The organism is Spirosoma soli (assembly GCF_042684525.1).
Classification (GTDB): Bacteria; Bacteroidota; Bacteroidia; order Cytophagales; family Spirosomataceae; genus Spirosoma; species Spirosoma soli.
This window is the reverse complement of sequence record NZ_JBHULN010000027.1, coordinates 1-57,671: the sequence shown is the minus strand read 5'-3', so window position 1 is coordinate 57,671 and position 57,671 is coordinate 1. Positions and strand designations below refer to the sequence as shown.

Sequence of the window (57,671 nt, the reverse complement as noted above, 5' to 3'; positions counted from 1 at the left end):
GCAGTACGTTCCGGGATATGCAGACCCAGTTTTTTGCCCTGCTGCTGATGGCCGTTGCGCTGATTGGGCTGGCTTCCTGGCGGTATCGGAAAACCGTGTAATTACTCGCCTTTATTACTCATAAGTGTCTTAACCCAATAAATCAGCAGTTATGGAAAATGCAGTAAAAACCGACGTACTCATCGTCGGTGCTGGGCCAACGGGGCTGTCATTAGCCTTACAATTAATGCGTTATGGGATTGATTTCGTAATTATTGACAAAAAGGAGGGTGTCACCGATTTGTCGAAGGCGCTCATCGTACACGCCCGCACCCTGGAGATTTATGACCAGATCGGCCTGGCCCGGAAAGCCGTTGAGGCAGGCGAAAAAGTTCAGAAAGGAGCGTTGATGCACAGTGGTAAAATTAGCGCTCACCTCGACTTCTCAGACTTTGGTAGCCAACTTAGTTCATTCCCGTTTCTGTTGATTTATGAACAAAGCAAAAATGAGCATTTACTGTACGGAGAACTCCGGCGTAATGGAAACGACGTGCAGTGGCAGACCGGATTACAAAGCCTGAAGCAGGATGCGGCCGGTGTGTATACGGTGTTGAAAGACACCGATGGTCAAACGCATTCGGTTGAAGCGCGTTACGTAGTTGGTTGTGACGGCTCAGGCAGTGAGACGCGACATCTGCTTGGCCTTGGTTTTGAAGGCTCGACTCATCCTCGTTTGTTTTATGTAGCCGACGTGGAGATGGAGTTTCAGGCCGAAAAAGGAACGTTCTACGCCCCGATGGAGGAAAATTCATTCGTGCTGATCGTTCCGATGCAGGGTGGTAAGCATTGGCGACTGATCGGTAACCTACCTGAACACGAAAACAGCGATCATGACGTAAGCGTTGAAGAGGCAGAAGCCAAGGTCAAACAGTTGGTTCAGCAGCCGCTGGACATCACGAAGGTACGCTGGTTCTCCACCTATCGGGTGCACACGCGTCGCGCGGAGCGGTTCTCTTTGGGGCGTTGCTTCCTGGCGGGTGATGCCGCTCATGTGCATACACCAGCGGGCGGTCAGGGAATGAACACGGGCATTCAGGATGCTTATAACCTGGCCTGGAAAATAGCCTTGGTACTTCGTGGAGAAGCCAGCCATTCACTTCTCGACAGCTACAACGAAGAGCGGGTTGCCAATGCCAAACGGCTGCTGCAATCGACCGATCAGTTTTTCGATATTGCAGCCAGCGACAAATGGTACCTACGTCTGTTTCGTAATTCTATTTTTCCTACTGTAGCCAGCATCGCCACACGCTTCGACGTAGCCAAGGAAATCCTGTTTCCAACCGTTTCGCAGATCGGCATTAATTACCGTGAAAGCGCTCTGAGTTTGCACAACAGCGACGCTGATTTTGACGTGAAAGCCGGCGACCGAATGCCGTATTTCAAAATTGATGGAGCAAGCATTTATGATAGGCTCAACGACCCCAAATTTCACCTGCTTGTGTTCTCCGATGGCGAACAGAGCTACGGCGATAGACAAGCCAGTTTGGTCGCGAAATATGGTGACCTTCTTGATGTCAACGTCGTGCCGCTTTACCCGCGTGTTATTGAGCTATTTGGAACAAACCGCCCCTTTACGGTGCTGCTACGCCCCGACAACTACATTGGCTATATCTACCCAGGTTATTCTTCAGAGGATGTGGAATCGTACCTGGATAAGGTTATCGGACATTCATCCACGCAACTCTCATATGAGTAAACGCTTTGTTCAACCGTTGCGTTAAGGCGATCAGAAAAAGATATGCATGAAAGGTTGTATGGTGTGCTATTTATACGCCAAACTTGCGAAGGATGCCCTGCTCCGGCGCTATCTCCGCGATGATCCCCAAGTGCAGATCGTGAACGTTCGGGGTATTGGCTATAAGCTGATTGTGTAACTCAATAGACCCGCACTGGTAGCCCGCTGATTTTCTGAATGATTAAATACAATTAAACCGGCTTTAATTGTATTTAATCATGGTAAATCATACAAATCAGTGTTCTATAACAAATGGTAGTGTCTTAGTTGGGTCAGAGCAAGTTCAATCGGTTCATCAACTCCACCTTGTTGGCCCGGCTCACGGGAATCACTTTGTTGGCAACAACTAAATTACTTTCTTCAATATCAACGATTTTATCGAGGTTGACGATGAACGAGCGGTGAACCCGCAGAAATGTCGCCCCTAACTTTTCTTCCAGCGATTTCATGGTCGTGTACACAACGTAGGTCTGGTTTTGCGTCACTATTTTAACGTAATCGCCCGTGTTTTCAATGAATGAAATGGTCTCGTAAGGAAGCCGGATGTAACGCCCATCGGTTTTGACATAAATGTCTTTGGGAGTGTTTTTATCGGATTGTCGCGCTTTCATGCGGGTGTGAACATCCAGTACTTTCTCAACGGCCAGCTTAAACCGGGGCAACGTAACAGGTTTCTTCAGGTAATCGGTGACCTGGTACTGAAACGCGGTAAAGGCATACTCCGTCTGGGAGGTCGTCATAATCACCTGAGGTCCCGTTGGCAATTGCTCCAATAAATCGAAGCCAGTCATACCCGGCATTTCTACATCCAGCCAGATTAAGTCTACGTCATGTTCGGCCAGGAAAGCAAGCGCGTCGGGGACGTTTTCGCAGACCGTCATTACCTCCAGCGATTCATGTTGTTCGCACAGTCGCTGCAACGACTTACGAGACATAATCTCGTCATCTACAATGATACACTTTACTATCATAGGCTAGTTTGCTTTCGTAAGTACCGTTGCCATTCGGCGTATACAATAGGAATTCGCTCCGTGAAATTGGCTCGAAAATCGTGCCACATGCGCTGAACCTGAAACGGGTCGGGCGAGGCTGCTGAGGATTCAATGTCATTCATCACGGCTTCTAAATCCGACAGCCCGACCAGCCCCAGTGTAGGCTTTAATTTGTGGGCCAGCTGGTAAACATCCATCCACCGTTGCTCCTGAATTAAGGGATTGAATGAATCGAATTGAGGTACCACATCATGCAGAAACGTTTCGAACATGTCGGCGGCATAGGCCGTATCATCACCGTATAGGTCGAGCAGTCGTTCGCGGTCTAATGGTTGAGCAAGGTGTTTAGCCACCATATTCTGAAGCTGTTATAAGATCCTGTAACGACTTGCCTGGCTGCCTATCGTTAATCGCCAGGTGCTATTTTGTTACTTTCTTGGCAAAAATAAAATTATCAGGCAGTTTTTGATTACTGAAAGCTAATTGTTGATGAACTCCGGGCAAAATCTACCAAAAAACCGTCACTTTTTGCAGTTCATCGAATACTCACTCCGGAACAGTGAGAAAGAAGACAACTTTGTCTCAATAAAACGCCGAATAAGTACCCACCGTAATTAAAGAGAGTACCCATTGTAACTTGAATTAAGTGCCCATCGTAACCGTACAGTTTTTATAGTTTGAATGAGTTGATTACCCACCGTAGCAAGTACCTGTGAGTGTTGTTTTGAGAGTAATAGTATAAGAAGAGTAGAGGATGAGTGGAGTATGCTAAATCTATGTATTTGGTATACGGACAGATAGGCTAACGTCATATGACGTTAGCCTATTTTTATTCGGATCAGGCTAGATCTGGAGCGGTATCCGGACTATGCCAAACGAAACAATGCTAAACACAAACGTTATGTATTAATCAGTTAAGTAACACTTATTACCAAAAAACGAGTAAAAGGTGCAGTTCATCGAAAAGTCTCGTTGGGAGGGTGGTTCGTCGGCTAGTTTTGATCATCCTTTACGACATAGACGATGAAAAAATTTCTGCTCCTTCCACTCCTGATGCTCAGCCAACTGGCTTGGGCTCAGTCAGAATTAAAACCGGGCTTTGACCTGCTCGAAGCTGGTAATTTTGCACAGGGTGCTTCTTTTTTCAAAACATATCTGGATACGAAAGACTCGACGAATCGGACGGCGCTCCTGTGCTATGGTCGGGGTATTGGTCTTTCAGGCAACGTTCCTGAGGCCCAGCGGGTGTTTCAGAAGCTACAACAACGTTACGCCGACGATTTTGAAATTGGTCTGAACTGGGCCGAGTCGCTGATGTGGGCCAAGCAATACGCCGAGGCAAAAACGTACTACGAAAAGCTGCTGACCCAACAGCCAACCAACTTTGCTGCCATGCTGGGGTATGCCAATGCGCTGTCGTCGTTGCACAGCTACCGGCAGGCCCTAACGTACGTTGAGCGGGCTAATCTGATCCAGGCCGGTAACGCCAACGCCCGCATCAGTCGTAAATACATCAAGCTTGGCTTAGCCGATCAACTCTCTAAAAACCAACAGTACGGGGAAGCCGCTCAGTTGCTGGAAAGTATCTTGCAGGATTTTCCGAATGATAAAGACGCCCTTTTCGCCAAGGCGCAGATCCTGGTCGTGCAGGAGCGGTACGCCGATGCACAGCGTGTGTACCAAATACTGGTCGGGAAGCCAGAAAACCAGACCAACGCGTACTTGGGCTTATCGTATCTGTCCTTTCTGCAAAAGAAAAAGCAACAGGCCTTAACGTATGCAAATCAGGCCATTGCCGCATCGCAGGGGTATCCGGATCGGCAGCTGAAAGCGCAGCTGGGCCGGGTGAGCGCACTGGGCTGGAACGAAAAATTCAAACCGGCTTTTGCCTTACTCGACTCCCTGGACAAGGCTTATCCGAACAGCGTCGACATTACGGTAAGCCGCGCTACCTTGTCGGTCTGGAATAAGCAATACGCCAGAGGAGCTGAACTGTATCAGCAGGCGCTTCAGGTAAAACCAGCTTCGTTCGATGGGAACCTGGGCTATGCCGATGCCCGCCATGCCGAAGGAAACGATGCTGAAGCGTACCGATACGTTCGCAAGACCCTCGAATATTACCCCAACCAGCTCGACGCTACTAACTTCATGCAGCGGCTCGATCTGGCTCACAAACCCACCGTAACGACACACGCTTTTGTAAGCAGCGATAATGGTAACAACGTATCAACGAATTACTATGTGAACGGTGCCTTTGATTTGAGCACGAACTTCCGGGTGAACGTCGGTTATCGGGAGCGCTACGTGGGTACGGTGAGCGAAGGCAAGAACGCGAACGTGAAGACGATGACGGCTGGCTTCCGAACCCGACTGGCTTCGTGCTGGACCATGTCGGGAAACGCGGGACTGATCACGTTACAAAAAGACAGCACCGTTAGTCACCTGAATGTCAACATTGTCAATGAGTTCAAAATTGGTCGTTATCAGATGGCCGACATCCGTTACAACCGTGATGCACAGAATTTTACGGCCGGGCTGGTCGGCTACAACATCACGTACCACAACCTGATCGGTACCTACAACCTGGCCACTCCTTTCAAACTAGGGTTTTACTCGCAGTACATCCATACGTTGTACTCGGACAACAATCAGCAGAAATCACTGTTTGCCTCGCTGTACTACGACCTGAAATATGCGCCTGTCATCAAAGCCGGTGTCAACGTGCAGATGATGAGCTTTCAGAAGCAACTGCCCGAGATTTACTTCAGCCCCTCGCAGTTTATATCGGTCGAGAGCTTCTTCCACATCGAGAACCTGACTATGCCGAAGCAGAAGCTGCTCTATCAGGTATCGCTGGCGGGTGGACTGCAGCACATTGAGCAGGAAAGCTGGCAGCCAACCTACCGGGTGTCATTGCAGACGGGCTACCGGCCCTCCAAAAATATAGAGGTCATGGCGTATGTCCTCAAAAGCAACATCGCTACGTCAACCGTTACAGGCTATTCGTACTCCGAAGCCGGCATCAAAGGAAGATGGGTGATTGTTAAGTAAGATTCTGTTTCCTACCGTTCACTTGATCGGGGCCGCTGCGACTTTCGTTGCAGTGGCCCTTTGTTTGTTGAGAGAGCCTAAACGATTCGTCAGTTCCGGGCTCTAAGATTAATAAGATGAATTGCGCTGGGAGCTGACCAGATGGTTATGATTATCAACGTTATTACTATTTAGGAATAGAACAATAAATCTAAATAATGATGAAGCTTTTTCTATGTTATTTACTCCTGGGCTGTGCCGTTTCGTACTCGTCTTCAGGACAGACGTTAAGCCAATCGCTCTTAGATGATTCAACCTTTGCCAGCGTAATAGCCAGAACGATACGGTACCCAAGTAGTGCTCGCGACCAGCAATTGGTCGCTAAAGTTTACGCCAGTTTCGTCATAAGTGATCAGGGTAAAATCGGTCAAGTTAGAATACTGAATTTGATCGATGTAGATGCCACTTTCCGGCAAGAGGTAAGCCATGTGCTGGAAGAAATGCCTTATCGAGAATCGCGCTTTAAGGGTAGTTACATTCTTCCCGTTACGTTTCAGTTGGAAGGTAAGAGCCAACCGAAGAATCCTAGAGACGATGATAAAGAATTGATTGAAAATTCAGTAAACAGGTCCTGTTGAAAGAAATCTATGTAGTAGGTTATATCTGATTAACCTAAGCTGAATATAGCCCTATGTGATTGGAGCGGATCAATGCCCTATAAACAAAGTGAACGATAAGGGCGAAATTCAACTGAAGTGCTTCTTTTTCATTAGTAAGCACACATGAAAAACTAATAGGTTACTGTTCTGAAAATAGCCCCAGAGAGGCTTACCTACTTTATGCCTCGGACTCTCTTGCAACTTCTGTCGTTCATAATAATGCCCTAATCAACAGCGTGTCAAAGGCAAGACACGCTGTTGATTAGGGCATGAACGTACTCCTTACTGAATTTACAATCCTCAGTTGAGGGCAACCTGACGACTTGGCTTACTGGGTTCAGGAGTCGCCAGCGTTAGGGCATGGTGGGTGGTATCCACCCCGTTAGTGACTTCAAGCTGATAGGTCCCGTCGGGCAGGGCACTCACATCTAATCGGACACGAGCCGCTGTCTGGTTTTTACCTACTTGCTGAGTGAACAGCACTTTACCAGCTGCATTTGTCAGCCGAATCTCGACCATACCGCCGGTTTGCTTGTCCAGGGCAATCTGAACTTTACCGTCAGCGGTGGTGTAGATACCGCTTTGGTAAGCAACCGCTGACTTTGGCTTGCTGATTGGGGTAGTGGTTTCAGCTTGGGCTGCGTTAAAATTGATTAACACAAAAACGAAAGCAACGAGCAGGGGTTTGATGAGGGTTTTCATGATCTATCGTGTTTTAGAAAGTTTGTCCGTTTTGGATAGATCAAAGGTCGGGTGGTTCGTCAGTAAAGGCTGTCTCAATTGAGTCAGATCCTGTCACTTTTGGGAAAAGGGGAGTTGGCTGGAGTCATTAACCGACAAATCACTTAAAACTTCTCAGTTGGCTGTATCAAAGCTGGTACTACGCTTGTGCGTATTTTGTGAACCATAGTAGCAATTTAGAAGCTTTATTCATGTTGTAAGTAGGCGAAAACTTGCTGAAAGTTTTCAAAAAACCGCCGGATACGGCTATTCATCGAAAAAAGATACATGTGCGCGTCCAGAAGGCTGACATTTGAATCAAAATCAAGGCCATCATGAATACCGAAATGCTACGTAACCTGGAAGTTGAAAGCGAAGTTTTTGTCTTTAATAATAGCGTAACCCACATTTTCCGGCTGAGCGGCAATCTGTGTTCGACAGACGCTATGTGGTTAAAAGAGAAGTTACGCAGCTTCGAGTATTCAGAAACGATTCTGCTGGACCTGAGCCATGTGGTTAGAACGGACCTGATTGCCGTGAACGCACTAGCAGCAGGGCATAAGAAGCACACCCTCGGCGTAGTGATGCCCAGAAGCGCCGAAGCCGCCGAAATCTTCCACCTGACTAAGTTCAATCAAATTCTGAATCTGCTACCTACCTTGCCTGTTGCCCATGAAAACGGAGTTTACGCTTAAAAACAAGCAGTTGCTGGGCGATGGGGCGATCCTGATGATCAGTACCCTATTCGTGAACATCGGTAACTACGCCTTCAATCTGGTAGCGGGCCGACTCGTCAATCCCAGTGTGTTCGGCGAGGTGAGTCTGCTGGTGACCATGTTATTGGCACTGTCGTTCGTGGCCATGGCGTTTCAGCTAACGGCCTCCCGATTTGTGTCGGCCCGTGCGTTTCTGATGCAGACGGCCTGGCGAAGCGGGTTGGGGCTAGCCTTGTTTCTGGTTTGCTTTGGGCGAGTTATCCAACAGTTCTTTCAGCTGTCCTCATCGCTACCATTGGCCATTATTTCCCTGTCGGTACCCGTATATTTTGCCATGAGCGTCGGCCGGGGTGCGTTGCAGGGGCAGTTAAACTACCGTCGGCTGGCCGGTACGTATCAGGTCGAGATGTGGGTGCGTCTGGCACTTGGGCTAGGATTGGTTGCCCTGGGGTGGGGCGGGATGGGCGTATCGGTTGGCTTGCTGATTTCTTTAATTGCCTGTTACGGACTAGCGCAGGCAAATAGAACTCGAGATTCAGTAAACGAGACAACAAAGGCTGAGTGTAAGTTAGTTGGCGCGTTTTTCTTTACGACCTTGCTTTACGAACTGAGCCAGATATTAATTAACAATAGCGATGTTCTACTCGTAAAGCATTACTTCAACGCCAATGACGCTGGCTTGTACACGGCGCTCTCGATGATTGGTCGGGTCGTATATTTTGGTACGTGGTCCGTCGTGATGGTGCTATTCCCGAAAGTAGTTGAGCAGAAGCAGAAAGGCTTACCAACAGCTCACTTGTTTTGGGGAAGCCTCGGTATGGTTGGGGTTGTTTCTGCGCTGGTGGTACTGGCGTGTTCGTTTTTTCCTTCGCTCATTATCGGCATGCTGTTCGGTGACCAATACGTAGGGATCAGTGCCTATCTCTGGCGGTATGCGCTGGCTACGTCGTTTTTTGCCTTAGCCAACGTCTTTGTGTACTATCATCTCTCGCTTGATCGCTGGGCGCCCGTGTTGCTGTCGGTACTGGCGGGCCTGCTGCAAATAGGACTAATACTCGTCTGGCACCAGTCCTTTATGCAGATCGTCAATTGCCAGATTGTTGCGATGCTGTTGCTGTTTGCATCGCTGGTTGTTTACCATGTCTCGCTTTTCGCTCGTTCAGTAGTCGCACAAAGTGCAGGTAGTACCAGTCTACAATATCTGCCATTGGAAGCGTAACCGATGCAAAGTAATTGTTGGTGGCCAGCGCCCGGCGATACGCATCGTTCTGAAGTACCCGCTGAATCGCATCGGCCAGGCTTTCGACATTATCGGGCTCGAAAAAGGCACCGTCGTAGCCTTCTTCCTTTACGAGCTGCCCAAGGTCACCGATGTTGGGCAGGATAGCCGCCCGGCCGTAGCTGCCCGCCTGGTGCAACACCCCAGAGCTACCCGTGGTGCTGGTGTAGGGAAACACGACAACGGCGCTTTCTCCGAAAATACGGGAAACATCTTCTTCGGCAACATAGCCGGTAAAACGTAGCTGAAGAACGTGCCCGTACTGCTGCTTCATGTCGTCCAGATACCCAGCCTTATTAGGACTGTCGGTGCCAGCAATGACGATTTCAATGTCGAGATCCGTTCGGCTGCGTACCAGCTCAACGGCTTCAATCATGGCTTCAACGCGCTTGTAGGTGCCAAATTTACCGAAGGTCATCACTTGCATGGGCCCCGGTGGCAGCGTAAAGTCCGGCATCGGTGGCAGCTCAAAACTGCCGTGTGGCACCAGCGCTACGTTCTTCGCTTTGTACTTAGCCTCCAGTACTTGCACGTATTTGGCAATGGTCACAGTCACCAGGTCTGCGCTTAGAATGAAGCGGGTCAGCATGGAGCCGATAAACTGGTAAGCCGCCGAAAGAACCGGGTTCTTCGTGATACCAGCGGCTCCCAGGTCAACTTCCTCCAGAATATTGTGCAGCAGCACGACGGACGGATACCCCGCTTTTTTAACCAGTAACGGCGTTTGCAGGCCCAACGCGGCCGGTATCTTCTTGTCGCCAAAGAACAGAAACTGGATGTTGAACAGCACCACATCTGGCTTGGTCCGCCGAACGGCTTGCAGAATGTTTACCGGATTCGACCAGTTGTTGAATTGCCAGACCGCTTCTACCCGAACGGGGCAACCTTCATCGTCGAAAGTGTAGTGCTGACCAGTTGGCAGCTTATCGGCAATGAGGATGACCTCTTTAACGTCTGGATTCCGGCGAAAATGTTGCACCATATAGAAGCCATATTCGTTCAGCGTGCCTTTACCCGGCGGGTAGGTAGAAACAAGGGCGACACGTAGTGGTTGTGACATAGTTCAGGCTATTTATGAGGAATTTACGGTTTTAAAACGTCGGTAACGGGTTTAGGCTGACCATCGGCCCGAAGGATGCCGAAATGCTTTTGTGGTTCGCGCTGCCAGGGTTTACTGCCCACAACATCGGCGGGTACGTCGGTGAAGTCGTACAGTGTCCAGACGAGATAGGGAATGTTTTTGTGTTGCTTCAGGATGTCCCGCACTTGCCCAACGTACTGCTTCTGATCGTCTTCGCTTTTGCCAAACGGTGCCCAAACACCCCGGTACGTCGGCTGGCCGAACTCTTCTAACAGCAAGGTTTTCTGAGGTACTTTCTGCTGTAAATCAGTAATACCGGTCGCCAGTTCTTCAAGTGATCGGTAGGAGTGGAAAGAAACAAAATCGACCTGTTTAGCCATTAGATGGGCATTTTCGGGGTAAGCCCACCCAATCGTTATCAGGTGATTGGGGTCGAACTGCCGGGCGCGGGTTACAATCCAGTCCAGCCATTCCCTTACGTCGTCGGGATCGTGGTGTTTAAAGTCCAGATCCGGTTCGTTCTTGACATCCCAGGCCAGCAGGGCCGGGTGTTTGTTAAAGCGGGTCAGAATTTGCTCGAGCTGGCGATCCGTAGCGGTCAGGTTCAGCAGCCGATAGTCACCTACGAAGTCAAACAGGGTAACCAGGACTGTCAGACCGTGCTGGTTGGCCAGATCGAGCACGCTTTCGAGCTGATTGAGCCGTTCGGGGGGCACCTGACCTTTACCGAAGTCATGAAAGTTAACGAATACCCGTACGGTGTTCAGTTTCAACTCCCGAATGCGTTGAAAGTCGGCGTTGATGACGTTGGCATCGAACTGTTTCCAGAAGAGTGACCAGGGCGACCGCTGCGGGTAATAATTAACCCCCGCCGGAAAGAAGGGTTTTCCATTGACTACGAACCCGTTTTTCGCCATCTGTACAAACGAAGCCTGATCGGTGGGAGTTGGTTTGGGAATACGCATGGAAGCGGCTGGTTGCCGGACAATGTGCTTGATGCGCCAGAAGCCGTCATCGAGCAGCATCACCACCTGGTAATCGGCTACGGATTGATCGGTATATATTTTTTCCTGCGTATCAGTACGGAAGAGCCGTTGTTTGATGAGCAGATGGTGGTCAGTGAAGGACACAATCTGGCCATCGGCGGAGTAAAAATGAAGCTGTAAATTATGCTCTACGTCGGTCTGGTGCAGCCGATGCCCCTGCTGGGTTATCTCGGTAACGGCCGACGTTGCTTTGGGTAAAGCGTCGGTGGTGAAATATTCCTTCATGCCGACGGGTTTTCCCGCCAGATAGCTGAGTTGCCACTGATACCACGCCCGCACGTAGTCGCCCACGAGCTGCTCACGGGTGAAGTCTTCCATAGGACGGCCCGTTTCTGGATCGTCCGGGAGCCAAACGACCCGTGGCGTATGGGTTTCGAGCATGACTGTCGTCAGGTTCAGGGCTTCTTCGCGCCTGGCTCCGCTGTTGACGTACACCCAAAACTGTCCGATCGCGGCTACCAGCAAGGCCACCGCCACCAGTCCCGACGAACCGATCAATAAGCGGGAATAAGGTTTATGAATAACCACGTTTGCTTGTTTATCTGAATCGCTACTACTCATCGTATGGCAATAATTAAGGTAATCGTTCGCCCGGACACCGTTAACTCCACGCTATGTGGCCCGGGCGGTATACCCATCAGATCGGCTTCCGCGTAGCCACCAACTACTTCAATCGAAACCGGGTCCCGGTCGTCAATTTGTACCGTTACCATCGTGCCGTTCGGTACTAATTGATCCAGGCTTTCGGTCAATGGGCCAATGCGTAGCCGATGTCGTTTCTGGTCAATCTGCACCGGAACGCTCTTCAGGTTTTCGGGAAACCGAAGCGTCAGGACATTACTGCGCCCGGCACCATAGACCGAAGCACTGACCTGCATAGACCCCGCGTACCCTGGGTTTTCAAGCGCTACTTCGGCTCCACCACGCAGGGTATATCCTTTAATTAGTCGGATGCTACCATCGGGATCTACGCATCGAAACTGCACCAGCGTACCGTCTGATACTACGTTATTGTGTTGATCGACCAGCACATTGGTCAGTATGCGGAACCCCTGGCGTTGATCAGCCAGTGGGGTATAATTCGAGGCCTCGATCTTGAAGTTGACCGGAAAGCCCGGTACCTCCAGCAATTCTTTTTCTTTGCCCGATACGTTACCCGCCCGAACGCCCACGATGGTTTTTCCGGTATTGGTCTGCGCGGTTATGCGTTGATAAGCAACCAGATGGTGAGTAGCCGATGTGAGGTCATTCCGATGACCATTGGGTCGTAAAAAGCGAAATTGCACGGGTGTTTCAACGGGTGCCGGATTACCGAGGCTATCGCTTGGGATAGCCGTAATCATGGACCAATGCCACCCATCGGCAATGATCGATTTGGCGCCCAGATACAGATCCAGCGGTTGGGCCGGTTGCTGAGGTCGTACATGAATCGTTTGCGCGGCTACTAACTTGCTTCGGTGCCATACCCGCAGGGCCTGCACACCTGAGCGGGTGGTCCAGTGTTTTGGCAGAGCTACGTTCAGCACTGTGCCCGTTACCGTTTGTTCGAATACCTGCGTTCCCCAGCCACCTTGCCAGACCAGTGTCAGGTGTTCGCCTAACTGAACATGCTGGGTGCTGAGCTGAATCCGTAGGGGCTGCCCGGCAGCTACCGAATCGGGAGCTTGCAGCGTCACCCTGCCCGCAACGCCCGGCGTTGTAGAGGTAGAGCAACCCGTCAGGAGCATCATGTACAACCCGCTAAGGGTAAAAATTTGCTTCATTCGCCGATGTATGAGTTGACCAAAAACTGTACGAATCCCTGTTTTGTCGGAATCAGGTCCGGCCGATCCGTATTCGTATAGGCCGGTCGGAACGTTTCCTGCGGCAGACCATTGACAAAAAATTGCGACGACTGCCCCTGCTGAATGGGCGTAATACGTTGAAGATTGGGCAATGCTATCGAAAACGACTCTTTGCGCTGGGGCCGAACGCCTTCCTGCAAGAAACTGTGATCGACCCAGGTAATGTGTTGTGACTTGTCGTAAGCGGCCATCAAAATTTGTGGAACACTAATTTCCTGCGTCCCCTGGTTGCTGATTTGTCCCGTAGCGAACTGCTGGGCCGATACCGAAACCTGCTGAATTTCGGCATCCCGATAAAAGTCTTTGTCTGCAACCACGGCGCGGGCAAAGACCTTAAAAGACACGGGCTTACGATTAAACTTAAAGGCAGTAAACTCGTTGGGATTAAACTTGCCCGGATTCTTATCGTCTTCTTTGACCCAGGCTGTTTCTTCAAAATCGACCCGGAATGGTATCGTTTCTTTGGGTAATACCTTGTGCGAGGTGGTGTACTTGGCATTGTAGCTAACCAACACGCGCCCGTACTGGTCAAAGAGCTGGGCTTCGATGGTGACGTGCGCGGGGACGTAATCGGTGTTTTGCAACTCACCCACTACCACGTAACGGTGATCGGGCGAACGGACCAGGTTCGCCGAAAGGATATATAGTTCCGGCCGGTCCATGATGTCCTCGTGGAGCGTAGTGGCCGTAGTAACGGTTCGTTTGCCCTGATTGCGCATGGCGGGTACGCCCTTGATCAAAAACTGGTCGGGTGCAGTGGCCGACGTTGGCGTGGGCGGCACAATCCACCACTTGCCGTCATGCTGTACCAGTTCATGGGGCGTTTCAACGATATAGTTATCCAGGGGCGTTACGTATTTCTGCATCACCACCGCTTTCACCCGGTTGTTCATTCGTTCGGTGATTCGTATAGTCAACGAGTCCAGTTTGCTATACGAAGCTACCAGCCCATCCCGAACGGACAATTGGAGGATGTATTCATCAAAGCTCATAGAAGGCTCAAAATAGTCGTAAGCCTCGCGGAAGTATTTAAAATCGAGTGCGTTATAATACGCTTTAAGGGCAGACTCCGGCGTTTTTTGCGGGAAAGGGTCCGTGTTTTTGAACCAGACGCCGATCAGCAGAAAGATGACGCCCACGAGCCACAAGAACCAGACAAACCGTTTGCCCGGTAGGATACGGACCAATAGGGCACTTACTAAAAGAGGTTCAGGCCTGATGGTTGTCTGGCGGCTCTTCAACCGATCTGCCAGGTACGTTTGCGCCGGAAACTTGGTCATTCGGCTAAAAAACGTAGTATATACCCAAACCCCAATCATCGTAACCAGCGCTGATAGCGGCAAAATTCCCCACATCAATTTCTGGTAGTCAGGCATGTCTTTACTGGGCAAAAACGATGGTAGGGGCGGTACGTCCTGCTTCTGCCAGACCAGAATGCCGTTTTCCAAACGTTGCACTCGTTCCCAGCCCGCAAAGTAGAGCATCGGGTCGTAGAACTTGTCGTTCGAGAAAATGAACTTGAGGTGGTACTTCTCAGGCACCGTCAGAAACTGTTGCAACGAACCGATGCCCTGAATACCCTTGAACTTGGCATTTTCGAGCCGTTCGATGGGAGTTACGGTCAGTTCAATGACCCGGCGGGCCGAGTGGTAATTGCCGTCGATGGAACGCGCCGTTGTCTGGGCCGAGAGCCAGGCCATCTGATCACCAAATCCGAGCGTCAGAAATCGCCACCGGCTGTGCATGTCGCGGTCCAGGAAATTTAATATCGGCTGTACATCAACCGATTTTGGTTGTAATGGGCGAATACGGCCCAGGTTCACAATCAAAATGGTAGTTAAGCCAACCGCGCCGATCAAACTGCCGAGTAGTAACCGGTATCGTAACCGCTGCCCACGCGCAAGTAGCTTCTGCCGCCAGTCGCCTTCCAGCAACCGCTGAAACAGCTCGCCAACGAATGGTATCGCCACCACCGACGCCCAGAACGTAAACCGGTCGAGGGTGAGAATATCGAAGGCGTTCGCGCCCAGTAATTTCTTAGGAATCGGTGTTGTGCCCCCCGTGCCGAGCAACAGTAGCATCGTAAACGACAGGGCCATGAACAGATTCCGTCGGATATACATCCGGCGAAACACGTAGGGAAGTAGGAGTAACGTAGTGCCCAGCGGAATCAGAAAAAACATCAGACCCGATGACGGCACATTGATAAACGAGTCGCGCGATCCGTGCGGAATCGGTACCTGGGTAATGGGGTCGGTTTTCGACCAGTACCAGTACGGAAAAATAATGGTTATCATCAGCACGCCAACGCCCCCGCCAAAAAGAATCAGGTATTTGAGCCGCTTAAAGACAAGGTTGATCAGGCGCATCACTACGTTTCGTAAGTCGCCCGCTGGTCCAACTTCGTCCAGTAGCGCTACCCCAATCATGGGGGCAATAAAAAACGCCATGCCAAACAGTGTTGTGACGTGGTGGGAAGCCACCGTAACGCCCAGCAGCGACCAGGCCCGAAACAACCGTGGCCACTCCAACGTGCGGACGTACGCATAAATTTCGGGTAAGACATTCGTGAGGCAGGCGATTCCGCAGAGGGTAGGGAGTTGTCCGTACACATGAATTGTTTGCACAATACTCGACGCAAACACCGCGAATAAAGCCGCATAGCCAGCCGCTTGCTCGGACACCCAAAGCCGCGAAAAGCGGTAGATACCCGTCACAAAGCCGCAAACCGCCAGCAGCGCTACCACCGCGAATCCAAACTTCAGTCCGCCAATAAAGGACAGTAAAGCAATGAGTTGATGGGCGAGGGGTGGGTAGCTGGTAATGGTGAAACCCGTGTACCAGCGATATTCCCAGGGCTCGAACCACGACCGGGCGTAATGGTCGGCAAAAAAGATATGCACATACGCGTCGTACGTTCCCTCCAGCGTAAAGAACAGCGCTGACCCGTGGAAACATAATACGAGTAATAAAGCAATTTTTAATAAAGTCGTTGACTTGGGCATTCGATAGGTAGTCGCATCTGCCTGATTTTACACAAAAATAGTGCTAAGTCATCTACGACTGACAAGTTACTGAAAAGTCTTATTTCATTAACTCCATGTAAAATTCGCCAAAAAACCGGCAGTTGTTGCTGTTCATCGAATACTCGCCCTACAGGGGGGAAAATGAAGACAACTTTGTCTCAACAAAAACGCAGAATAATCTCCCTCCGTAACTAACTACAAACATGAAATTTGGTATTGTTATCCCCTGCTACAACGAAGCTAACCGTCTGAACGCCGAAGCTTTTACCCAGTTTACAACAATGAACCCTGATTATCAGCTGTGCTTTGTGAACGACGGTAGCCGCGACAACACCCTCGAAGTCTTGGAAGCTCTTCAACAAACGAATCCTGTGCAGATCAGTGTTTTCGATTGCGCTCAGAATGGCGGCAAGGCAGAAGCTGTTCGGCAGGGGGTACAATATCTTTACGGAACGACCAATCTTGACTACATCGGGTTTTTAGATGCCGACCTGTCGGTTAGTCTGGAGGATTTCACCGAGCTGGCCGAAACACTGGCCCGTGACAACAGCCTGAAAATTGTGTGCGGCTCCCGCGTGAAGCGCCTGGGTGCCGAAATCAGCCGGAACTTAAAGCGCCACATCATCGGTCGGTCAATGGCTACGTTGATTAGTACCTTACTGCGGATGCCATTTTATGATACACAGTGCGGAGCGAAGATTTTCCATCGTTCGCTGGTACCCGTTGCCTTTGGCGAGAAATTCCAGAGTGCCTGGTTATTCGACGTGGAAATGTTCTTCCGCATGAAGCAGTACTATGGTCTTAATCCGGCTATGAACATGATCTACGAATTCCCGCTACGTCGCTGGATTCACATGGAAGATTCCAAAATCGGCGCGAGCGATCTGTACAAAATTCCAGTACACCTGCTTCGTATCGATTTCCACTACCAGGTTCGCCCGCGACTGGCCGAAGTTCGTTTAAACCTGGTGCCCCGATTCAGTCATTAATTGAAGAGAATGTGCATGCGTGAGTGGAAGTACCCATCGTAGCTTGATTGAAAGTGCTCACCGTGAAAGGAGAGTATCCATCGTAGCAGTACAGTTTGCATTGAGTTGATTGATTACCCACCGTAACGAGTACTTATGAGTGTTGTTTTAAGAGTAATTGACCTTTGAGGTCACAACTCTAGTCGTAGACGGATGAAATTGCCACTTATGGGGCCAACGCTCGCCCGGCCGAATGAGACAGTCGTTGTGAGTCGTTTCTGAAGATGCGGTGGCAGTAACGAGCCTTGTTTCAGGAGGTGTCGCTTCTGGACTGGTTTGAGCTGAATGGTTGACCCGGTAGTTGGGGAGCTGAAGGCTTAGACTGACAGGCCGCTGATGCACCCGCTGACAGCAAGACGCGGATGTTCTGAAACGTTTTCATAAGGTGTCGATAGACTCAAATGCTAACGACTCGTTATTTTACAGCGGCAATCTGCCCTAAAACAAACGTCAGTGCCGGTTTTACAGAGGAATGGTCGGCGCACCAGTACGGGCCAAAATGTCCGGCTCCCTTCTGTTCGAACAAGGTACTTTTCACCCCGGCTGCCTGTAGTTTTTGGTGCATGGCGACACCGTCTTCCCGAATCTCGTCGATTTCACCTACGACTATCGTGGTGGGCGGCATCTTGTTCAACTGCGTCGAGACCAAAGGCGATGCATAGGGCTCATTAGCTTTGGTCATGTCTGGCATGCCCCAGTTGATGAACATGGCGTATGTTTTAAACGTAACCGAACCAGGCCGGATGTCGAGGGCCGGATTGACCAGGACCTGAGCAGCGATGGGTATGGGTTTGGCTGACTCTGCGTTTCTTAAGCAGGTAGACGCTACGAAATTACCGCCCGCACTATCGCCTAAAAGAATCAGTGGCCCTGACTGGCTCAACGTCGCCCGGTTCGCCTGAATCCAGGATAACACGGTCATGGCATCGTCGGTGGAGGCTGGGTACGGATGTTCGGGCGGACGGCGGTAGTTTACGGCTACAACCACCGCATTGGCGTCATGGCACAACCGCCGACAGATGTTGTCGTGCGTATCTAAATCACCGGCTACCCAGGCCCCGCCGTGGATATGATAAATGATTGGCAGGGCAGCACTCTTAGCTGAACTACTTGCGGCAGGTCGGTAGATTCGAATGGCTATTGGTTCTGAGCCAGATGGCACAAACCGGTTTTCGACCCCGCCAACCGCCATTGGCTGGGCTTTTAGCTCAATCACGGACTGAGCGACGCTCTGTCGAACCTGTTCAGGGGTGGGAGCTTGCCCCCAGGCGAGTGAGCCAAAAACAAGGCACAGAGTAAGGAATAGTGAGGATTGTTTCATGCTTCGTTTTGTTTAACCGTGGCTTAAATGATGGTTGGCTACCTACGTTTGTTCACTACCAGACGCCGAAATGACGGATTCAAAACATTCAACGCAGTACCTGACTTTCGTAACTATTGGTCTGGTCCTTGCCTACCAGCGACAGTAAGCCGAGAAGAGTGAGAACAGGAATATTGATTTGCATGGCTGGTAAACAGCTTATTCTGACAGAATTAGTCGGGTTTTCCGGTTAGCTGCTCCAGCAGAAAGGCGTAGGTATCAGCAAGCCGTGCCTGCTCCTGCTCACGGGCCAGGCCGGAACCGTGACCTGATTTATAATCTACGCGTAGCAGTATAGGCTTACCGCTCGTGCTGGTAGCTTGTAACCGGGCCGCCATCTTGGCCGACTGCCAGGGGTCAACGCGCCGGTCGTTCATGCCAGTTGTCAGCAGCACGGCCGGGTATTTGCTGCCATCTTTCACGTGATGAACGGCGCTCATCTGGTAAAGCCCCTTGAAGCCCAACGAGTCGGTAGCCGTACCGAACTCCTGTATGTTTGGGACGCCGTTGGCCGTGGTCTCAAACCGGAGTGCATCGAGCATACCGACGTTGATGATTGCAGCGGCAAAAAGGTCGGGCCGCTCGGTAATGGCTCTACCAATCAGAATGCCGCCCGCCGAAGTACCCTCCCCGGCCAGGTATCGGGGGGCGGTGTAGCCTTCGCGAATCAGGTATTCGGCGCAGGCAATGAAGTCATTCCAGGTGTTGGGCTTGTTGAGCTTTTGCCCGGCGGTATGCCACTCCTGACCGTTTTCTCCGCCACCCCGCACGTGAGCTACGGCGTATACACCCCCACGCTCAAACCAGGTGACAGATAATGGATTGAAGTATGGGTAAGAAATCCTGCCGTACGAGCCATAGCCCGTCAACAAGGTCGGATTTTTGCCGTTAAGCGTCAGGCCGCGTTTGTACACAATAGAAAGCGGTACCATCATGCCGTCTTTCGCCTTGACCAGCACCTCCCGCGATTCAAGGTCTGCTTTAGCCTCGGCCGGGTGTTTGGGCGCAAAACCCGTGTCGGTAAACTGCCCGGTGGATGGTTCGTACAGGTAAACCAAGCCGTTACCCGTCCAGGCGGCTGAGGCAATGAATGCACCAGGCAGCAGGTGATTGGTGCCGGCCACGAAACAGGGCGGTGCATTGGGGGCTTTGATGCGCTGGGGCCGTGGTGGGCCGTCCCAGGTTACGCGTAGGGCTTCGTCTAACCCTCCACGCATCTGCGAGATGTACAGCCCATCGAGAGCCGGGCCCATAGCGTCGAGGACGGCGTCGCTGGTCGGTACAATAGTTTCCGCATGGGCCAGGTCGGGGCTGCTTAAGTGGGTGCGGATGATTTTAAAACGCGGGGCATCTTTCGACGTCATCAGGTACAGCCAGTCTTCGTGGATAGTCACCTGCCGAATCAGGTCAGCGCGGTCGAATATCTTCTGCCAGGGTACGTTCGGTTTGCCGATGGCGTCGATGGGAGCGCGATAAACGGTTTCTTCGTTGGCATCGCCGTGTTTGATACGCGCCAGCACATAAGGCGAGGGGGTGTGGGTTAGGGTCAGTATAATCGGCGTATCGGCTGCGTCGATGGCGACAGCGGGCGACGAACCGAAGCCGAGAATGAACTGGTCAGTGGCCGGGTCGGTGTTCAGCACGTGACGAAATACCTGTTTCTTTTTCTGAAATTCGGTGGCGGGTGCATCGGCGGGTAACTGCCGCATTCGGGTGTAAAAGAACGAGCGCCCGTCGGGGTGCCACTCGGGTTGGGCGTATTCCCAGTCCATACGGTCAATGGTTTCGGGCAAATCCTGCCGCGTGGCCACGTTCAGAATATGCAGGGTAGGCTTTTCGGAACCGTTGGGGGCAATGGCATAGGCAATGTATTGGTCGTCGGGCGAGGGCACAAAATAGCTGATGCTGTAGCGCTCCGTTTTTGTGTCGAACCGGCTGGGGTCAACCAGCAAGGTTTCAGCGCCCTTCAATCCCTGGCGTAGAAACAGACTCGGCGTTTGTTGACCCGGCAGTACTTTTAGGTACAAATATTTATCGCCAACTAACCGCTCTACCCGGCGCACGGACGACGGAGCGTCGGCGTCTAAGCTAACAATGTGCTCCAGCAACTCTTTCCGGCGTGGTAAACGGTCTAGTATGGCCCTGGCCAAGTCGCCCTGTCCTTTCAGGTACTGCTCCAGTTCGGGGTTCGGCTGTTTCTCCATCCAACGGTACGGGTCGGTAATTTTTGTGCCGAAGTACTCGTCGACAACCGGGCGATTTGGGGCAACGGGTGGCTGTTGTGCGGTGGCCGTAAGCGCCGTAAGCAGCCAGACAACGGCAAGAGTTTGTTTTATTGCCCTGCGGATAAGCGTCTGGTGCCTGGATGTTGGCCAACATCCAGGCATAGTTTTTTCGCCTGGTGTCTTTGCTTTACAAAAGAGAGGGTAAACATGGCGATTAGTCATGAGGCATTGGGATAAGAAGCGTGACGTATGATATCGCAATGGGAATGATAGCTACTCAGGAACCGGCAAGCGCCAAACGAGTCCTGTATTGGATAATGCAGATTAAGCTAAACGGACTGCATGAATATCAGCAAAACGACCGCTACCTACTTGGTGAAATTAACCGATACCTGCATGGTTCGCCAGGCTTCGGCCCGATCCCGATCGTGGTGGTAGGTTGGCTTGGTCATTTTAGCGTAGGTAACGGGGTTTTCGAGCATGAGGAGTTGAATAGGTGCAATTAAGGCCGGCGACTGTCCGCCGGACGTAGCGTAATTCAACTGCAGTTTGAACATCACACGATTGGGGCGAATCATCGGATTAGGTAAATTAGGACTAACCGTAATGGTACTATCCACTACGGTGGTTTCGCCGGGTGAGATCGGATCAGTAATCGAGGCCCTGGTCAGCCGGTAAGTCGACGTCGCGAACGACGGTGTGTTGACGCGACGGAAATCGACCGATACGTTGTAGAATAACGACCCACCATACGCATTGACCGTGTGGCTAATCGCCTTACTCTTTGGCAACGAGATAACTTGACTGTTCGCCGTGCTGGTAGCCAGTACTTCGTTGTTCTGCCCCATGAAGTAGATTGTGTATAGCTGAAATTCGCAGGGATACGGACGATCTTGCCCGTTGAGCATTTTGCAGTTGGTTGCCGCGATTCGGGCACCCTGTGCAGGCTCAGGAATTAAGGCCGGATTTGAACAGGAATCCAGCAGTACGACCAATAAGCAAAGAAAAGATACAGGTTTCATCAGGCAAAAGCGGTTTAGGAAGCACTCCGGGAGTGCTTGATTTGATAAAACAGAAATGAACAGTTGAATAGGATGTTATAAATAGTCGGCGAAAGTTGACAATCCGGAAACAACGTTTCTTTGCCAGACGCTAGTCCGGTATTTGTTACCGGAACATCCCAGTTTTTAGGGCCTTGGCCACCGCTTCTGATTTAGAGTTGACGTGCAGTTTCTCGTAGATGTTGACAATGTGCGTACGGACGGTTCCCATACTAATCTGGCAGTGATGGGCGATGAGCTTATAACTGTCGCCTTCTACCAGACGCAGCAATACGTCTTTTTCTTTCTCAGTTAGCAGGAATTCACTCGGTTTGGATTGCTTATCGTGGCCCGGCCGGAAGGCTTCGAGCACTTTCATAGCAATTGAAGGGGTCATGGCAGCGCCCCCCGCCTTTACTTCCCGGATCGCGTCGATAATCTTATCCGCGGGGGTTTTCTTCAGCAAATACCCCACAGCTCCCGCTGAGATGGCCGCAAAAATTCGTTCTACATCTTCAAACACGGTAAGCATCAGAATCTTTGGCTGGCTGGTCCGCTGCCGAATAAGTTGTACGGCTTCAATGCCCGTGCGGCCGGGCATATCGATATCCATCAGAATGACATCGGGTTGGTCGCGTCGAACGGCGTCAACGGCATCGAGGGCATTTGGGTATTGGCCCGTCACGATCAGATCGTCGGTAGCGTCGAAGACCAGCGCCAGGGTTTCGCGTAGGGAATCGTTATCATCAAAAATGGAGACTCGAATCATGCCGACAAAGGGTATAGGTGTGAATAGGAGCGGGTTACTATGAGTTTACAAGTTTGCAACCGGTAGCTTGAATTGACCATTGGTAACCGTAAATTCCTTTTTATCACCGCTGTTATACGTTTTGAGCGAGAACGTGCCTTCAATTACGTCATTAGCAAAGCGGGTGACGGTTACTGTACCGGTTCGGCCCCCCTGAATGGTGTACATCGTAGTCGTTTTTACGTCAAGGTAGCTGCCAGTACTCTTTCCTGACAGTCGATCTTCCAGTGCAACCGTAGCTGGGCCACTGAAGTTTACCAGTGTGAAGCCAACCTGATGATTGGCGTCAGAGCCTGTAACCGTTAAATCTTTCGTCGCTTTCGTAAAGGTGGATAAAGCAGAGGTTGTGTTAAACGCCTGCCCGTTAATTTGCGCGCTCATCGTAGCATTCACGGATGGAGTAACGGTATCGTTATTGTCTGATTTGCTACAAGCCATGCTGCTGGCAATCAGTAGTACTGAGGTGATTAGTTTAGAAAAGTTCATAACAGGTCCGATTTTGTTTTATGCAGCTTATGCTGGTTTAACAAAGGTAGCTTGCTGCTAAACCCTTGTAAATCGGATAAGTATATGAGTCTGCAACGGCTTATTGAGCGGTTGCAGTTAACTCAAGCATCGTGCCCTGCCCCGGCGCGGATCGAACGGTCAGGTTGCCGCCCATGGCTTTGGCCCGCTGCTGCATGCTCTCCTGCCCGGTGCGCTGAGTGGGTTGAGTAATGTCGAAGCCCTGACCATTGTCTTCAATAGTGACTTTGAGCTGATCTTTCTGGTAATCAAAGCGCAATGTAGCCTGCGTAGCCTGGGAATATTTAACCAGGTTATTGATGGCTTCTTTGCCAATCAGGTACAGGTTTCGGCGTACTTCCATCGAGATGGGCACACTGTCGAGCGTAGGGTCGATGCTGACGGTGAACTGAATGTTTTTCGACTCCATCAGCGGTTGGGCGTATTCCTGCAAGCGAAAGGCGATGCGTTGTAGCGAATCGTTACCCGGATTGATGGTCCAGATAATCTCATCGACCGATTCGAGAATCTGTCGGGCATCGGTGTTAATCTTCGCGATGGCCCGCTCAACGGACTCGGGCCGGTTCTGGGCAATCAATCCATTAACCATGCCGCTCAGCAGCGAGATGCTGCTGAGCGTGCTACCTACTTCATCGTGCAGGTCGTGAGCAATCTGTTTGCGCAATGCCTGGGCCTCCTCCAGCCGACGTAGCCGAGCCCGGTTGAGCAGCCAGGCCGCAACGGCTGCCCCCAGCAACAGCAACATAAGGCCACCAGCCAATAAAACGTTACGTTGAAACCGTTGCTCCCGAACCGTCTGAGCTTGTAGCTGAATCTGACTTTGCTGCTGCTTTATCTGGTGCGTAAACTGAGCGGCTGTGGCTTTCCGGGTAACGTCTTCGTTGTTGAGGCTGTCGCGATACGTAAAATACAGACCCTGGTAGCGATACGCATCAGCATATTTACCTTGCTTAGCATACAGTTCGGCTAAGGTCTGACTGGCATCCCGGATGTAGTCTTTTTTGTGAGTTTGCTGGGCGATACTCAGGCTCTGAACCCCATAAAATTGAGCACTGTCGAGTTTGCCCGTGTGCAGGTAAGCCCGGCTTAACGTGTTCGACGTAGCCGACTCCGCCCAGGCGTTGTGATCCTGTCGGGCTTGAGCCAGCCCGCGCTGAGCATGAAAGATAGCCAACGGATAGCGCCCCAGCGATTCATAAGCCGCCGACAATTGTTTGTCGAAATGAGCAAGGGTGATGGCTGGATAATCAGTCTTACGAACTTGAATGGCCCGTTCAAATACTTGAATCGACTGCGCAGATCGCCCGACTTTTAGATACAGATTACCAATGGACGACAGGGCAGAAAATTGAAATTCACGGCTTTCGGCGCTAGCTTCCTGCTGGCTTATGGTGAGCGCCTGGGTCAAATAGCGTAAGGCCTGATCGTTGTCATTTAAAGCAGTATAGTTGTTGGCGATGGCCCGCAAAGACGCCAACGCACATGCCTGGCAGTGGCCCTGTTGAGCCGTTCGTAACGCCTGAAAATTCCACTGCAAGGCGGCTGCGTAGTTGTTATTCGCCCAATCATAATAAAGCGCAATCATGCGCTGGCAATCGCTAATCAATTTCGGATCATGAAGTGATTGAGCTACTGATAAAGCCCGTTGGCCGTACGCCAGGGACTGTTTCTTTTCGGTGTTGCTGACACGTTTGGCGGACCCTGCGCCGGTCAGGAACTGGATCAGTAGTCGCTTATCCCCCGCCCGTTCAACCAGTTGGATCGCCTGATCGACCTGTCGCTGGCCTTGTTTCGCTTCTTCTTGTTTTGCCGGATTATTACGATGCGTCGCATAGAGCGTAATGCCGAGCGTAAAAAGCGCCTTGGCTTCACCGATAGGATAGTTGAGCTTGCGGGCCAGCAGCAATGCCTGGTTTGCCAGGGAGTCATACTGCGGAAGCTGTAAACCCCACTCATTTGTGAGATCATTCAACCGGTTCACCCGAAACGTATCCGCTTGGGGATGCTTTTTGAGTACCGTCCACAAGCTGTCAATTCGCTTGGATTGAGCAAACGCTGAGGAAAGCGTTAATGATAAGCAGAAAATCAGTAAACGTTTTTTCATGAACAAGTACCGTGGACGTGAGTTTGGGGCTGAAACGTATTGCTTACAGAAAAGTAACGCCAGGAAAGTCGTCTATTGCGCTGAAAAGGATAACACATCAGTGAACATTTATCCATTAAGTGTTCAGACTTGATGGGTCAGGGCCTGTAAGACCTGACAACGGGTAAAGAGACCGTGCCAAGCTGAACTTCATAGTGATTGTTAGGTAGTTAAAAGCATAAGTAACCATTATTTCGGTACAAATGAAAGACCTTTTAGAAAACGGTCATAGTATTATTACTAGCCAGTTACATAAGGCAGATAATTCGTTAGCCTGAACCCCTGGCTCACGAAACGGCTGAGAAGCCAGCAACTGACGGTTTGTGGCTGAGAATTGGTAAATTTGTGGGTCAATACAGGGTTATCATTAAGCTATGTCGCTTACTACCTTAGGTCTCGAACTGCCTACCGACCCGCGTTGGGTCAACATTGACGAAATGAACATCGGTGATATTCTGATCGATCATGCTTACTGCGAACAGAAAGCTGCTTCGTCGTGCATTTCGCTGATTGTGCAGTATTCCGATAAAGAAGAACTGGTGGAGGTGCTAACACCGGTAGTGGCCGAAGAGTGGGGGCATTTTCAGCGAGTACTGAAGGAGTTACGCAAACGAAATATTCCATTGGGACGCCAGCGGAAAGACGAATACGTAAACCAGCTGCGGAGCCGATTGCGTCGGTCAATTGGCGATCAAAAAGAGCAATTAATGGATAACCTGCTGATTAATGCCCTGATCGAAGCCCGTAGCTGCGAGCGTTTCAAACTCCTCTCCGAGAACATCGCCGACGAAGGGCTTCGCAAATTCTACCGAGAGCTGATGATTTCCGAAGCAGGGCACTACCGCAACTTCATTGAACTGGCCGAAACATACCTGCCTGCCGAACGGGTTCGGGAACGTTGGAAGGAGTTTTTAGCCGTTGAAGCGGATATTCTGACCAACATGGACGTGCGGGGCGACCGTATGCACTGATGAATGGTTGTTTTCATCGCTGCGTTGGTTCTAAACGCGGCTGGTTCGACCATGAGTATTGTTCGGGATTCGCGCTGTGAAACGTTACCGCCTATGTGTTTACCATGTACATCCAGATTTTGGCGTGCGTAGTAATGAGTGTCCATAGTAAGTAAGGAACGTACCAGTTGAACGCCCGGCGGGAGGCTTTGTAGAACCAATAGCCGGTTATGAAGGCCGGTATGCCCACTACAAAATCCATGGTGACGGCTGTGCCGACCCAGCCAGTGCCATGCACAATTGGTATCCAGAGTAAACACAGGCCAAACTGAAACCAGAACCAGCCTAAGGCCCGCTTCGTAAGCGCATTAGAACCCGTCCGGCGGACGTACCAGGCGGCCACGCCCATGGTTGTGTAATTCACGGTCCATACCGCGACAAAAAACAGCCAGTTGAACTGCGTTACCGAGGGTTTAATGAGGTTCTTATCCCAGTCGTGACCAAAATATTCATTCCCCAGATAAGCGGTTAATTGGCCAACAATCAAACAGAAGAGTACATAGGGCAACCACGAAAAGCGGGCCTGAATTGCGTGCGTTACGTTCATATCTACACTGAGTTAGCTAGTTTATACCGTACGGTGATTTCTGTTGATGTAGAACTCAAAATAGGCCGTTACCGCCAGCTGGGTTGATCGATACAGGCAAAAGATAGTGGCTCCGATCAGCCCAAGCCGGAACAGGGCGACTGCTGTGTTTTGCCAGATAAGCCTAGCTAATTCTGCTTCTGAATAAGGAGCCGACCCGACCCATAGGGTTAAGTTAAACGTAGCGATGATGTACCCGGTAACCAGGCCAGCGCTAATAGCAAAGACAGCGGCATAAGTAATCCACGGACGTGCCGGAACGAACTCCGTTTGTCGAAGTCGAAACCACAGATAAACCGTCAGCCCGATGGCTAGTGGACTCCAGGGTAGGTAATAGTAATAAGGAGCCGAAACGCTGAACAGTTGCCGGGAAGCAGCTAGCATAGCTACCCGATCATCGGCCAGTATCAAATTAGGGGATAAAACAACGGCTTCGTATAAGTTGCCAAAGAACCAGTGCACAAAGCCGACCAGGCAAATGATTAATAATTTGATAGTTGCTTTCATCTGTACCGTGTCGCCCGAATGCAAAAGCGACGGTGCAAAGGTATCGGCCCTGGTCAGGGGGGTGGTAAGACGAATCGGGGGAATAACCGCACAATTTATGCTTACGAAAACAAGCTGCTACTGGCGGTACTTTCGGCAACGGCAGTACCAAAATACACTTGATACTGAGCTGATAGCGACTTTATCCTAAATCTGAAGCCCTCACTTAACCAAAGAAGGCGGTGGCCGTTTGGTAAACGCAACCCTCGCCGACTAACCGTTGCTCACCATATCACCATTAAGAATAAACAATACGTTCGCTTGCACTTAAGCCAGGGTGGATGGAAAGGAGAGACCGTTCTCATCGTACTTGATACTGAAGGGCATGTTGTTGAGCATTGTGCGTTGACATACAATTACTTGAGCAGCCAATTTTACCGATAACCGATTTTATACTATTAGCCTATAGATTGATTGTATAATAGTAATAAGCTAAAAAAGCCGATTCTCTGTTTATCGTGTTCTTCAAGGACACACTACTTTTGCGAATGCGTTCACCAGATTTTCCTTCAGAGTTCCCTTTTCTCGCCGGTGGCGGTGAATTGGGGGAATTAATCAGACAATATGATTGGCAGACGACTTCTTTAGGTCGGCCCCAGCAGTGGCCCCAAAGTCTGCGCTCGATGGTGAGCTTGGTACTGATGTCTAAATTCCCGATGATGCTGTTTTGGGGAAGGGACTTTATTCAGCTTTATAATGACGCCTACCGGCCAAGCCTTGGCCAGGAAGGTAAGCACCCCCAGGCGTTAGGACAATCTGGCCCCGAGAGCTGGCCTGAAATCTGGTCTACCTTCGCTCAGCCCCTGTTTGATCAAATAACGCAAACCAGAGAATCTGTTTTGAGCGAAGATCAACTAATCCCTATTTACCGGAATGGCCAGTTCGAAAACGCTTACTGGACGTACACCTACCTGCCCGTCATTGACGAAACCGGTCAGGTGGGAGGGATTTTAGCGATTGTCCACGAAACCACCCAAAAAGTAAACAATGTACTGGCTCTCCAGCAAAGCACGGCTGACCTGGAACGCTCCAACGCGAATCTGGAGCTGTTTGCCACGGCCGCCAGTCACGACTTGCAGGAGCCCTTGCGTAAGATTAAGGAGTTTGGCGCCTTGCTCAGGACCAACTACGACGCAAGCCTGGATCATCAGGGCATAGAACTGATTAACCGCATGGAAGCCGCTGCGGGGCGAATGTCGGTGCTCATCCGTGACCTGTTGACCTATTCCCGACTAGCAACCGATGGCGAATCGGTTGGCGAAAAGCCGTTGAACCAGATCGTTGATGACGTTTTGACGGAGTTAGACCAGTATATAGCAGAGAAAAAAGCCGTCATTGACATTGGTCAGCTAGGCACTGTACGGGGCGATGCAACGCAGCTTGAGCAACTATTTCGTAATCTTTTGAGTAATGCGCTGAAGTTTGTCAAGGCCGACGTAGTGCCTCACATCGGCATAAAGAGTAAACTCATCACCCGCTCCGAATTACCCCCGGCCTACCAGCCATCCGCTCAGCACGAGCACTTTCGGGTTATTGAGGTTACAGATAACGGCATCGGTTTCGAGCAGGGACAAGCTGAGCGCATTTTTGATACGTTTTATCGGCTCCATAACCGCCAAACCTATCCCGGTACCGGTATTGGTTTGGCCATCGTGAAACGGGTTGTCGAAAATCACCACGGTTATAGTACCGCGTGGAGCCAACCAGGCCAGGGGGCTACGTTTTGCATTTATCTACCTGTTTGAGCAAGCAATCATTTATAGTCATTTGTTGTCATAAAGTGGTCATGAATAGTCAATTGCTGACAACAAATGACTATGTGAACAGGGAGCAACAAAGGACAATCAGAACTGATCTAGCCCTTGTCAATGCAGGACGTTGTTGCCGCGTGAAAGAGAGCCGGGACCGTTGCCAAATTGAGTGGAACTCTGTTTTCTAAAACAGGTTCTCAATCGTACAGGGTGATTGTTGCAGTTACGCAACACTTTCTTTCACCTAAGTAAATCGCCCGCCTTTATTTGACTGTTTGTTCTATGGCTGTTGATGTCCAAAATCCAGATTTTAGTCTGCCTTCATCCGAACCAAACCCTGAACTGAACACGACTATAAAGAGTTGAATCAGGTTCAGGTGTATCAGATGATCCTGGAAAGTGCTAAAGACTACGCTATTTTCATCACTGACATTCATCGGCGGGTAAGCAGCTGGAGTGCCGGTGCAGAAGCTATGTTTGGTTATACCGAAAGCGAAATTATTGGTCAGTCAGGTGATATTATCTTCACGCCCGAAGATCAGGCGGCAGGTGCTCCCCAGGGCGAAGCTCAAAAAGCAATTCAGGAAGGACGAGCCGATAATGAACGCTGGCACCGTCGGAAAGACAACACCCGGCTGTATGGCTCGGGCGTAACAACTCCCTTACGCGAACCCGGCGGAACCATCATCGGTCTGGTCAAAGTGATGCGTGATCTAACCCAGCAGAAACAGGCCGAGGAAGCCCTGCAGGAGTCTGATCGCCGAAAAGATGAGTTTCTGGCCATGCTCAGCCATGAATTACGCAATCCTTTGGCTACCCTGCACAACACCCTGCTGCTGCTCGAACTAACGGGAGGGCAGGATGAGAGTTTACCGTTGCCATCGGCCATCCAATTAATGAGCCGTGAGGTGAGGCACATGACCCAGATGGTCGATGACTTATTGGACGTCAGCCGCATTAGCCGGGGTAAAATTACGTTGCATATGCAGCGGATCGACTTAGGAGTTCTGGTTGACCAGGCGGTTCAAACGGTCCAATATTTGTACGAATCCTCAAACCGCCGAGTAACTGTTGACCTGCCGCCTTCCCCCTTATACGTCAGAGGTGACCCCACCCGCCTGCATCAGGTGCTGGTAAACCTGCTCACCAACGGCGCTAAATATACTCGGGAGGGTGGTCGTGTGTGGGTTAGTCTCCAGCCAGTAGATCAGGAAGTTCAGCTGCGGGTGCGGGACAATGGCATCGGCATTGCGCCAGATCAGGTAGGGGCCATATTTGACCTGTTTTTCCAAGTGAACAATTCTCTGGATCGCCCTCAGGGGGGCCTGGGTTTGGGCTTGACCGTAGTGAATCGATTGGTTGAGCAACATGGTGGCTGGATAGAGGCCCATAGTGAAGGACTGGGCCGGGGCAGTGAGTTTGTGGTTCATTTGCCAGCACAGGCCGAACTGTCGTCCGCTCAGGGTTCTACGGGGGCTGCCCCCCAGTCGGGCGCGGCAGCGTTGCGGGTGCTGGTGGTGGATGATAACCGGGACTTAGCCGATGTGACCGCGATGCTGGTTAAGCAGTTAGGCTACCAGGTGTACACCCGGTATGGGGGTGAGGAAGCCCTGGCGCTGGCCGAAACACTACGTCCCGATGCCATACTGTTGGACATCGGTATGCCGAGCCTGGATGGGTATGAAACCTGCCGGCGGATTCGTGAACAGCTTTGGGGGAAGTCGATCTTCGTTATCGCTCTGACGGGCTATGGTCAACCGAAAGACAAGCAGCAGAGTAAAGAGGCTGGTTTTGATGCACACCTGGTTAAACCGGTAGATCTCAACGCCCTCAAGCAGTTGCTAACCGCTTTGCATGAATAAACGGGGGCAGCCCCAACAGGTAACTAAAGCGTTCGTCAGGAGGTACGCCCTACAGCCATTCACCACTTAATGAACCTGTTGCCGGAATTCGGTTGGACTGAAGCCGGTGTGTTTTTTGAAGAAGCGGGCAAAATACGAGAGGTCGTCGACGCGCAACCGGAACGCTACCTCCGAAACAGTCAGCTCTGGTTGGCCGAGCAATACCTTTGCTTCCAGTATCAACATATCGGCTATCAAAACACTCGCGGGCCTACCGGTCGTTTCTTTCACGCATTTGTTAAGATGGTTAGGCGTTACGGCCAGCAGATCGGCATATTCACTCACCGAGCGTTTACTCAGGATGTGGTGGGTCAGCAGCTGCTTGAAGCGGGCCGTAAGCTGAGCCGATGTTGACAGCAGTCGAATCTGTGATTGCTCGCCATACTGTTGCTGTACATCCAGCAGAAAAGCGTACAGTAATGAGCTACTATACGCTTGGCGATCGGGGCGTTTGCTTTGAAAGGCACGCTCAATTCTGGCAAGTTGCGCCAGCCAATCGTGGGTGGTGTTGGCATCAACAGATACTATTGGGTGAGCATCGGTCCGAAGAAAACTCAATTCATCCAATGCATGGGGGTTCTTAAGCGTGGTCAGTACATAGTCCGCATCGAACAGGGCGTAATACCCCGTGGCATCGGCACTACACGTATCCGTTGAAACGATATCGCCTGCCGTATACGCTGAAAACATGCAGGGGCCAATCACATAGGTCTCCAAACCATAGGTACGCCGAATAGAGCCACCCGTTAGCAACATAAAATCGTAGTGAAAACTTCGGCTGGCCGGAATCGGGAACCTGATGTGCCGGGCAAAATCTTCAATTCGCATCAGGGTAAAGAAGTTACGGGTCGGAGCGGTGCTACCGGTCGACGGATTCAGTTGCTGAGCCTGCTCGTGTGCTTCGGACATTACGAACTGCTGAACAAACGACTGAGGATCTAATATGGGTATGGCCGGGTGATTCATGGGGTACGCTCTGGTTTAAAGATGTCTGTTAAAAAAAGCAGGCGCCGATTCGTCCTAATAAGCTTCTCATCATAGCTAGTTGGCAATGGTAGCGCCTTCTGGATCTAATAGACGTGTTCGTGATTAAATAGATTTCGCCCGCCCATCGCCACAGCGGTTTAATCGCTTGTTCTCAACGATACAAACTCAAACGTAGGGCGAGAAATAACCCGCAACCGAAGTAAATTGACGAATTAATCATTCTCCCTGGCCAATAATCGTCAGCAACTGGGTTATCTTTACTTTTTGTTAAAGTTACTGTCGGCTTAACCACACTGAATGACATTTCTTCGCCAAACGGCTCAACGTATTTTTGACGCGCACGGTCCTAGTCTCCGGGACGTTTGGGTGATTCTGCCAACGCGTCGGGCTGTTTCGGTATTTCTCGACGAACTCGCTACTTGCTCTGATCGGCCGTTTCTGGCCCCCCATACGCTGGCCGTCGATGATTTCATTACCCAGGCGGCTGGCGTGGAGCTGATCGATTCGGTTAGCCTGTTGTTTGAACTTTACGATGTTTTCAGAGCCATCGACCCGCAGGTTGAGTTTGAGCAGTTTATCGGTTGGGCGTCGGTGTTGCTGGCCGATTTTGACCGGATTGATCAATACCTGATAAACTCCAACGAGCTATTTAGTTACCTGACAGCGGCCAAAGCCCTCGAGCGCTGGCAGGTCGATCAGCCCTCATCAGCTAAACCTATTGTCGAAACGCCCGGTACGGCGCGGTATTTCAAGCTATTCGAAAACCTGCATATCGCCTATCAGAACCTGCACCAACGCCTGACCGATCAGGGAATGGCGTATCGGGGGATGGCGTATCGGCTGCTGGCACAGAACGTTGAGGCACTGATCCGCGATGATTTGGCGTACGAACGCGTTTATTTTGTTGGCTTCAACGCGCTCAGCCGGGCCGAGGAGCACATCATCCGGGTATTGGTGGAGGCCCAGAAAGCAGAGTTGATCTGGGATGCCGACAACTACTACATTCAGGACTGGGGCCAGGAGGCCGGTGAGTTTCTGCGCCGGTATCGTGACAATGGCTGGTTTTTCTCCAGGCAAAATCGCGAAGAGCTATCCAATAACCTGCTCGGGTCGGAAAAAAACATCCGCGTCGTGGGCGTACCCAACGCCAGTATGCAGGCAAAAGTGGCCGGCAAAATTTATCAGGAGTGGAGCCGAGAAGCTGGGGCTGGTTTTGAGCGGATTACATCGGGTTCAACGCCCAAAACGGCAATTGTATTGGCCGACGAAACGCTGTTGGTGCCAGTACTCTACGCGCTCGATGAGGGCGTAACCAACCTGAACGTAACGATGGGGTTGTCGTTACGTAGTTCGTTGCTGTTTACGCTGGTCGATACGCTGTTCGAGATGCAGCGAACGGTACACGAGTTCCGGTCGAAAGACGGTCGCGACCTGCGGATTCCCAAGTTTCACCACCGCCACGTTGTCAAGGTCCTGAACCATCCGTTTGTGAAGCAATATGAACGGATTCGGCAACTGCAATGGCCCGGCGGCCGGTCGGAGTTGGGTGAGGTCTTACCCGCCGAACCGCTGTTTCAGTGGCTGGTGAAAGTAATCGTTAAGGAGCAGCGCGTGTACCTCACTGAGAAAGAAATTCAGGAGCTGGGACAAACGTCGGGTTCTGATGATCCGCTCATTCGGGTCTTGTTTTCGCGCTGGTCGAACGAAGACCCGATGCAGGCCATTCAGGCGTTCTATGACCTGGTCGAACTGCTGCGCGACGTGTACCGAAGCAGCCAGGACGCTATCGAAATAGAGTATCTGTATTTATTCTTTACGCTGCTGAAACAGCTTGAAACGACGCTCGAACGGCAGGCCGGTTCAGCGGGTAGTACGCCCGTAACCGTAAAGAGTTTTCGGCAATTTTTGTACGAACTGATTCGGCAAACGAGTATTCCATTCACCAGCGAGGGCAAAAGTCAGCTGCAGGTGATGGGGATGCTCGAAACCCGGGCGCTGGATTTTGATCGGGTCATTATTTTATCGGTCAACGAAGGGATTCTGCCGCAGTCGCGCAAGCTGAACTCCCTGATTCCGTTCGATATTGCCGCCGAACTGAAGCTGCCCACCTACCGCGAGCAGGAGGCCGTTATGGCCTATCACTTCTACCGACTCTTGCAACGAGCCAGTGAAATCGTGCTGTTGCACACCACCTCGACCGATGCCTATGGGAATAGCAAAGGTGAACCGAGCCGATTTATCCGCCAGATTGAGCACGAATTAGTACCCAAATCGCAGGGCCTCATTCGCATTAGTCATCCAACGGTGCGTTTCGGCCGGGCGGGTATGGACAAAGTGGCCGACGTAACGGATTTGCGGGTTCCTAAAACGGAAGCCATCCGAGCCGATCTAATCAACTTGTTACGTACAAAAGGCTTGTACCCGTCTTACCTGAACCAGTTTGTTAGCTGCTCCATGCGGTTCTACTTCAGCCGGGTGGTCAACATCTCGGAGGAGGAAGATATTGAAGAGAAAATGGGGGCGGCCGATTTCGGAAACTGGATGCATAAAGTACTCGAACGGCTGGACAAGGAGTATCGATTGAAGAACCTGCCCGTTGATGAGCAACTGATTAAAAACCTGCTCGAAGAAGAGTTTGCCGTAACCATGAAAGGGCGGGTTATTGAGTCGGGCATGAATCTGCTGCTCTATGAATTGGCGCAAAAACTGATGCTCGACTTCCAGCGGCAACAAAGTCAGCTTACGGGGCTCACGGTGATTGGCACGGAGCAAACGCTGGAAACGTATCTGAGCGTACCACTCGACGGGCAAGCACCGCTTCGCGTACGTATTGCCGGTAAGATTGATCGGCTGGAACGGTTGGGCGACCAGATTCGCATCGTGGACTACAAAACCGGTAAGGTTGATTTGCCCGAAAAAACGCCTAAAGACCTGGCCGAAAAGCTGCTCAACGACGGTAAGGAAGACAAAATGCGGCAGTTGTGGCTCTATCGTTACCTGGCTCTCAAAAACATTAGTGAATTGGGCGGCTTACCCCGCGACCGGGCCAAACAAGATGTGTATCCGGCTGCGGGCCTGCCGGTAGAAGCCGGCTTTTATTCATTCCGTGACCTGAGTGGGGGTTTCAAATCCAACCCGGTTGCCTTCGGAACTGATGACAGCCCGGCGCAGTATATCGAAGATTCGGAGAATTTGCTACGTACCATCATTCAACGAATGCTGGATATGAATGAGCCTTTCCGAAAGACCGACCAGCTCGAAACCTGCCAATTCTGCGATTATAAGGGAATTTGTGGGCGGTAGCTGCTCACACAGAGGTGAATTGGTGCTGTTTTTATAGCACACTGTAAAGTTACTTAAAACTTACGCTGTGAGTATAGGTCTTTGTAGCCTGGATAGCCACGTCCAGGCTACGAAAAATGAAACAGCCCAAAATCAAAACTAGGTTGCATGCTCGCCTGGGCGGCTTCTCCCTAAAAAAAGGCTGGTCGTAGCGCGACCAGCCTTTCCGTTTTTGAATACAACCTGAATTGAAAAAAGCAATGTTTGCGCTGTCTGTCAGAGCAGCAAGTGGACCAAAATTGGTAAATAAAAAGAATTAATACAACTATTTGGATAAATATACTGGATTGATTAATTAAATCAGGCTAAGAGCGTAATCAGTAAGCAAAAAATTGCCGATGGCTAGCAACAGGATTGCAGCTAAATGGCTGAAATTGTTTTGGTTAAGAAAATAGGTGTGCTACGTTGTAGCCTAAGCCTGATTTCAATAAATTTCTGGAAGCTGAGGTAGATGAGCCGTTAGAAAGAGTAATAAAGCTATGACCTACACCTTTGGTAGCGTCAGCGGCACAAAATGTTTTTGATTCAGGGGAAGATTGTCGGCGGTCCACTCAACATCGTGAATGAAAGCAAAACCCCGCACCGGGCAATTGGCCACCCGGCAATAATGGCAGCAGGCCTGTTCGCAGGGATCGGTATGAACAAATATTTCAACCTCGTTGCGGAAGCCATCTTTCAGAGTGTCTTCAAAATGGTGGACCTCGTCATGTACCTGATTCAGTTCCCAGTAATAGGGCAAGGTTAGGTGGCAATCGATGTGTAAATCAGCCCCGTACTTCTGCACGCGGAGGTTATGCACATCGATCCAGTTCCGGTCTTTATGCACGTTCAGCAGGGTTACCACGCGGTCGAGGGTCGGCGTGTCTGTCTCATCCATAAGCCGGGCGACGGATTGACGAATGAGCTGAAAGCCGTTGTAAATAATGACAACCGAAAGTATTAAAGAGAGGACACTGTCGATCCAGCGCTGACCCGTGAGAGCCACGATGGCAACGCCAGCCATAACAACAATGCTGCTGAAGGTATCGGTGAGCAGATGCCGTCCATCGGCGGTGAGCGCTAGTGAGTCTGTTCTTTTACCGTTCAGAATCAGCATCCAGCCCACAAACGCATTGGCCACGGCTGTGCCGCCAATCAGCACCAGACCTACGTCGAGATTACTTAATATTTTGGGCTCGAAGAAACTAAGCACCGATTGCCAGATGATGACCAGCCCAGCCGATAAAATCATGGCGCCTTCAAATCCCGACGATAGGAATTCGATCTTCCCGTGGCCGTAGGGGTGATTCTGGTCACGAGGTTGCCCCGCCAGGTAAATGCTGTAAAAGGCAAAACCACTGGCCAGTACGTTCACGATCGACTCAACGGCATCGGTTAAGATGGCGGTTGACGACGTTAAAAAGTAAGCCGTGAATTTGAGAACCAACAAGACGATGCTCAGGCCAAGTGAGACGCCCATCCAGCGGTATTTTGTGCGTTGATTGGCCCTCATGAAGCCTTGTGTGGTAGAGTTCAGTTTAACAAAGGTAACGATTCGTACCCGGAAAATCCGTACTTTCGCTGACATGAACGTGACAGAAAACCCTTGGCAGACGCTGAACTCGTCGGTCAAATATGATAATAATTGGTTGTCGATCAGACACGAAGAAGTTGTAACGCCAGCCGGTACACCGGGTATTTACGGTGTGGTCAGCTTCAAGAACAAAGCTGTAGGAGTGATCCCCATCGACGCTGACGGCTATACGTACCTGGTAGGCCAATATCGGTATCCGCTGAACGAATATTCGTGGGAAATTCCGGAAGGAGGTTCACCGCTGGACACCGACCCGCTGGAGTCGGCCAAACGAGAACTTAAAGAGGAAACCGGTCTGGAAGCCCGCCAATGGACCAAGATCGCCCGTATCCATACGTCAAACTCAGCTACTGACGAGGAAGGGTTTTTGTACATTGCCGAAGACCTGGTACAAGGCGATCATGCCCCCGAAGAAACGGAAGACCTGCGCATTTGGCGACTGCCCCTTGCCGAAGCCGTTGAGATGGCCATGACCAGTCGAATCACGGATGCGCTGAGCGTTAGTGGTTTGTTAATTGTAGCCCGGCTGCGGGGGATTTAACTGTTCTACAATCATATAGTTATAAAGTTGAATGGTTATAAAGTTATATAGTGAGTTGTGGTAAGCGTTTTTCACAACACCATTCCCCAGTCCATAACTATACAACTCTATAACTCCATAATTGTATCATCTGTGATTTTACCCATACTTTACGGTTTTCTGATTGGCGTTGCACTTTGTCTCACCTTTGGAACCGTCTTTTTTGCCCTCATCCAAAACAGCGTCGACAATGGGTTCCGCTCGGGTCTGAAGATCGTGTTTGGTGTCATTGCCGGCGACATCATCTTTGTGCTGGCTGCTCTGTTGGGAACGTCATTCATTCCGAAAGTCCAGGGGTTTGAACACCTCATGGCCATTATTGGCGTAGTATTTCTAACGGCTATGGGCTTAGTAAATATTCTTAAAGGAACGCCCCGGTTAGCTTACCCACAGACCCGCTTCGGTAATTTTATCTACTACTTTACCACAGGCTTTTTCCTGAATGCACTTAACCCCGTCAATTTCGTCTCCTGGGTGGCCATTGTGGCGTATATCCGGTCGCATTTACATTATACCGTAGGGCAGCAGTACAGTTTTATGAGCGCCGGTTTAGTGGGAGTGTTTATAACGGAGACTGCCCTGGCGTATTACGCTAACCGACTTAAGCGGCTTTTTACACCAAGGGTCGTTACGATCTTCAACCGTACTACAGGGATTATATTCCTGGCCGTAGCCGCCCAGATTGCCTACACGCGGCTGTATGAGCCCATTAGCAAAATGATGACGAATTGGTGATGATCAGCACGCAAACCTCATTGCGTGCTAGCCTTGTGCCCGTTTGATCACACTGCCCAGGAGGCTCCCCGCGAAGGTCAGGCCAATGGATCCGTACAGGCTAAAGACTTCTACTTCCCGCTGTGAACTTAGAGTAGCGGCTCCGGTAGCAAAGGTGTAGCCGACCCAGAGTGTTACCGCTTGCTGTAGAGCCAGCGCCCATCCTTTTCGGGGTTCAAGAAAGCCAATGGATACCGCTGAGATGGCCGCCGTCAGGTAAGGCCAGTGAATAACGGGGCTTCGCTTAATAATGAAAAGCAAAAGCAGGCTACTAAGAAAAATCAGACCCATATGCAGCAGGAACGCGCGATCGAAAAACGCCTGTTGGGTCGGCTGGACCGTTGGTACGGTTATCTGCGCTTTGTGCATCAGTGCATCGGCCCGTTCTAAATCCTGTCGGCTCGCTTCGTCCTGGTGCAGCCGTTGGCGGGCCAGCCCCCGCCAGTGATAGGGTTCTGCTTCATCGCCATGAGCGTGAAATACGGCTTTGTCGAAATCCAGAAAAGCAGCCTGATAATCTCCTCGCTCGTAGTGAATCTGGCCGCTTTCGAGGTGCAGATCCGCCACGGTATCATCGTAGCTTTTCCCTCGGTCAATATCAATTATTGCGGCTGAGGAATCGCCCAGGGCCCGGTAGATACGGGCGCGGTACAAATAAGCAACGCTGGCCTTCGGCTCAGCCGCAATAGCCTGATTGAAATACGACAAGGCTTCACCAAACTGCCCATTGGTGTATAAATGAATGCCTTCCTTTAAACGCTCGGCTTCCTTTTGGGCGTTTGTACGCTGATCGGCGTAATACCGCAGGTAGATAATGTAGCCAATAAATAGCGTTAATGTGGTTAACTCCAGCATTGTTTTGCACAAGTAAGTAATCTTCCGCAGATGGTCTGAGCAGTCGTGACGCTACATGAAAGTTACACTGATCAATCGTTGTTCAGATTACTAACCGAAAGGCTGATGATGGGGTTCTGGTGGCGACTAACCTTAATTTTGTTGTTGTGGGCTTTCCGAATAGACAGTTGAAAAGCCCACAACGAACAGATGGATGTCTGGGTGAAACCGCAGTTCAACGGGTACAACTTATTTATTGTTGTTCAAAAACGCTTCCCACTCGGTTATCAAGTTCTTTTTGAGCACACGGGGGAATTTGTGTTGCCCACCCATTTTTCCTTTCGATTTCATCCAGTTGTAAAACGTCACCGAAGGGAGCACCGTTACCGTAACCTCTTTGAGCGCATGCCGACGCTCCACGGCGTAGTCGTCGTTTAGTTCTTTCAATTTGGCATCCAGACGGTCGCGCAGGACGGTGGCATCAACTTTATCATCGGTTCCAACGTACCAGTGGTGAGCAAACAGCGTGTCGTGGCTTACTCCCGCCACGGTAAACTCCCGAACGGAAATGTTTAGCTCTTCGGATACCATCTCAATGGCTTTGTTCATGTTGTCTACCGAGAGGTGCTCGCCACACAAGCTCAGAAAATGCTTTGTCCGGCCCGTAATGACGATTTCGGCTTTGCGCTTCGAGACAAACCGAATGGTGTCGCCGATCAGGTAACGCCACGCGCCCGAGCAGGTCGATATAAGCAGAGCGTATTCTTTTCCTTCTTCCACTTCGTCGATCATCAGCGTTTGTGGTTTCGCCACCAGATCGCCATCGGGTGAGAAGTTTTGCTCGTTAAAGGGAATAAATTCAAAAAATAAGCCGTTGTTGAGCACCAGCTGCATGCCTTCGGCGTCGGGGTGGCTCTGGTACGCAATAAAGCCTTCCGAGGCCAGGTACGTTTCAATGTAAGTAATCGGGTGGGCCAGCAGCTTTTCAAAGCCTTGCCGGTAGGGCTCAAACGAAACGCCCCCGTGGCAGAACACCATCAGGTTAGGCCAGACGTCGTGGATGGTTTTGGCGTTGTAACGGGCAATAATCTTTTCCATTAGCAGCTGAATCCAGGCCGGAACGCCCACTACGTAGCCAATGTCCCAGTCGCCCGCTTGCTCCGTAATTTCGTCCAGTTTCAGCGCCCAGTCGCGTTCTTGGGCAATCTCTTTTCCGGGCTTGTAGAACCGCTGAAACCAGAACGGAATCTGGCTGGCGGTGATGCCGCTGAGGTCGCCTTCATAATGCCCTTCGCGAGCGTTCAGATTCGTGCTGCCTCCGAGCATCAAATAGCCTTTTTCATAGAGTGTTGACGGCAGATTCTGGTATTTGCCGAGCGTCAGAATCTGGCGGATGCTGGTTCGCTGAATGGCCTTCGACATGGCCTTCGTAACCGGAATGTATTTCGACGCGGCTTCCGACGTGCCCGAGCTAAGGGCAAAATACTTCACCCGTCCTGGCCAGGTCACGTTTTTGTCGCCATCGAGGGCCCGCTTCCACCAACCGTCAAACATCTTGTTGTAGTCGTGGATGGGTACGTACTGCTTATACTTTTCGTAAAATTCTTTATCTGTACCAAACTCAGCTGCACTGACTAGCTCGTCGAACTGGTAGGTTTGTCCAAAGTCAGTAAACCGGGCTTTGACGACCAGTTTCCGGAACACTTTACGTTGCTGCCGGAGTGCATTGGCTTTTCGTAACCGTACGACATTCGTCAGGCGAATACCGTTTTTGAGCATACTGCCTAATAGGGCCATGTTTGAGTGATGAATGAGGAATGATAAATTATTAATGATGGGTCATGATAGCGTATCCATAGTTCATCACTCATAATTCATCATTCATAATAAATAGTTACAGCTTCCAGTTTCTCAGGTCATCTATCATACTGTAGGCGGTCAGGTCGTACTGACATGGTACTACAGAGGTGTAGTTCTGTGCTATGGCGTATTCATCAGTATCTTCGGCGTGCGTATCGAAGTTGACAAAATCACCAGCCAGCCAAAAGTACCGTCGGCCATTGGGGTCTCGTCGCTCATCGAATACTTCCTGCCATTTGGCGTTCGCCTGTCGGCAAATCCGAATACCTTTTAATGGCTCGGCTGTTCGGGCCGGAAAGTTGACGTTCAAGGCCGTACCCCGTTCTATGCCCCGCTCCAGCACCTGCCGGGCAATCGTCAGGATGTGCTCATGCGTGTGCGAAAAATCAGGTTGGCGCGTAAAGTCGCCCAACGAAAAACCAATGGCTGGAATGCCTTCAATGGCGGCTTCGATGGCCGCCGACATGGTACCGGAATACAATACGCTGATGGACGTATTACTACCGTGATTAATGCCACTAACGACCAGATCCGGTGATCGGTCTTTGAGTACATGGTTTTTGGCCAGCTTTACACAGTCGGCGGGTGTCCCTGAGCATTCATAGGCGGGTACATCCCCGAAAATGTCGGACGGATAAAGTCGTAAAGGGTTGGCAATGGTAATTGCGTGGCCCATACCCGATTGGGGGCTGTTAGGCGCCACCACGACCACAGAACCCAGTTCTTTCATTAATTGGACAAGTGTCCGAATGCCGTGGGATGTAATTCCATCATCATTCGTGACTAAAATCAGGGGTTTTTGCTCCGCCATAAAGTAGAGGTAGTGAGTTTATCAGTGAATGAGTCGACAGTCCGTAATTGGCAAGGCCTGCTACGGACTATTTATTGGCTGATTTGTCGAAACGTCCACTGATCACTGTTGAGTTGTACAAAACTACGCAAATACGCCCTAACCCGACTACTATTGGCCATTAAGCGGATGTTGTGATATGGTAGGCATCGGCCATCACCGGACAAAGGCATCAGAATAAAGGCTGTAAACGAAGTGTTCGGGCCGGTGGTTTTGCTTAGTTGACAACGAGGGGGGTCAGCCACAACTAAATTAACAATTTAGCTCTGTGGCCGACCACCTCGTTGGGAATATCATGTCGGCCCAAATAGACCTGGCCCTGCATAATTTTTATGCGGGGAATATCAACGGGGCGCCCGGCTTACCAGACCATACGTATCTGCCAACGGGTAGCGGCTATATTCGAGTGATAAAAGCTGAGATTATGTACGTAAAAGCCGATCGAACTACGTCCGAATTGTACCTGACCACATCTGGCTTTAACCGGATTTATCCAAACAAACCGTATCAGTTCATTAGCATATCCCTGAATTTAGGAAAGCTTCTACCTTATCTATCAGACGGTTTCTACCAGTTATCCCGTTCGCTGGTTATTAACCTGAATTACCTCGATCGTATTGAGTCGAACCGGTTGTACATCGGTTCACAGGAGATACCGATTCCGGACGGAGCCAGAAAATCGCTGATTGAACAACTACAGGTTGTTAAAACGCGCTGACAGTTTTATTTGTCATTAAAAGGTTCCGATGGGAGTCGCATGCAATGACCACCTAATCAAAACTCCATCTGCTCCGTCTTTGCAATTTTTTTGTCAGGGAACTGTAAGCTCTGCTGTAGGCTAAAGTCGGTTACCGACTTCATGCGGAACACCGGTACGTTGGGAGCGTGCTGGGCTTTCAGATTACGTACGTCGATGTTTTTCACGTCAATCAGCACAAACGGTGGACGCTGGTCTTCTTTCTGGTACTGGATGTCGATGTTGCGGAGTTCAATGCCTTTGACGTGGCGAATGAAAAAACCGTAGGAGGGCATGTCACCCATGTGGCCGGGGTCGGGATAACCCTTTTCCTGTTCGGCCGGGTTAATAGCTGCCTGTTGTTTTGTGCCACCACCCTGGAAAACAATGCGGATGTTGTCGAGCGTTACGTCTTCAATGTCGTGCCCAGGAATCCCGCTGATGATAGACCCGTATTTTACATCGGCGTTATACACAATGACATTGCTGATCTTAACCCGGCGCAGTACCCCAACCGGTGTGCCTTCCGGGCCGCGCATTCGGGCACCCAGTCGTAGAAAGAATGGCGAGTTGACAATATCGCGCATGGTGATGTTAGTAATCGTTACGTCTTCCAGGATGCCTCCATCGACGGTCTCCAGCGCCAGCCCGCGGCAATACTCAAACACGCAATTTGAGATCGTAATGTTTTTGAAACCGCCGTTCGATTCCGTTCCGAACTTGATCCGGCCCGTTACGTCCATTTTGTCGGGTACAAGGTGGGCTTCCTTGCGCTGGTAGGTACCGTTATGAAATGTTCCCCGGTCGTAGCCGGTCACCTGACAATTAGTGATGGTCACGTTTTCGGTGGCGCGGGCGAACCCCAGCGCATAAGAGCTTTTGAGGCAAATCGCATCGTCCCAGGGCGAGTTGATGGTGCAGTTGGAAATACGCACGTGGCGGCAGCAATCCACGTCGATGCCGTCGCGGTTGGTGTCCATCTTTATATTGTCTAAGGTAAAGTTGTCGATGCCGGTAGCCAAAATGCCAAAGTGGCCTCCGTACAGGATCGTGATGTCTTTAATGATGACGTTGCGGCAGAGCTTTAAGGCAATAGCTTTATTGGCAATGCCTGCCCGACGATTTTCGCCCCGTGTCAGGCCTTTTCCGTAGATGATGCCGGTGCCCAGAATAGATACATTCTCTAGGTTTTCACCCCAGATGAGGCTGTTATGCCAGTGGCTATGCCCGAAATCCTGGAACGTATCGGAGGCATTGGGTTCGGGGGCGTCATAGCCACCATTACCCTCCGGGGGTGAATCAGCGGCCAGCAATGTAGCGCCCTGATCGATGAACAGTGCAATATTGCTTTTCAGGTGCAACGAGAAGCTGGCATAGGTGCCTGCGGGAAAGTAAACCGTTCCACCGCCCGCAGCCGCAGCCGCGTCAATGGCTTTGTTGATGGCGGGAGTATCAAGCGTTTTGCCGTCGCCGGTCGCGCCAAAGTCCCGAACGTTGAAATTCGTGGGACGGGACTGAGCGAATAAGGATACGTGAATGAGAAACTGACTGATCAGGAGAAGATAAAACTGCATTGGTGGATTTTCGTTTTCTGCGTTCTATTCGTTTAAATAACCTTTATTTGCCGTCGTAGCGTCGCTTGAGCCAGTCGGCCGGTACGGGAATGACGCAAATGTTCATCGACCGGTTATCCGCCGAAAGCATCGCCGATTGGATTTCGATGCGCGTGCCATCGGCGCTGAACGTCGGGTGAGGGTGGTCGGCAGCGGTTGTTTTATGCCCCGCCGACAGGAGTATCATTTCGTGGCTGTGCCGGTCAATGAGGTAAATGTTCCGGGCAAAATCGTCACCCACCGCCCAGCGACCGTCCGCCGAACCATGTACGTGCCAAAGACCGCTGCCGCTGGGTGTTTGCCCCGCAATAAGCATCTCCCGCGTACGCAGGTTAACAATGCCCAACCCGGTCGGTTTTTCGCGCGTTCCCGATGGCCCCCAGTCGGTTTCCTGACCTGGGTTTTGCGGATCAGCCGGTTTGTTGCTGGTGCTGGCCTGAAGGGTGTTATTGTCTTTGGCAGGGTTAATCTTGCGGTGCCCCATGATGGCGATAGCTACCTCGTCGGGGCTGATAACGGCTTCGTGGGTTACCCATTCATAATCGGCTTCGGGGTAAAGTGGCCGTAGACCGCTGCCGTCGGCCAGTACCGTCCAGGTGCGCTGGGGCGATTTGCCACCGGTTTCCCAGCAGAAGATAATTTCGCCGGTGACAAACGGATTCGCCTGCACGTGGCCGATCTGGAACGGCACCGACACCACGTACTTGATTTCGCCCGTGTTTACGTTCATGCTGGCGAGTCCGGCCGGGCCAGCGCCCATGTTCCGGGGACCAAAGTTATCGGCAAGTTTAGTGTCTGCTGCCAGGTGCTTAGCCGCTTCGGTTTTTCCAACCCGAAAATAAACCCGATCCTCGGCTGCATCCAGGGCCATGTCGCCACCGGCTTCCATCTCGGCGGGAATGGTGCCGCACACGCGCTGGTACACCGTTGTGGGCTGTAGTTTTCCGGCTTTGCTGTCGGCAAACAACCGTTCCAAATTAACCTCCACAACTTGTTTCTGCAATGCACTCCGCTGGCGAGCTCCTTCTGCTCCTTGACTGGCTGGCGGTCCCCCCGTCGAACGCATGAGGTAGAGTTTCATGGACTTCTGGGCCAGGTTTAGCATACCAGTGTAACCACCCTCGGTCACCTGAATAAGGGTGCCATCCTTTTCATGAACCGCCAGAGCCTCTCCCTTTACTCGGTTTGAGCGAAACACTAGCCATTGGCCATCAGCTGTCCATTGGGGATGCGTCTGATAAATCTTTGTATCTCCCGCGGGCGTGCTGGTCAGGAAGGTGAGCATGGTGCCAGTGACGGGATCTTTCACCACTTTCCGTTCAGCCGGAAACCGGGTGCCGATCTGGCCCAGTACCGACGACAGAGGCAGCCAGGCTCCCAGCGTAACGGCTGCAATCATGACAGATAGTTTGTTATTCATCGCGTAAAGAACAAGGCTTTGTAAGTTCAAAAGAGTGAATCGTAATTGCCAGGGCGATTGCGTTCACCAGAAACGTCTTAAAGGTGTGTCTTTACCCGGAACGAACTGTTCTGTACCTGCCTGTATCAGGACAGCGTTAGGGATTGTAAGCACGGAGAAACGGAGGGCTTCACGGAGAGCACCGAGGTTAAGACGTAACGTCTAAGCCCTTTGTGCACTCCGTGAAACCCTCCGTTTCCGTTGTGTTTAAACTTATTTCTTGAGTAAAGCCAGCTCAGTGTGCTGCCCCTGGCGACTCTTATAGCCCTGAATAGGGGAGTAGCTTTGAGTCTGCTTGCCATAATAGCCACTGCCGTCGTAGGGGCGCAGATTGGGGTCGTTCTTGCAATTGTCCGAGCAGGTGCCCACATGCTCGTCACCGCAGGCTTCGCAGAGCGTTACGTGGTTATTACAGACGGGACTGGCGCAGTTGATCATCCGGCTGGTGGGGGTTCCGCAACGGTAGCAGGTTGACACCGTTGCGGGGTTGACGTGGTTGACTGGCACCGTTACGCGGTTATCGAATACGTAACACTGCCCATCAAAGTCTTCGCCCCCGGCTTCCATGCCGTATTTAATGATACCGCCATGAAGCTGATAAACGTTCTGAAACCCCTGCGACAAAAGGTACGCGCTTGCTTTCTCGCATTTAATACCGCCCGTGCAATACGTAATGACTTTTTTGTCTTTCAAATGTTCAATCTCGTGCACGTGTTCGGGTAGCTCGCGCAGGTTCTCCATGTCGAACGTAACGGCCCCTTTGAATTTGCCAACGGCGTGCTCGTAATTGGAACGCATATCCACCAGCACGACGTCGGGGTCGTTCTTGAGCCGACGAAATTCTTCGGGTTCGAGGTGAATGCCCGTTTGTCGGAGCGGATCGACGGGGAGGTCGGAGTGTACAATTTCTGGTTTTACCCGGACGTGTAATTTTTGAAAGGCGTGCCCGTCGGCCTCGTCGACTTTAAATTCAATGCCGGCAAAACGTGGGTCGGCGTGCAGGGCTGCCATGTAAGCCTCGCAGTCGGCGGTGAGGCCCGACACGGTGCCATTTAGCCCCTCGGGAGCCACAATGATGCGGCCCAGCAGATTCAATTGTAAACACAGCAAATGGTGCTCCTCCCGATACTGTTCAGGATTCTCAATCGGTGAGTATATATAATAAAGAAGGACGCGGTACGGTTTCATGCCAATGAGGTAATTAGTAACAAAAATAAACCGATTTTGCCAAAGTTCGTTCCGTATACTAGTTGGCACAATCATCAATACGCCAGCCGGTGGAGATTCACACTGGCGTTACCTATGAACAGGCCAACTTTTTGACCGATTAACTAACTTCATTCATGCACATTGCCATTACTGGAAATATTGGGGCTGGAAAAACAACCCTGGCCGAACAGCTCGCTGCTCACTACGGCTGGGAAGTGCTGTATGAGGCCGTTGAAGGGAACCCGTATCTCGCTGATTTCTACGACGACATGGCGCGCTGGTCGTTTAACTTACAGATTTACTTTTTGAACAGTCGGTTTGCGCAGATCAAGAAGATCATCGCTATTCAGCAGGAAAATCAGGCAAACCCTGCACACCCCCGGACCGTGGTTCAGGATCGGACGATCTACGAAGATGCGGCTATTTTCGCCCGTAATTTGTACCAGGGGGGCTACATGCCCGAACGCGATTACCAGACCTACCAGGATTTGTTCAACAACATGATGAGTCTGGTGCGCCCACCCGATCTGATGATCTATCTCCGCGCTGGACTGCCTAAACTCCGCGAGCAGATTCATAAACGCGGCCGTTCGTTCGAGCAGTCTATTAGTGACGACTACCTCAACAGCCTTAACCGACTTTACGAAGAGTTTGTCGCGTCGTATCAAATCGGAGAGTTGTTGATCATCGACGTAAACCAGCTGGATTATGCCGAGTCCTCCGCCGACTTCAGCCAGGTGATCCAGCAAATCGACGCCCGGCTGGCAACGCTGACCGCGACCCCGTAAGAACGCAGCCTTAAGCTGAGTACAGCTTCCCTACTGCGTTCGGGCGGTATGTGCCCCGGTCGGCCGTCGCCATCTCTAACCAGAAATAGCGGCTCTGCACAGCCAAATTCAACGTATGTTATAATCAACACGTTTGTGACTGGTAGTCAACGCTTTTAAAAAAAAAGTGAAAAAGAGAGCTGTTCCGTTGCATCTAAAAATCGTGATTCGTAGCTAAATTGGTAGTATCGTATAGCTAAGGGATAAAAAACGGTGTGAAAATGGACAGTAACGAACTGGATTTGTGGTTGAGCAGAGGGTATTTTCGGATGCAGCAGCGATTATTTACGTGTCCGCTCGTGCATTTCGACGATGTGTTTTACTCCGTTCACTGGCTACGCATCGTGCTGGCAGACGTTACGTACGGCAAAGACCAACTCCGACTGTTCAGAATCAACGCGCCGTTTACGGTAACTGTTGGGCCTTTTTCGCTCACGGAAGAAGTTGAAGCGTTGTATAGATATTACCGCAATTCTATAACGTTTGACGCGCCGGACACAGTCGAATCCTGTCTGCTCGATGGCGCCCGCTATACTGCGTTCGATACCTATAGCGTAGAGGTTCGCGATGAAAACAAGCTGATTGCGGTGGGGATTTTCGACAAAGGTTTCCGGAGCATTGCGGGTATTATGAATTTTTACCACCCCGCCTACCGTAAGCATAGCCTGGGGAAATACCTGATGTTGCAGAAGATGAGGTATGCCCAAAGCCAGGATAAAACGTATTATTACCCCGGCTACCTGGTCAACAACTACCCTAAATTTGATTATAAGCTCTTTGCCTGCGAAGCGGCTACCGAGGTGTTGGACAGTGCGACCAATATATGGCATCCGTTTTCGTGGGAAGCCGTGAAGGCTCAGTCCGCTGTCATCATGCACCAGAACCGCCAGTTGATTTCCCAAGCCACGGAGTTCTAGGCGCGTTTGCGTCGTCTACCAAGCTAGGTTGGGCAGGGGTAAGCCTTTTAATAAAGTAAATCATAGAAATATTAACCTAGTAAATTGATATAGTTAAAAAAACTGTACATCTACACCTTTTGACTATGAATGCGCTGTTAGAACTGCTGACAAGTTTGTATTCATACTTGCTGATTCCGCTCCTTTAATTGATGAGGATCAGGACAATTCTGGGCATGAGCCCCCGACGGCAGAGGATCTGGAGCTAGAGCCTGATGAGTCGTCAGAGTCCAGCAACTGGCTCTGATAGAGATTCCACCTGAATAAATCTAATCTCAAGGCGTTCTCTTCGGCTGGCCTAGACGTTGTCTGGCGGGAGAGAAGGATTCTATTGCCCAGGTTGTACAACCCACCCCATTACGATTCGTTGCCCACTGGCTACGACTGCTTGCCTAAAATGCAGGCTTCAGGTGGTTTTTTTTGAAGACGTTACGTCAATGTCTGAGCTTTAATTCGTCAAACGGCAGAAAATCAGGTTCGTCAGTGCTTTCAGCGGCTAATGATGATCTCCAGGCCTGTCAGTAGACTAACACTCCATTGCTCATGAAAACACTACGTACTACCCTGGCAGTAACCGGCTTATTGCTGTACACGTTTGCACTAGCCGAAACACCCCGAATAGTAAGCACGACAAAAACGTCAACTATGCAAACTATCACTCCTTCAATTGATTCCTACAGCGAGGTCGTCGACTGCGGTAGCGTGTCGCAGGGCGAACTTTTCCGGCGGGCCAGATTATGGCTCGTTCAAACATCGGCGACTGAACCTTTGGCCCTCAGCGATCAGCAGACGGGTGACCTGGCCGGCCGATTCAAATCGGTAGTAACCATCCCGCGGTCCGAAAGCTCGGCTGGTGGCGTATTTCGCTTCCGTTACACCCTTCTGATTGAATGCGCCAACCGGAAATACCGGGCCACGATTGTTCGCATCGAGCCCGAAGAGAACAGTACTACCCAGCCGGTTTCTCTGGAAACATATTGTCAGAAAGCCGAGAAGAGTACACCGGGCATTTGTGCGGAACTGGATAAGCAACTGAAGGGCGTATTGGCGTCGCTGCATCAGGCAGTTACCGAATATAAGCCGTTCTGATGCCTTTTGGGCACCGCTGTCGCTGAGCCCAAACTCCTCTGCTATTGGTAAACAACACCTACTAATGAACTTCTCTTTGATGAAAAATGCCCTGCTGATCAGCCTGGTTACGGTTGGCTGTGACCCAATTAGCCAACCTAGTCAGCTACCAGACCTGAAGATGCCCGTGCCGGACACGCTGCTCTTGAACGAGTCATTCCTACAGCAGGGAAGCCCGTTTAATCCGGCACAAAGTCCCATCAGTCGCGACGATGCGGCTCAGCTGGTGGGAGTCAAGTCGCTGACTTATAAAGCAGATACTTTAGCAACGACCCCGGAGGCTTACGTAGTCCTGATTGGGCGACTTTATGCCGAAGAAACTATTGGCTGGTTTAGTACCGTCAGCCGCGCCAACCACCGGCAACTAGCTCAGGTGCAGGTGTATTATGACAATGCTGAAGGGATGACCGATACCGAAACCCAGTGGCTACCTCACGAACAGCGGGCCATTGTGCGGACCGGCACTTACGACGAAGCAGGCCAGTATCGAGTAACCAAAGCGAGCTACACGGTATTGCCCAACGGCAAGCTGGCTAAATTGTGATCCGTTACGGCCTTATGAATATCTACGTGTTGAATCTGCTTACGCTAGGCCTTACGCTAAGCGCCTGGCTCTGTACCCGGTTGGGGTACACGTTTCTGCCACCATCCTGGGACGATAAACCTTTCTGGATTGGCTTTCTGCTCTACATGGCAGCTTTGGTCGCTTCTTGCATCATGCTTGGCCGGTCGTTTACGTTTGCTGGCTCGCCCAACGTTCCTTGGTGGCATGGTGCGCTAATGGTGATCTGGGCACTCGCGCAGGGGGTATTAACGCTGGGTGTCTTCGGTCTGCTCTATGCGGAAGGTATGCAGGGCTACACTGACCGCTGATCCTAACCAGCTACGCAAACGCATAAGCTATCAAACCACTAAGACTATGATTGACAATATCGTTTCACCGGGCCATTCGTACAAGATAGTGTTCAGCTGCTACGAGGTGCGCATGAGCCACTGGATCGAGCAGCCGCACCTGATCCGGGTGAGCGACAGCAAAATAGTATTCAGCCTGAACGGCGCTTCCTGGTCGGCGTTCAAGGTGCAATGGCATGACGACGAGACTGTTTTCATGCGTGTATCAAAATATCCCGGCCGCATTTCTTTAGATATTACGCTCAACGTAAACCGCGATGCGGGTAGCGCCGTTGGCGAATTTAAATCGTTTTCGGGAACGCTGAGCCAGGTAAGTAACTGGATATTAGCTCTGTAAATAACAATGAACAATTACCTTCCTCTTTTTTGCGCAACTGCACTCACGATGTCGGCTTGCAGTCACCGATCGACGGTGACTGCACCGGCAGCAACTCAGGTGGGCATTACCCACAAAAGCACTTCGCGGAGCATAACAACGCTCGATTATAGCCTTAATGCCGTGCTTTGGCAGCAACAGTCCGGCGAATACCGGGCCTTATGCTATCAGGCGTTTGCGCTGGCGAAACTTCAACTGGCCGATGCACTAAGGCAGCATCCTAAGTCGGCTAAACCGTTGGCCATCGTCACCGATATTGATGAGACCATTCTGGATAATAGCCCGCAGCAGGCACAGGACATCCTCGACCACACGACCTACACCGAAAAAAGCTGGAAAGCCTGGACCGCTAAAGCCAGCGCGAAAACCCTGCCCGGCGCGGTTGCGTTTTTTCAGTACGCAGCTCAGCAGGGCGTGCAGATTTTTTACATCAGTAACCGCAGTCAGGACGAGCTGGCGGCTACCATTCAGAATATGAAAACGGCGGGATTTCCGCAGGCCGACGATAAGCACGTGCTGATGAAAGGGGAATCGTCGGATAAAGAGCCACGTCGCCAGTCGGTGGCTCAAACGCACGACATCGTGATGCTGGTAGGCGATAATCTCAACGACTTCGACAGCATGTTTCACAAGCAGCGGGCCGACAAACGGCGTGATCTGGTCGACGCAAATCAGTCCTTGTTCGGTACCAAGTTCGTTGTTCTGCCCAATGCCATCTATGGCGATTGGGAGTCGGCTCTGTGGGCCGGCCAGACCCTCACGCCCGCCGAAGCCGATGCCCTTAAACATAAAGCATTGGAAGGCTACAAGTCTGATTTAGCTACGCTGGAATCAAATAACCCCAAGTAGGCATGAAACTCTACGACTGGAATCTCTGTGCGCTCGGTTTAACCTTGGGGAGCTGGCTAATCGCTCATGTTTACTACAAATACCTGCCTTCATTCGGTTGGTTTGGCGGAATGGCCCTGTTAACTTATGCACTATCATACCCGGCACTGGGTTGGGCGGCTCTACGTAGTATCTGGTCGGCCGTTCAGGGAAAGACAACCTGGTACATGAGCCTACAGGTGATTGGCGTAACGTTTGTCCAGTTCAGCCTAACGATGTATGCATTTTTGCTTCTGGTGGCAGAAGCCTATATCAACCCTGTCAAATAGTTACTGCACCGTGCGTTACCTATCCGTTTATGACCTGTATGCGCTGCCACCGATTGACTGGCGGTCGCTGGTATTGCCGTTTGGACTGGCTATTGCCGCTGGTCTGGTAGGCTATCAGACTCGGCCGGGCTTCGCGCGGAACGCTTTTTTTGTTTTTGCGGCCCTCTTTGTTGTATTATCGGTAGGCATACCCGTCTTCAATTATTACTACCTGTCTACCCAAAAGCCCAGGGTTGTGGAAGGGGCCGTTTCTGACTACTGGCGAAAAGACTGGACAACCCGGCGCGATGGTAAGAACCAGCACCACAGCCAGGAGGGATTCCGGGTCAATACCGTTACGTTCTGGTACAATCGCAGCCCGACGGCGGGCTTTACGAACGTAGACCCCGTTGAGTTTCCTATTCGCGACGGGTTGGCAGTGCGTATTCATTACGTTCCAATGCGGCAGATTAGTGATGGCGAACGTATCAATGCTATTGTTAAACTGGATGTGGCTGAACCAAGATAGCCTGAAACCCAAAGGGGTACCATACCGTGAACTCATGTATGGTACCCCCTTTGGGTTTGTATGAATGAGATTTACGCCTTTTCGAGCATGGCTTGCGTAAGCGACTGGTAGCAAGCTTGCCAGGCTTGTTCAACCTCTTCGTTCCATTCTTTGCCGAGACCCTGTTCGAGGGTCCAGAGCAGAGCTTCGCCTACGGGTTGGTAGTGCGAAGGCTTTACGCCGTAACCTTCGTGCCGCTTTGCCATGTCGGCTACCTCGGTCTGTAGGGACTCGGGCTGGTCAATACGTGCCACGATGAAACTCAGCATGTCAACAAACTTTTGATATTGGCTGTCCATCGGTCCTTTGAATAAGGAACGTACCGATGGATGCTTTAAGAACAGCCGCTTATAAAATACGTCGCCCAGCAGTTGCGGATCAACGGCCCGTAGTAGGCGCCAGGTTTTCTTGATGAGTTGAATCTGTAGTGCCGTCATGAATTCGTCATAGGTTACCACAAATGACTAATGAACTACGGAGATTCCCAAAAAATATAAGATGAGTCGTATATTTTAGCCATTCAACCGTTGGCTAGGTCAGGTAAGTTGCCAACCGATTGAGTTGCTGTCGAGAACGATCGGATGCCACTTCTGCGTCGTTCATCTGACCGGCAATACAGTTGATTACCAATTTTTTGCAGATAAAGGCGAAAAATTAAAAATTTAGCCCTTAGTATCAGCTCTTACCTTCCTGTTATGAACGCCCTCATCATTGAAGACGAAAAATTAGTAGCCCTTGAGTTGGCCGCCAGTATTACCGAAGTTGCCCCCAACATCAGTATCATTGGTACCGTTGGCAGCGTAAAGACAGCCTTTCGGTGGTTTTCCGAAAACGCCGAACCCGACCTTATTTTCGCCGACGTACAGCTGGCCGATGGGGTAAGTTTCCGCATCTTCGAGCAGTTTCAACTGTCAGGGCCCATCATTTTCACTACCGCATACAACGAATACGCTATTCAGGCATTCAAGGCCAATGGCATCGACTATTTGCTGAAACCCGTTGATCGGGACGAGTTGAAACGGGCCATCGGTAAAGCGCAGTCGTTGATCAATGCGAAATCAAACGTAGCGCTCGACGTTAAAAAATTGCTGGAGGTGATTAACACGCCAACCACTGCCCGATCGTCGTATAAGGAACATTTTCTGGGCAACGCCCGCAACAGCTGGGTACCCATCAAGGTGTCGGATATTGCCTACTTCACCCGCGATCAGCTGAATTTCATGGTCACCCACGCTAACGAACGGTATATTCTCGATTACGACACCCTCGACCAGATCGAACTGCTGCTCGATCCCAATCAGTTTTACCGCGCTAATCGGCAGTGCATCGTTAACATCGACGCTGTGCACCAGGTAAAGGGGTTGGCCAACTTGAAGCTTAGTCTTAAGTTAAAAGCTCCCAACCACCAACTCGACATTGAAATCAGCCGGGACAAAGCCCCATCGTTCAAGAAATGGCTCGAAAAGTAAGCGTTGGCGCGTGGGGGTGTGTTTGGCTGTTAGGCTGGTTCGTTGGTTGGGGCATTCCGGCGAGCGCCCAGGATCGTCCCGTTGAGTTCGAATTTCGGCACCTTCAGGAGAAAGACGGGCTTTCCTTTAACACCGTAAGCAGTTTTCTGCAAGACCGGGATGGCTTTCTGTGGATCGGTACGTTTGACGGATTGAACCGGTACGACGGCAATGATTTCATTCAGTTCAAGAACCGACGGGGCGATCCTACCTCGCTGCCTAATAACACGGTATGGTCGCTGTGCGAAGACCACGATGGTAACATCTGGGTAACCACAGAAACGGGCGTCAGCTGCTACGACAAATCTACCGGCCAGTTTAAAACCTGGAAGCAGCTAAATGGCCGGGTGTTGGGCATGTGTTCGAACATTCTCTGCGACCGCAATGGCGACATCTGGTTTACGAGCTATCTGGCCGGGCTGTTTCGCTGTCGAATCAAAAACAACCACATCACCTGGTTTCCCGTCGACCGGCATGATGAGTTACAGACGGTTTCAACCCGGATCGGCTGGGAAGCCTTAGTGGATGATCCCCTGGGAGATGGGCTGTGGGTGGCTGACAAGAAAGATGGGCTGCTTTATTTTGATAAAAACCGAAAGCAATTCCACGATTACGTTGACGCTCCCCCGCTAAATCAGTACAAAGGCCGCTCCATCTCGTCGCTAACCCGGGATGGCAATCGGTTAATCTTTGCCGACGAAACAGCCGGCCAGATCATTATGTTTGACCTGCACCAACGGCGGATCGTCAAAACAATTACACTTGACGATAAGGCCCCGGCTGGCTCGGTTGAGATTGCTCATATTTTTGTGGATCGCCAGCACAATCTGTGGGTATGTTCGTGGGGCAACACCATGTACTTTGTCGAAGGCAGTACCTACCAGGTTCGGCCGTTACGTCACCAGGTCGGTAACTCGCTATCGATTGCCGGTACATTCTTCTGGGCGGGCTGGCAGCATCCCGATGGCTCGGTCTGGCTCGGCACGGTAAACGGCATTTCGATAACAGACCCAAAGCGCACTTTTTACTCGATCTACGATATCAATGCGCTTTTCCCGGCCGTGAGCGACGAACAGGGCATACTGTCGCTGTACGAAGATGTGGATGGCTCCTGGTGGCTCGGCACCGCTCGGCGGGGGCTGCTGCACTATTACCCTCAAACCAACCGGCTGTCGGTCCGTAAGCTGCCCGATGCCACAATCAATCATCCCTACGGCTCCACAACGATCAGCATTATGCCTTACGGTAACGATTTGATCTTAGGAGGCAGTAGTGCAATTTATCGATTCAATAAACGCACGGGCCAATTTACTTCTCTGCCCACACCACCAGTTGTGACAGATGAAAAGAAGCTCATGCACGCTTTTCTGTTACAGGGCGACGACTTATGGATTTCGGGCCAGAGCCGATACGCTTATTGCTACAACCTCCGAAAAGGGTACTGGCGTAGCTTCCCCGTTGCGTCGGCCACCGACGATCGTAAATCCAAAGCCGGGGCTATACAACTCGACCGTACTGGTGGCTTGTGGCTGCATATGTACCCAGACGGTTTCGCCCGCTTCTCGAAGTCGAGGGGGCAATTTGTGCTTGACAACGTCCCCCCTGACGACAACCACAACCCCGCGATCAACAGTACCATAGCGTCCTGCGTTCAAGATTCAACGGGCATGTTCTGGCTGGCGTCCGGCGGCTATGGCCTGCTGCGTTACGATCCTAAAAACCGGCAGTATGAGCGACTGACCGAGAGCGAAGGCCTGGCCTATGACCATTGCGGGGCTGCCCTGGCCGACCGATTTGGCCACGTTTGGGTAGCTGCCTACAACCGGTTTTCCATCTATACGCCACAAACACGACGGTTTACAAACTTTAGATTGCCCTTCAACGAGAGTAACAACAACTACGATAACCGCCTGTTTTCGTTGCGAAACGGCCACATCGTCGCTGCTCTACAAGGGTATCTGATCGAATTCTTTCCGGAAAAACTGGCTGAGCAACCGCAGCGGTCAGGTGGGCGGGTACTTGTGAGCCAGATTCACTTTGGCGATAAAATACAGCTGCTTCACAGTGGGTTGCCCCAAGTTAATTTGACGGCAGACGAAAATAGTTTTTCGATGCATTTTGCGGCATTAACCTCCGCTAGGGAGCCTTCTTTTGACTACATGTATAAGCTTGAGGGATATGACAAGGACTGGAAGCGGGTTGGAACTGCCACCTATGCCGTGTATACTCAAATGCCGGGTGGCAATTACACCTTCAACGTAAAGGCCATTTCGGCGGATGGCCGCCAAACGCCCGTCAGTGCGTTGCCCATTCACGTGGAGGCTCACTTTTATCTGACCCGCTGGTTTTGGGGGCTGGTCGTACTTATTATGTTTGGGTTGCTGATTGGATTCTTACGGTACCGGGCCGATCAGATTGACCGATTACACGATTTACAGGTCCAGGCCACCCGGCTTGAGCGCGACAAAACTGAGATTCAGTATCAGAACCTGATCAACCACCTTAACCCGCACTTCCTCTTTAACAGCCTGACCTCGCTCAACAGCCTCATCAACATCAACCCTCGCGAGGCCTCTGCGTTTCTGGGTAAGTTGTCGATTATCTACCGCTACATCTTACAGAATAAAGACAAAGATCTGGTGCCACTCGACAATGAACTGGCTTTTGTTCACAACTACATTGCCCTCCAGAAGTCGCGCTTCGAGGACGCCCTGCAGATTAACATTGACGTGCCAAGTGAGTACCTGACGCGTCTGATTGTGCCGGTGACGATTCAGAACCTGCTCGAAAACGCCATCAAACACAACACCATTGATGAAGACAGCCCGCTGGTGATCAACATCTATCCGGAAGAGGATTATCTGTGTGTTGTCAACAACTTACAAAAGAAAAGTTTTGTCGAAACTTCCAACAAGCAGGGGCTGGCCAGTCTCAAATCCATGTACCACTACCTCAGCCGCCGAGATATTGACGTTATCGAAACGGATACCCAATTCATTGTAAAAGTGCCGCTGATATAACGTCTGATCACGGCATTCGCAAAAACGACTCATTGGTGGGGGGAGCCTACATTGGTACACTTTGTTCCATTCACAAGTCATAACCGTATCATATATAAGCAGTTACAACTTTCCTTACTCCAAAACCTGCCTACAATTCTTTTGAGATTACAACGAAGCTAACTTGCTGATTACGAATACATTGATAGCCTAGCTTGTGGGAATAGCAGATTACTGGACATGAGGGATAAAAGCAGAAAAGTGGCTGACCGATGGTAAGTTTAAGTTCGCTAAAACTTATCTAAACTACCACTATGGCCAAGCCACTTTTTACCAAATGTAGACGGTTCTTTC

General features: G+C 51.0%; 51 protein-coding genes and 1 pseudogene (1 of these 52 running past the window's edge). 26 read left to right on the top strand and 26 right to left on the bottom strand.

Annotated features, from left to right (window positions below; all coding sequences use genetic code 11):
• The 3 genes in view from ACFSUS_RS27510 to ACFSUS_RS27500 are tightly spaced (at most 50 nt apart) and all read left to right on the top strand, a layout consistent with a single transcriptional unit that may run on beyond the window.
• Positions 1–101, top strand: the 3' end of a protein-coding gene (locus ACFSUS_RS27510; protein WP_381528050.1) for an ABC transporter permease. Its footprint begins 1,024 nt before the window's first position; only the last 101 of its 1,125 coding nucleotides appear in the window; its start codon lies off the left edge, out of view; it ends in the stop codon at positions 99–101.
• Positions 102–151: 50 nt separating this feature from the next.
• Entirely contained in the window at positions 152–1,735 is a 1,584-nt protein-coding gene (locus ACFSUS_RS27505; RefSeq protein WP_381528047.1) for an FAD-dependent monooxygenase, read from the top strand.
• A gap of 46 nt (positions 1,736–1,781) precedes the next feature.
• The gene (locus tag ACFSUS_RS27500; protein WP_381528044.1) at positions 1,782–1,913 is read left to right on the top strand and encodes a hypothetical protein; all 132 of its coding nucleotides are present in this window, start codon (positions 1,782–1,784) and stop codon (positions 1,911–1,913) included.
• 133 nt (positions 1,914–2,046) lie between these two features.
• Here the strand turns inward: ACFSUS_RS27500 and ACFSUS_RS27495 are convergent, their stop codons facing one another.
• The gene (locus tag ACFSUS_RS27495; protein ID WP_381528042.1) at positions 2,047–2,745 is read right to left on the bottom strand and encodes a LytR/AlgR family response regulator transcription factor; all 699 of its coding nucleotides are present in this window, start codon (positions 2,743–2,745) and stop codon (positions 2,047–2,049) included.
• Positions 2,742–3,122: an Hpt domain-containing protein gene (locus ACFSUS_RS27490; protein WP_381528040.1), complete on the bottom strand. Its 381-nt coding sequence runs from the start codon at positions 3,120–3,122 to the stop codon at positions 2,742–2,744. The genes ACFSUS_RS27495 and ACFSUS_RS27490 overlap by 4 nt, the downstream gene beginning before the upstream one ends.
• A gap of 667 nt (positions 3,123–3,789) precedes the next feature.
• Here ACFSUS_RS27490 and ACFSUS_RS27485 point away from each other — a divergent pair.
• Positions 3,790–5,817 carry a tetratricopeptide repeat protein gene (locus tag ACFSUS_RS27485; RefSeq protein WP_381528038.1) on the top strand — a complete coding sequence of 676 codons (2,028 nt, stop codon included), beginning with the start codon at positions 3,790–3,792 and terminating at the stop codon, positions 5,815–5,817.
• A gap of 290 nt (positions 5,818–6,107) precedes the next feature.
• Here the strand turns inward: ACFSUS_RS27485 and ACFSUS_RS27480 are convergent, their stop codons facing one another.
• Together ACFSUS_RS27480 and ACFSUS_RS27475 are read right to left on the bottom strand one after the other, a co-directional pair.
• The gene (locus tag ACFSUS_RS27480) at positions 6,108–6,284 is read right to left on the bottom strand and encodes a hypothetical protein (RefSeq protein ID WP_381528036.1); all 177 of its coding nucleotides are present in this window, start codon (positions 6,282–6,284) and stop codon (positions 6,108–6,110) included.
• A 471-nt stretch (positions 6,285–6,755) separates the two neighbouring features.
• Positions 6,756–7,157, bottom strand: coding sequence for a T9SS type A sorting domain-containing protein (locus ACFSUS_RS27475; protein WP_381528035.1), 402 nt, complete (start codon positions 7,155–7,157; stop codon positions 6,756–6,758).
• A 353-nt stretch (positions 7,158–7,510) separates the two neighbouring features.
• On the opposite strand from ACFSUS_RS27475, the gene ACFSUS_RS27470 reads away from it, so the two are divergent.
• The gene (locus tag ACFSUS_RS27470; protein WP_381528033.1) at positions 7,511–7,870 is read left to right on the top strand and encodes an STAS domain-containing protein; all 360 of its coding nucleotides are present in this window, start codon (positions 7,511–7,513) and stop codon (positions 7,868–7,870) included.
• Positions 7,848–8,792, top strand: a pseudogene (locus ACFSUS_RS27465) (oligosaccharide flippase family protein); the annotation flags it as partial. The gene ACFSUS_RS27470 and the pseudogene ACFSUS_RS27465, both read left to right, overlap by 23 nt.
• A gap of 184 nt (positions 8,793–8,976) precedes the next feature.
• Here ACFSUS_RS27465 and ACFSUS_RS27460 read toward each other — a convergent pair.
• The 4 genes from ACFSUS_RS27460 to ACFSUS_RS27445 are packed head-to-tail and all read right to left on the bottom strand — an operon-like array spanning position 8,977 to position 16,146.
• On the bottom strand, positions 8,977–10,230 hold the full coding sequence (locus ACFSUS_RS27460) for a glycosyltransferase (RefSeq protein ID WP_381528032.1): 1,254 nt from the start codon (positions 10,228–10,230) through the stop codon (positions 8,977–8,979).
• Positions 10,231–10,253: 23 nt separating this feature from the next.
• Positions 10,254–11,858 carry a cellulase family glycosylhydrolase gene (locus ACFSUS_RS27455; protein ID WP_381528031.1) on the bottom strand — a complete coding sequence of 535 codons (1,605 nt, stop codon included), beginning with the start codon at positions 11,856–11,858 and terminating at the stop codon, positions 10,254–10,256.
• Positions 11,855–13,060 carry a hypothetical protein gene (locus tag ACFSUS_RS27450; protein ID WP_381528029.1) on the bottom strand — a complete coding sequence of 402 codons (1,206 nt, stop codon included), beginning with the start codon at positions 13,058–13,060 and terminating at the stop codon, positions 11,855–11,857. Before ACFSUS_RS27450 ends, ACFSUS_RS27455 begins: the two co-directional genes overlap by 4 nt.
• Positions 13,057–16,146 (bottom strand): hypothetical protein, encoded by a 3,090-nt coding sequence (locus tag ACFSUS_RS27445; protein ID WP_381528027.1) that lies wholly within the window; start codon positions 16,144–16,146, stop codon positions 13,057–13,059. Before ACFSUS_RS27445 ends, ACFSUS_RS27450 begins: the two co-directional genes overlap by 4 nt.
• A 224-nt stretch (positions 16,147–16,370) precedes the next feature.
• Here ACFSUS_RS27445 and ACFSUS_RS27440 point away from each other — a divergent pair, with 224 nt between their 5' ends.
• Positions 16,371–17,156 (top strand): dolichyl-phosphate beta-glucosyltransferase, encoded by a 786-nt coding sequence (locus ACFSUS_RS27440; protein WP_381528026.1) that lies wholly within the window; start codon positions 16,371–16,373, stop codon positions 17,154–17,156.
• 289 nt (positions 17,157–17,445) lie between these two features.
• On the opposite strand, the gene ACFSUS_RS27435 is transcribed toward ACFSUS_RS27440, so the two are convergent.
• The 7 genes from ACFSUS_RS27435 to ACFSUS_RS27405 form a co-directional block, all read right to left on the bottom strand.
• A complete protein-coding gene (locus tag ACFSUS_RS27435; RefSeq protein WP_381528024.1) occupies positions 17,446–17,577 on the bottom strand; it encodes a hypothetical protein in 132 nt (43 codons plus the stop codon).
• Positions 17,578–17,610: 33 nt separating this feature from the next.
• Positions 17,611–18,516, bottom strand: a complete 906-nt coding sequence (locus ACFSUS_RS27430) for an alpha/beta hydrolase (protein ID WP_381528022.1) — start codon at positions 18,514–18,516, stop codon at positions 17,611–17,613.
• A 212-nt stretch (positions 18,517–18,728) separates the two neighbouring features.
• The gene (locus ACFSUS_RS27425; RefSeq protein WP_381528019.1) at positions 18,729–20,942 is read right to left on the bottom strand and encodes a prolyl oligopeptidase family serine peptidase; all 2,214 of its coding nucleotides are present in this window, start codon (positions 20,940–20,942) and stop codon (positions 18,729–18,731) included.
• A 206-nt stretch (positions 20,943–21,148) separates the two neighbouring features.
• Entirely contained in the window at positions 21,149–21,802 is a 654-nt protein-coding gene (locus ACFSUS_RS27420; protein ID WP_381528017.1) for a hypothetical protein, read from the bottom strand.
• A gap of 145 nt (positions 21,803–21,947) precedes the next feature.
• Positions 21,948–22,589: a response regulator gene (locus ACFSUS_RS27415; protein ID WP_381528016.1), complete on the bottom strand. Its 642-nt coding sequence runs from the start codon at positions 22,587–22,589 to the stop codon at positions 21,948–21,950.
• Between the two features lie 45 nt (positions 22,590–22,634).
• Positions 22,635–23,114 (bottom strand): DUF6252 family protein, encoded by a 480-nt coding sequence (locus ACFSUS_RS27410; RefSeq protein ID WP_381528014.1) that lies wholly within the window; start codon positions 23,112–23,114, stop codon positions 22,635–22,637.
• A gap of 100 nt (positions 23,115–23,214) precedes the next feature.
• Positions 23,215–25,257 (bottom strand): tetratricopeptide repeat-containing sensor histidine kinase, encoded by a 2,043-nt coding sequence (locus ACFSUS_RS27405; protein WP_381528012.1) that lies wholly within the window; start codon positions 25,255–25,257, stop codon positions 23,215–23,217.
• A 413-nt stretch (positions 25,258–25,670) separates the two neighbouring features.
• On the opposite strand from ACFSUS_RS27405, the gene miaE reads away from it, so the two are divergent.
• Positions 25,671–26,267: a tRNA-(ms[2]io[6]A)-hydroxylase gene (gene miaE, locus ACFSUS_RS27400; protein ID WP_381528011.1), complete on the top strand. Its 597-nt coding sequence runs from the start codon at positions 25,671–25,673 to the stop codon at positions 26,265–26,267.
• 91 nt (positions 26,268–26,358) lie between these two features.
• Here miaE and ACFSUS_RS27395 read toward each other — a convergent pair whose 3' ends face one another.
• Both ACFSUS_RS27395 and ACFSUS_RS27390 read right to left on the bottom strand, forming a co-directional pair.
• On the bottom strand, positions 26,359–26,853 hold the full coding sequence (locus tag ACFSUS_RS27395; RefSeq protein ID WP_381528009.1) for a TspO/MBR family protein: 495 nt from the start codon (positions 26,851–26,853) through the stop codon (positions 26,359–26,361).
• 21 nt (positions 26,854–26,874) lie between these two features.
• The gene (locus ACFSUS_RS27390; protein ID WP_381528007.1) at positions 26,875–27,399 is read right to left on the bottom strand and encodes a hypothetical protein; all 525 of its coding nucleotides are present in this window, start codon (positions 27,397–27,399) and stop codon (positions 26,875–26,877) included.
• An 18-nt stretch (positions 27,400–27,417) separates the two neighbouring features.
• On the opposite strand from ACFSUS_RS27390, the gene ACFSUS_RS27385 reads away from it, so the two are divergent.
• From ACFSUS_RS27385 to ACFSUS_RS27375, 3 genes are all read left to right on the top strand, one after another.
• Complete coding sequence (locus ACFSUS_RS27385) at positions 27,418–27,561, top strand: hypothetical protein (protein WP_381528005.1); 144 nt, start codon at positions 27,418–27,420, stop codon at positions 27,559–27,561.
• 365 nt (positions 27,562–27,926) lie between these two features.
• Entirely contained in the window at positions 27,927–29,183 is a 1,257-nt protein-coding gene (locus ACFSUS_RS27380) for a PAS domain-containing sensor histidine kinase (protein ID WP_381528002.1), read from the top strand.
• A gap of 368 nt (positions 29,184–29,551) precedes the next feature.
• On the top strand, positions 29,552–31,051 hold the full coding sequence (locus ACFSUS_RS27375) for a hybrid sensor histidine kinase/response regulator (protein ID WP_381528000.1): 1,500 nt from the start codon (positions 29,552–29,554) through the stop codon (positions 31,049–31,051).
• A gap of 66 nt (positions 31,052–31,117) precedes the next feature.
• Here ACFSUS_RS27375 and ACFSUS_RS27370 read toward each other — a convergent pair whose 3' ends face one another.
• Positions 31,118–32,056 (bottom strand): helix-turn-helix domain-containing protein, encoded by a 939-nt coding sequence (locus ACFSUS_RS27370; RefSeq protein WP_381527998.1) that lies wholly within the window; start codon positions 32,054–32,056, stop codon positions 31,118–31,120.
• A gap of 318 nt (positions 32,057–32,374) precedes the next feature.
• Here ACFSUS_RS27370 and ACFSUS_RS27365 point away from each other — a divergent pair, with 318 nt between their 5' ends.
• Positions 32,375–35,380: a PD-(D/E)XK nuclease family protein gene (locus ACFSUS_RS27365; RefSeq protein ID WP_381527993.1), complete on the top strand. Its 3,006-nt coding sequence runs from the start codon at positions 32,375–32,377 to the stop codon at positions 35,378–35,380.
• Positions 35,381–35,903: 523 nt separating this feature from the next.
• On the opposite strand, the gene ACFSUS_RS27360 is transcribed toward ACFSUS_RS27365, so the two are convergent.
• On the bottom strand, positions 35,904–36,911 hold the full coding sequence (locus tag ACFSUS_RS27360; RefSeq protein ID WP_381528074.1) for a cation diffusion facilitator family transporter: 1,008 nt from the start codon (positions 36,909–36,911) through the stop codon (positions 35,904–35,906).
• A 73-nt stretch (positions 36,912–36,984) separates the two neighbouring features.
• Here ACFSUS_RS27360 and ACFSUS_RS27355 point away from each other — a divergent pair, with 73 nt between their 5' ends.
• Together ACFSUS_RS27355 and ACFSUS_RS27350 are read left to right on the top strand one after the other, a co-directional pair.
• The gene (locus tag ACFSUS_RS27355) at positions 36,985–37,533 is read left to right on the top strand and encodes an NUDIX domain-containing protein (RefSeq protein ID WP_381527990.1); all 549 of its coding nucleotides are present in this window, start codon (positions 36,985–36,987) and stop codon (positions 37,531–37,533) included.
• A 132-nt stretch (positions 37,534–37,665) separates the two neighbouring features.
• The gene (locus tag ACFSUS_RS27350) at positions 37,666–38,307 is read left to right on the top strand and encodes a LysE family translocator (protein WP_381527988.1); all 642 of its coding nucleotides are present in this window, start codon (positions 37,666–37,668) and stop codon (positions 38,305–38,307) included.
• A 27-nt stretch (positions 38,308–38,334) separates the two neighbouring features.
• On the opposite strand, the gene ACFSUS_RS27345 is transcribed toward ACFSUS_RS27350, so the two are convergent.
• From ACFSUS_RS27345 to surE, 3 genes are all read right to left on the bottom strand, one after another.
• Positions 38,335–39,201, bottom strand: coding sequence for a tetratricopeptide repeat protein (locus tag ACFSUS_RS27345; RefSeq protein ID WP_381527986.1), 867 nt, complete (start codon positions 39,199–39,201; stop codon positions 38,335–38,337).
• A 228-nt stretch (positions 39,202–39,429) separates the two neighbouring features.
• Positions 39,430–40,977 (bottom strand): GH3 family domain-containing protein, encoded by a 1,548-nt coding sequence (locus tag ACFSUS_RS27340; RefSeq protein ID WP_381527984.1) that lies wholly within the window; start codon positions 40,975–40,977, stop codon positions 39,430–39,432.
• A 97-nt stretch (positions 40,978–41,074) separates the two neighbouring features.
• On the bottom strand, positions 41,075–41,851 hold the full coding sequence (gene surE / locus ACFSUS_RS27335) for a 5'/3'-nucleotidase SurE (protein WP_381527983.1): 777 nt from the start codon (positions 41,849–41,851) through the stop codon (positions 41,075–41,077).
• Between the two features lie 307 nt (positions 41,852–42,158).
• On the opposite strand from surE, the gene ACFSUS_RS27330 reads away from it, so the two are divergent.
• Positions 42,159–42,608 carry a LytTR family transcriptional regulator DNA-binding domain-containing protein gene (locus tag ACFSUS_RS27330; protein WP_381527981.1) on the top strand — a complete coding sequence of 150 codons (450 nt, stop codon included), beginning with the start codon at positions 42,159–42,161 and terminating at the stop codon, positions 42,606–42,608.
• A gap of 56 nt (positions 42,609–42,664) precedes the next feature.
• Here the strand turns inward: ACFSUS_RS27330 and ACFSUS_RS27325 are convergent, their stop codons facing one another.
• The 3 genes from ACFSUS_RS27325 to trhO form a co-directional block, all read right to left on the bottom strand.
• The gene (locus tag ACFSUS_RS27325; RefSeq protein ID WP_381527979.1) at positions 42,665–44,200 is read right to left on the bottom strand and encodes a rhamnogalacturonidase; all 1,536 of its coding nucleotides are present in this window, start codon (positions 44,198–44,200) and stop codon (positions 42,665–42,667) included.
• A gap of 43 nt (positions 44,201–44,243) precedes the next feature.
• On the bottom strand, positions 44,244–45,659 hold the full coding sequence (locus ACFSUS_RS27320) for a TolB-like translocation protein (RefSeq protein WP_381527977.1): 1,416 nt from the start codon (positions 45,657–45,659) through the stop codon (positions 44,244–44,246).
• Positions 45,660–45,911: 252 nt separating this feature from the next.
• Entirely contained in the window at positions 45,912–46,886 is a 975-nt protein-coding gene (gene trhO / locus ACFSUS_RS27315) for an oxygen-dependent tRNA uridine(34) hydroxylase TrhO (RefSeq protein WP_381527975.1), read from the bottom strand.
• Positions 46,887–47,041: 155 nt separating this feature from the next.
• On the opposite strand from trhO, the gene ACFSUS_RS27310 reads away from it, so the two are divergent.
• The 9 genes from ACFSUS_RS27310 (at position 47,042) to ACFSUS_RS27270 (ending at position 52,771) form a co-directional block, all read left to right on the top strand.
• Positions 47,042–47,695, top strand: a complete 654-nt coding sequence (locus ACFSUS_RS27310; RefSeq protein ID WP_381527973.1) for a deoxynucleoside kinase — start codon at positions 47,042–47,044, stop codon at positions 47,693–47,695.
• A 260-nt stretch (positions 47,696–47,955) separates the two neighbouring features.
• Positions 47,956–48,651: an arginine-tRNA-protein transferase gene (locus ACFSUS_RS27305; RefSeq protein ID WP_381527971.1), complete on the top strand. Its 696-nt coding sequence runs from the start codon at positions 47,956–47,958 to the stop codon at positions 48,649–48,651.
• Positions 48,652–49,233: 582 nt separating this feature from the next.
• The gene (locus ACFSUS_RS27300) at positions 49,234–49,779 is read left to right on the top strand and encodes a DUF4468 domain-containing protein (RefSeq protein ID WP_381527969.1); all 546 of its coding nucleotides are present in this window, start codon (positions 49,234–49,236) and stop codon (positions 49,777–49,779) included.
• A gap of 64 nt (positions 49,780–49,843) precedes the next feature.
• Entirely contained in the window at positions 49,844–50,362 is a 519-nt protein-coding gene (locus ACFSUS_RS27295; protein ID WP_381527967.1) for a hypothetical protein, read from the top strand.
• A 14-nt stretch (positions 50,363–50,376) separates the two neighbouring features.
• Entirely contained in the window at positions 50,377–50,691 is a 315-nt protein-coding gene (locus ACFSUS_RS27290; protein WP_381527965.1) for a hypothetical protein, read from the top strand.
• Between the two features lie 46 nt (positions 50,692–50,737).
• Complete coding sequence (locus ACFSUS_RS27285; RefSeq protein WP_381527963.1) at positions 50,738–51,067, top strand: hypothetical protein; 330 nt, start codon at positions 50,738–50,740, stop codon at positions 51,065–51,067.
• A 6-nt stretch (positions 51,068–51,073) separates the two neighbouring features.
• Positions 51,074–51,955: a 5'-nucleotidase, lipoprotein e(P4) family gene (locus ACFSUS_RS27280; protein WP_381527961.1), complete on the top strand. Its 882-nt coding sequence runs from the start codon at positions 51,074–51,076 to the stop codon at positions 51,953–51,955.
• A 2-nt stretch (positions 51,956–51,957) separates the two neighbouring features.
• A complete protein-coding gene (locus tag ACFSUS_RS27275) occupies positions 51,958–52,263 on the top strand; it encodes a hypothetical protein (RefSeq protein ID WP_381527959.1) in 306 nt (101 codons plus the stop codon).
• Between the two features lie 10 nt (positions 52,264–52,273).
• Positions 52,274–52,771 (top strand): hypothetical protein, encoded by a 498-nt coding sequence (locus ACFSUS_RS27270; RefSeq protein ID WP_381527957.1) that lies wholly within the window; start codon positions 52,274–52,276, stop codon positions 52,769–52,771.
• A 71-nt stretch (positions 52,772–52,842) separates the two neighbouring features.
• On the opposite strand, the gene ACFSUS_RS27265 is transcribed toward ACFSUS_RS27270, so the two are convergent.
• Complete coding sequence (locus tag ACFSUS_RS27265) at positions 52,843–53,247, bottom strand: globin domain-containing protein (RefSeq protein ID WP_381527955.1); 405 nt, start codon at positions 53,245–53,247, stop codon at positions 52,843–52,845.
• A 258-nt stretch (positions 53,248–53,505) separates the two neighbouring features.
• Here ACFSUS_RS27265 and ACFSUS_RS27260 point away from each other — a divergent pair, with 258 nt between their 5' ends.
• Both ACFSUS_RS27260 and ACFSUS_RS27255 read left to right on the top strand, forming a co-directional pair.
• On the top strand, positions 53,506–54,279 hold the full coding sequence (locus ACFSUS_RS27260; protein WP_381527952.1) for a LytR/AlgR family response regulator transcription factor: 774 nt from the start codon (positions 53,506–53,508) through the stop codon (positions 54,277–54,279).
• Positions 54,264–57,338 carry a two-component regulator propeller domain-containing protein gene (locus tag ACFSUS_RS27255; RefSeq protein ID WP_381527950.1) on the top strand — a complete coding sequence of 1,025 codons (3,075 nt, stop codon included), beginning with the start codon at positions 54,264–54,266 and terminating at the stop codon, positions 57,336–57,338. Before ACFSUS_RS27260 ends, ACFSUS_RS27255 begins: the two co-directional genes overlap by 16 nt.
• The last annotated feature ends 333 nt before the right edge of the window (positions 57,339–57,671 follow it).

Bases quoted from the DNA above. Each gene is read 5' to 3' on its own strand.
- ACFSUS_RS27505 (WP_381528047.1), top strand. From the start codon at position 152: ATGGAAAATGCAGTAAAAACCGACGTACTCATCGTCGGTGCTGGGCCA.
- ACFSUS_RS27500 (WP_381528044.1), top strand. From the start codon at position 1,782: ATGAAAGGTTGTATGGTGTGCTATTTATACGCCAAACTTGCGAAGGAT.
- ACFSUS_RS27495 (WP_381528042.1), bottom strand. From the start codon at position 2,745: ATGATAGTAAAGTGTATCATTGTAGATGACGAGATTATGTCTCGTAAG.
- ACFSUS_RS27490 (WP_381528040.1), bottom strand. From the start codon at position 3,122: ATGGTGGCTAAACACCTTGCTCAACCATTAGACCGCGAACGACTGCTC.
- ACFSUS_RS27485 (WP_381528038.1), top strand. From the start codon at position 3,790: ATGAAAAAATTTCTGCTCCTTCCACTCCTGATGCTCAGCCAACTGGCT.
- ACFSUS_RS27480 (WP_381528036.1), bottom strand. From the start codon at position 6,284: ATGGCTTACCTCTTGCCGGAAAGTGGCATCTACATCGATCAAATTCAG.
- ACFSUS_RS27475 (WP_381528035.1), bottom strand. From the start codon at position 7,157: ATGAAAACCCTCATCAAACCCCTGCTCGTTGCTTTCGTTTTTGTGTTA.
- ACFSUS_RS27470 (WP_381528033.1), top strand. From the start codon at position 7,511: ATGAATACCGAAATGCTACGTAACCTGGAAGTTGAAAGCGAAGTTTTT.
- ACFSUS_RS27460 (WP_381528032.1), bottom strand. From the start codon at position 10,230: ATGTCACAACCACTACGTGTCGCCCTTGTTTCTACCTACCCGCCGGGT.
- ACFSUS_RS27455 (WP_381528031.1), bottom strand. From the start codon at position 11,858: ATGAGTAGTAGCGATTCAGATAAACAAGCAAACGTGGTTATTCATAAA.
- ACFSUS_RS27450 (WP_381528029.1), bottom strand. From the start codon at position 13,060: ATGAAGCAAATTTTTACCCTTAGCGGGTTGTACATGATGCTCCTGACG.
- ACFSUS_RS27445 (WP_381528027.1), bottom strand. From the start codon at position 16,146: ATGCCCAAGTCAACGACTTTATTAAAAATTGCTTTATTACTCGTATTA.
- ACFSUS_RS27440 (WP_381528026.1), top strand. From the start codon at position 16,371: ATGAAATTTGGTATTGTTATCCCCTGCTACAACGAAGCTAACCGTCTG.
- ACFSUS_RS27435 (WP_381528024.1), bottom strand. From the start codon at position 17,577: ATGAAAACGTTTCAGAACATCCGCGTCTTGCTGTCAGCGGGTGCATCA.
- ACFSUS_RS27430 (WP_381528022.1), bottom strand. From the start codon at position 18,516: ATGAAACAATCCTCACTATTCCTTACTCTGTGCCTTGTTTTTGGCTCA.
- ACFSUS_RS27425 (WP_381528019.1), bottom strand. From the start codon at position 20,942: ATGCCTGGATGTTGGCCAACATCCAGGCACCAGACGCTTATCCGCAGG.
- ACFSUS_RS27420 (WP_381528017.1), bottom strand. From the start codon at position 21,802: ATGAAACCTGTATCTTTTCTTTGCTTATTGGTCGTACTGCTGGATTCC.
- ACFSUS_RS27415 (WP_381528016.1), bottom strand. From the start codon at position 22,589: ATGATTCGAGTCTCCATTTTTGATGATAACGATTCCCTACGCGAAACC.
- ACFSUS_RS27410 (WP_381528014.1), bottom strand. From the start codon at position 23,114: ATGAACTTTTCTAAACTAATCACCTCAGTACTACTGATTGCCAGCAGC.
- ACFSUS_RS27405 (WP_381528012.1), bottom strand. From the start codon at position 25,257: ATGAAAAAACGTTTACTGATTTTCTGCTTATCATTAACGCTTTCCTCA.
- miaE (WP_381528011.1), top strand. From the start codon at position 25,671: ATGTCGCTTACTACCTTAGGTCTCGAACTGCCTACCGACCCGCGTTGG.
- ACFSUS_RS27395 (WP_381528009.1), bottom strand. From the start codon at position 26,853: ATGAACGTAACGCACGCAATTCAGGCCCGCTTTTCGTGGTTGCCCTAT.
- ACFSUS_RS27390 (WP_381528007.1), bottom strand. From the start codon at position 27,399: ATGAAAGCAACTATCAAATTATTAATCATTTGCCTGGTCGGCTTTGTG.
- ACFSUS_RS27385 (WP_381528005.1), top strand. From the start codon at position 27,418: ATGCAAAAGCGACGGTGCAAAGGTATCGGCCCTGGTCAGGGGGGTGGT.
- ACFSUS_RS27380 (WP_381528002.1), top strand. From the start codon at position 27,927: ATGCGTTCACCAGATTTTCCTTCAGAGTTCCCTTTTCTCGCCGGTGGC.
- ACFSUS_RS27370 (WP_381527998.1), bottom strand. From the start codon at position 32,056: ATGAATCACCCGGCCATACCCATATTAGATCCTCAGTCGTTTGTTCAG.
- ACFSUS_RS27365 (WP_381527993.1), top strand. From the start codon at position 32,375: ATGACATTTCTTCGCCAAACGGCTCAACGTATTTTTGACGCGCACGGT.
- ACFSUS_RS27360 (WP_381528074.1), bottom strand. From the start codon at position 36,911: ATGAGGGCCAATCAACGCACAAAATACCGCTGGATGGGCGTCTCACTT.
- ACFSUS_RS27355 (WP_381527990.1), top strand. From the start codon at position 36,985: ATGAACGTGACAGAAAACCCTTGGCAGACGCTGAACTCGTCGGTCAAA.
- ACFSUS_RS27345 (WP_381527986.1), bottom strand. From the start codon at position 39,201: ATGCTGGAGTTAACCACATTAACGCTATTTATTGGCTACATTATCTAC.
- ACFSUS_RS27340 (WP_381527984.1), bottom strand. From the start codon at position 40,977: ATGGCCCTATTAGGCAGTATGCTCAAAAACGGTATTCGCCTGACGAAT.
- surE (WP_381527983.1), bottom strand. From the start codon at position 41,851: ATGGCGGAGCAAAAACCCCTGATTTTAGTCACGAATGATGATGGAATT.
- ACFSUS_RS27325 (WP_381527979.1), bottom strand. From the start codon at position 44,200: ATGCAGTTTTATCTTCTCCTGATCAGTCAGTTTCTCATTCACGTATCC.
- ACFSUS_RS27320 (WP_381527977.1), bottom strand. From the start codon at position 45,659: ATGAATAACAAACTATCTGTCATGATTGCAGCCGTTACGCTGGGAGCC.
- trhO (WP_381527975.1), bottom strand. From the start codon at position 46,886: ATGAAACCGTACCGCGTCCTTCTTTATTATATATACTCACCGATTGAG.
- ACFSUS_RS27310 (WP_381527973.1), top strand. From the start codon at position 47,042: ATGCACATTGCCATTACTGGAAATATTGGGGCTGGAAAAACAACCCTG.
- ACFSUS_RS27305 (WP_381527971.1), top strand. From the start codon at position 47,956: ATGGACAGTAACGAACTGGATTTGTGGTTGAGCAGAGGGTATTTTCGG.
- ACFSUS_RS27300 (WP_381527969.1), top strand. From the start codon at position 49,234: ATGAAAACACTACGTACTACCCTGGCAGTAACCGGCTTATTGCTGTAC.
- ACFSUS_RS27295 (WP_381527967.1), top strand. From the start codon at position 49,844: ATGAACTTCTCTTTGATGAAAAATGCCCTGCTGATCAGCCTGGTTACG.
- ACFSUS_RS27290 (WP_381527965.1), top strand. From the start codon at position 50,377: ATGAATATCTACGTGTTGAATCTGCTTACGCTAGGCCTTACGCTAAGC.
- ACFSUS_RS27285 (WP_381527963.1), top strand. From the start codon at position 50,738: ATGATTGACAATATCGTTTCACCGGGCCATTCGTACAAGATAGTGTTC.
- ACFSUS_RS27280 (WP_381527961.1), top strand. From the start codon at position 51,074: ATGAACAATTACCTTCCTCTTTTTTGCGCAACTGCACTCACGATGTCG.
- ACFSUS_RS27275 (WP_381527959.1), top strand. From the start codon at position 51,958: ATGAAACTCTACGACTGGAATCTCTGTGCGCTCGGTTTAACCTTGGGG.
- ACFSUS_RS27265 (WP_381527955.1), bottom strand. From the start codon at position 53,247: ATGACGGCACTACAGATTCAACTCATCAAGAAAACCTGGCGCCTACTA.
- ACFSUS_RS27260 (WP_381527952.1), top strand. From the start codon at position 53,506: ATGAACGCCCTCATCATTGAAGACGAAAAATTAGTAGCCCTTGAGTTG.
- ACFSUS_RS27255 (WP_381527950.1), top strand. From the start codon at position 54,264: ATGGCTCGAAAAGTAAGCGTTGGCGCGTGGGGGTGTGTTTGGCTGTTA.